This window comes from Actinopolymorpha alba DSM 45243 (genome assembly GCF_000373925.1).
GTDB lineage: Bacteria > Actinomycetota > Actinomycetes > Propionibacteriales > Actinopolymorphaceae > Actinopolymorpha > Actinopolymorpha alba.
Genome location: NZ_KB892746.1, coordinates 1 through 57,538 on the forward strand (window position 1 = coordinate 1; position 57,538 = coordinate 57,538).

The following is a 57,538-nucleotide window of genomic DNA, read 5'->3' on the forward strand; positions in this document are numbered from 1 at the left end:
CCACCGGCGACAGTTAGCGAAGCGCGTTCAGCTCGTCGAGGGCGCGATGGCCGCGCTTGACCACCCCTGGAACGACATCGTGGCGCCCGTGACGGATGGGGACCTCGAGGCTCACGAGGATCTGTGTCGCTGCGAGCACCGCCGCCCCCTCCCAGCCGACGAGGTCGAGGATTCTCGTCCACAGCCGCCTTCGGACACCGTCCAGCGGATCCTGGAAGGTTTGCCACACGAGGTTGATGAGATCGGTCGCCCGCGTGCCGCTACCTGCATTCCCGATATCCACGACCGCCACCACCGCTCCGTCACGGACCAGGACATTGCTGGGGTTGAGATCGGTATGGACCATGTCAGGTGCCTCTCGTGGTGGTGGGACGTCGGCACACACGAGCCGCAGGCGCTCGACCAAGGCCGACACCACCGAGGAATACCCCGAAAGCCCGGCGACAGCCGTCGACAAACTCGGAGCTAAGTCTTGACCGGATTCCTGACCGGTGGCGAGCCGCCAGGCGTAGGACCAGTGGTCGTAGGGCTCGGAGGCTTGGCCAGCCTGGAGTTCGATGATCTCCATCAGCTGCTCAACGAGGGACGGGGTCAGCTCTGGCGCGGGAGCCGCGTCAACGAAGTCCATCAGATGCCATACATGAGTGGCTGTGGCCCCCACTCCGAGCCATGAGGTGCCCGGCGTTTCCTGGACACCTCAGTGCGCCGGTGGCACCAATCCAGTCAAGCAACGCAGCGATGCTGGATCGCAGCTCGTCGGGCCCGAAGAGGGTCAGACCCCACTCGTCGGCGATCGCCGGCAGAGTGGGTCGGTCCAGTCGTGCATGCCAACCAGAGCCAACCGATCGGACGTGGTCGTCGCCGGCAAGATCTCCAGCAGCTTGGGGTCCATGGCACGGCCCTGGGGACGTCTCGCCGATCGGGCACGCGGCGAACCTCGCTCTGGATCTCGCCGCTCCGAACTTCGGGATCCAGGAACAGCACGTGTTCAACGACGCGGCTGCCGAGGTCTTTCCCGGGTGCCCGCAGGTGCGTGACGGTCATCTGTGGCCGAGTGACGCGCCCGGGCTCGGCGTCGATCTCGACGAGGATCTGGCCGCCCGGTTCCTGCCCGTCGCGCCGCTGATCAACGACGCCTGGACACGTACGCGTCTCCCCGACGGCACGGTCCAACATCCCTAGTACTCCAGCCGTAGATCGTGATCTTCATGGCTGGGCGGCTTGGCGGCGGTAGTGGCTGTGGCGGGCGCGAGCTTGGTGGCGTCGGCGCCAGGTGGACCAGCGAAGTCGTTGGGCCAGGTCGCGGGCGGGTTGGGCGATCAGGGTAGTGAACAGGCGCTGGATCTCGTTGCAGGTGAGCGGGACCAGTCCGTCGGGGCTGGTCCCGTCGTCGGACTGGGCCTGGTTGCGGCGTTCGAGGGCGGTGGTGACGGCGAGGAAGGCGTGGGCGAGCAGGGCCAGGGTGACCCACCGGTGCCAGGAGTCCCAGCGGCGCACTTGGTGCTCGTCCAGCCCCGCCAGTCCCTTCGAGCTCTGGAACGTCTCCTCCACCGTCCAGCGGCTTCCCGCGACCTTGACCAGCGTGGACAGCGGCACCGGACGGGGCGAGTAGCAGCGGTAGTAGGCCAGTTCGCCGGTGCTGCGTTTGCGGCGGATCATAAGGTGTCGATGGCCCGTCGGTTCGCCCGTGGTGATGGCGACCAGCGCCCAGTCGTACCAGCGGTGCCCCTTCGCGCCGCGTCCGGCGGACAGTTTCTGCCAGGCCCGGCGCGGGATGCGCTTGGCCAAGTGGTCGGCACGCTGAGGGCCGGCCGGGGTGGGGACGCGGTAGGTGCAGGAGACCGCGAGCACGTAGCCCAACTGTCTTGCCTCCAGGGCGGTGCGCAGGTTCGGGTTATCGCCGTAGACCTCGTCGCCAGCCGCCCACGCAGCTGACACTCCGGCGTCCAGGGCGCGTTCGATCATCTGCTGACAGGGGTGGCTTGGTCGCGAAGCCGACCGTATCCGGGACGGCGGCCTGCTCGCAGCGGTCCGGGTCACTGGTCCAGGACTTGGGCAGGTACAGAGCGCGGTCGATGGCGGCGTGCCCGTGCCGGGAGGTGTAGGTGAGGTACACCGCGACTTGCGCGTTTTCGATCCTGCCCGCGGTGCCGGTGTACTGGCTTGCACTCCCACAGTGTGGGTGCCCTTCTTCAGGTCGCCGGTCTCGTCGACCACCAGCACCGCCTGGTCGTCCGCCAGGTGCTCCAGCACGAAGCCGCGCAGGTCGTCACGGACCAGGTCGGCGTCCCACTTCGCCCGCCCCAGCAGGTGCTGCAACCCGTCCGGCGTGGCGTCCCCGACATGCTCTGCGATCGTCCAGCAGTTCTTGCGCGGCAGGTCCGCCAGGAGCCCGAGTATCAACTGCCGCACCCGACGCCGAGGTTCGACCCGCGCGAACCGGCTCGCGATCCGACCCATCAGGCCCTCGAACACTTCCTGCCAACCGGCAGGGTCTACGTTGTGACCTGCGGCCACCGCATGATCATCTGTCTTCACACACCGATGATCAGCGGTGGCCGCACGCGTTCCCACAGCAGCCCCCACCAAAGATCAGGATCGTTGGCCAGAGTAGTGGCGGCCGACCTGGCGACGCAGATTAGAGTCCTTCAAACAGTCAAGGCGTCCGGAGACGGGGCTGCACTACTTCCGTGCTTCGGTCGCGAGCGTGCGGGGTTCGCCCGCAGTCCCGGGCCAGGAGGACATGTGCAACGCGGCGAAGTCTGGTGGGTCGAGTTCGACGAGCGGCGGCCGGTCGTACTCCTGTCGGGAGACGAGGCGCGCGGGTTCCGGGCGATGCAGGTCGTCGCTCCGGCTGACGTCGACATCAGCGGTCTGGGAGTCGAAGTGGCAGTAGGAGCTACGGAAGGACTGCCCTTCGAAGGCGTGCTGCGGTTCGGCTTCTCGCATCCGGGCTTCACCCCTTGCACCTGGCTGACCACACTGTCCCGGGACGACCTGATCGGGCAGGCGGGCGTCCTGTCCTCCGCGAAGCTCAGTGCGATTGAGGATGCGCTCCGTCTCAGTGAACAGGAGAAGGAGTGGACCCCAGCTACGGCTGCGAAGCTCAGCGACATCAGGGACGCCCTCCGTCTCGGCGAACTCAAGTAGGCGGAGAAAGAACGGCCTCCCTGACAGTCCGGCCGATCTCGTCGAGATGATCAACGGTGGTCCCATCTACCCCTCCGGGGCGCCACCCACAAGATCACGATCTACGGCTGGAGTACTAGGCCGCGCCCATGGCACGCATTGGTCTCCAACCGCAGGTGTAACCAGGACAAAGTGCCCGGTATCTTCCGTGTGTGTCCGAAAGCCTTCGCCTTGCTGGTCGGTATCGCTTGATCAAGCCCGTTGGCCGGGGTGGAATGGGTGTGGTCTGGCGTGCCTACGACGAGAGCCTGCACCGCGAAGTAGCGGTAAAAGAGCTCCACCCGCCCGACGGACTGGACGACGATGAACGCCACATCCTGAACGAACGTGCCCTGCGGGAGGCCCGTACCGCGGCAGGACTCCAACACCCGGGAATCGTCGCCATCCACGACGTCGTCGAAGCAGACGAACGGCCATGGATCATCATGCAGCTGATCCAGGGAAGGTCACTCGATCAAGCCGTCCGCGCCGACGGACCACTCCCCATCGACCGGGTCGCACGAATCGGCCTCACCCTGCTCGATGCCCTCGACTGCGCCCACACACAAGGGATTCTCCACCGCGACGTCACACCTCGCAACGTCCTGCTCGCCGATGACGGCCGGGTCGTACTCACCGACTTCGGTATCGCCGCCGTCGCCGGCGCGACCGCGTTGACACGTACAGGCCGCCTGATCGGATCACCCGGCTACATGGCCCCCGAACGGCTCGCGGGATCCAAACCCGGCCCAGAATCCGACCTCTGGTCGCTCGCAGCCACCCTCTACCACGCGGTCGAAGGCCGGCACGCCTTCCCCGGTGACGAGCCAGCCGCACTCATCGGCGCGGTCCTGACCAGAGACCCGCAACCCCCACACCTAGCCGGACCACTCACCCCCGCGCTACTGGGCACCCTTGCCCGCGACCCGGCAGGCCGCTGGAACCCAGCGAAACTACGCGACGCACTGAAACGCGCCTCGACCGACCCGAACGCAGCGACCGACCCGAACGCAGCGACCGTACCGAACCAACCGACACTCGAACCACCCGCGCCGACCAAGCCCTACACCTCATCACCGCACACGGCCGATCCGCCCGAGCCAACGGCTCGCCGGCCTGCTGGGCCTGGGGAGACGCCTCCGCGTTCCGGTGCGTCGACACTGCTCGTCGCCGCCGCAGCCGTAGCCATCGCCGTAGTCGGGTACCTCGTGTTCGGCGTGACCGACGGCCGGTTCACCTCGACGCCGGACGTGTGCCAGATCGTCGCCACCTCTGATCGACTGGAGAGGTGGGTACCGGACGCCCAGCTCCAACCCGAGTCGGATGGCACCGGGGAGAACGAGCGTGGGTGCCAGTTGTCCAACGATGCGTCCGGGTCTGGCTCGAATCCGTACGCGTCCCTCCTACTGAGTGCGAGACGTTTCGAGAAGTCGTGGTTCGACTCGGGCGCCAAGCGGGCACAGAAGGACTTCGACGGACTCCTCGCGAACCCTAACTGGAAACCCGCGAAGGAATTGCAGGGCATTGGCGACGAGGCGTCAATGCTTGCTATCGAGTCCCTCGGCGATGTCTTTGTCCTCGTCCGCGTCGACAACGTGCTCGTGGACATCTCCTACAGGCGCGATCCTGCGGACGGTGGGGAGGAGATCGCCGAGGAGATCGCTCGCGAGATCGTGGCGCAGCTTTAGTCCATCTGAGCAGCAAGGGAACGCAAAACCTCGAGGGCATGTGGTCAGCGTTCCGTTCGGCGGGGAGGCACGACATCGGGTAAATCACTTTTCGAAAGAGCCGAATTCGCCTCGAGCGGTCAACTCCGCGGGGCCGGTGAGATCGAGGTGCCCGTCGGACCGAAGGCCGACAGTGAGCGTCCCACCAGAAGGCGTCGTGGACTCCTACCTGCTCGAACTCTGGCCAGCACCGATCGAACCGGACGGGGTCGTTCGAGTGGGAAGTCACGACGCGGCCTACTGGCACCACGAGATCGGCGGCCGTCGCTGACGTCCATGCCGCTCCATGGGTAAGTCGGTCGGGCGTGCGGCCAATCCATGCGCTGCGTTGAAGCGTCGGAAGCGGGTAATCAGCTGCTTCGCGGGACAAGGTCGATGCACGACCTTCTGGTCGCATCAGCCCCGACGGGCGCTCCTCCGATCGAAGTGCTGGTGGTCTCGACTCCGGTGCCTGGGCAGGTTCAAATCGCCCACCGCACCGTGTCGGGGCACCCTGACGTGATCACGCGTCCCACCTCTGACGCCGTGCCACTGTTCTGGCGCTTTGTCTTGGAGAAGTTCGGCATCACCGGCGCCTGACGTGCGTCCGCTTCTGCGGCCAATCGACAAACCAGTGGCTACAGGCCTCCGTACGGACCTACCCTCTGGGAGTGCCCGAGCGGATCATGTACCTCCAGCTCAAGACCGGACACAACACCGATCGTGGGCCTGGGTGGATCGCTCGTGTGCGGTTCACGCGTACCTGGCGGACGGCCTACGTTCATGGGAGAACGCTGCGCCGAGTCACGGGGACGCCAAGGGCCAACTTCGACTCGAACTTCTACGACGTCGACACCGGAGAAGAGTTCTGGATGTCAGGCCCGAAGCGCGACCGTACCGATGGCCGCTATTCCCATCAACAACCACTCGTCGACGACGACGCGCGCGCGGCGTACGAGAGCTTTCTGGCTGGCGCGCCCCTGCCAGGTCGAGAGACCGGCTAGCGGCTCGACGCATTCATTGGCCGCGGTCAGTATCGGAGACTGGTGTGATGGACGATCCTTATCCGAACCAGCCCCTCTCCGGAGCTTTGGGCAAGGCCGTAGCCGGCCCGTCGAGCGAGGCACCGGAAGATGGCAGCCGTCTGACACCGGGCCAGCTGACGCGACTGTCGAGGCGCATGAGTTTCGTGCTGCGGCATGATCCGGGCAGCGTGGGGCTCACTCTGGACGCGTCGGGCTGGGTAGAGGTCGCGGCGTTGGCGAAGGCCTTGTCCAGCGACGGCGGCCGGGTCTGGGTCGTCGACATCGAGCTGGTGGCCGCTACCTCGGACAAGCAGCGGTTCGCCATCGACAGCGGTCGAATCCGGGCCAACCAAGGCCACAGCATCCCCGTCGACCTGGCGCTGGACCCAGCGCAGCCGCCCCGGGTGCTCTGGCATGGGACACATTCGCGCGCGCTGGCAGCGATTCTCCACGAGGGCCTGCGGCGGGGCCGGCGCCACCACGTGCACCTGAGCGAGACACCCGAAGTAGCCCGGCTGGTCGGCGCCCGCCGCGGGACGCCGGTCGTCCTACGGGTCGATGCGGCAGCGATGCACCGCGGCGGGGCCGTGTTCTACCGCAGCCACAACGGGGTCTGGCTCACCGAATCAGTCCCGCCCGAGCACCTGTCACGCGCTCACTAGGCGCCATGGAGCACCCGATGTCTAGATCGTGTCGGGCAAGGACGTCCGACCCGATGAGTCCCAGCTCGCACCAACGCTCGCACGAGCGCCGCTCATCGCCAGTGGCGGACGCGATCTTCACCCACCCACTCCTGGCGGAAGGCCTCAACACCCTCTTCGCGATGTTCGACGCCTAGCCGGGATTACGTACGCTCTAATTGGCGCCCCTGCTTGGTGGTTCTTGGCTTTCGTTGCTGCGCCGCCTGCCAATGGGGTGAAGCTAGTTTCTTCCCGACGTTCGACGTATCGCGTCACGCCTCCAGTGAACGGTGAAACCCGACGAGCCGGAGCCGTCCAGGTTCGGAACATCCACCAACACCATCGAGCCCACACCGCCCTCGGCGACCAACCCAGCCTCACGCCTCGCGCAGCGTCACCAACGTACTGACAGGGAACATCTAGTCGTACCGACGGCTGGATGGTTGCCACGGAGATGACTGCGGCCGTCCGACCTTTTGAGGAGGTTCGGGTGTGCCCGACGTATCGTTTACAAACCTGTTCTTCGTTTCGCTGATCGCCCTGTGTGCGCCGCTCCTACTGGGCTTCTTCCCCCGTCTACGCATCCCGTCGGTCGTAGTGTCGATCGCCGTGGGCATCGTTGTCGGCCCGTCTGGGCTAGGCCTGGTCAGCGTAGACACTCCGGTACGCATCCTTTCGCTGCTCGGGCTGGCATTCCTGCTGTTCCTGTCCGGCCTGGAGATCGACGTTCGGCGGCTACGCGGGCATGTACCGCTTCTGGCGCTCGCCGGATACGGGCTTGCCTTGGTCCTCGCCGCACTTTTCGGGCTGGCGTTTGCCTCCCTGGACTGGACGCGCAGCCCGCTGCTGCTGGCCGTGACACTGTCCGCGAGCTCGCTGGGGCTGGTCGTGCCGGTCCTACTCGACGCAGGCGAGGCAGACAGCAGCACCGGCCTGGCTGTGATCGCCGCGGCTTCGGCGGCCGAATTCGGGGCTGTCATGCTGCTGTCACTTCTCTTCTCCGGGTCGGGAGCGTCCGTCGGCGGGCGGGTTATCTCACTGATCGTTTTCGCCGCTCTAGTGGCCCTCATCGGCGTCGTCACCGCGATGGCAGAACGTTCCAGGCGACTCATCCGCGTGTTCCGCCGTCTGCAGGACACCACCGCTGAACTGCGGGTACGGGCAGCAGTTGCGTTGCTGATCGGCTTCGTGGCGCTAGCCGAACGGTTCGGTCTGGAGACGATTCTGGGCGCGTTCCTGGCCGGCGCGATTGTTAGTGCCGTCGACCGCGATACCACAACGCACCCGAGGTTCCGGGTGAAACTCGACGCCATCGGCTACGGGTTTCTCGTCCCGGTCTTCTTCATCACCAGCGGGCTACAGCTGGACCTACGCGGACTCTTCGTCAGCCCGTCCGTGCTGCTGCGGGTGCCCGCGTTCCTGGTCGCGCTGCTAGTCATCCATGGCGTGCCGACCCTCCTATTGCGCAGGGCCGTTGGGTCTCCGAGATGGAAAGCGGCGGCACTGTTGCTGGCCACGTCGCTACCACTGATCGTCACCGCGACCCAGATCGGGGTCTCGCTCGGCCTGCTGTCCTCAGTCAATGCGGCCGCACTCGTCTGCGCCGGCGTGCTCTCCACTCTGATCTTCCCGGTCTCCGCACTGGCATTGCTCCGCCGGCCGCGCCCGCCCTCCGAAGCTCGACGATCCCGCCCATCGTCAATGTGTGAGGGGATGTGGTGACCGCCGCTTCGAGCAGTACTGCTCGCAGCGCGATACCCGCCGTCATCAGCAGCAGCACAGGGAGGCGGACAGGTGTCGGAACCCAGGCAGGGCTGGCGAGACATCGATCGAGGCTGTTCGTTTCAGAGCGGAGAGGTAGGTTCCCGCTCGCGTAAGGCTGACGACGGTTTGGCGTAGATATATGTCTGGGGGCCTCGTGGAATTCGTAGTTGGCCTGCTGGTGTTGCTGGCCTTCGGTTGGTGGCTGTGGCGGAGGCGCGCCGGGACGGCCAGGCCCGAGCTGCCGTCTGCGGAAGATGGCGTGGAGGTCGAGCGGCCCGCGGTACAGGTGACGCCACGACCTGTTCCGCCTGCGGAGGCGAGTCCGCCCGCTCGTGGCAGCAGGACTGGAGCGTTTGCGAAGCCGGGTGCGCGGGGTTTGCTGTTCGTGTACGGGAATTCCGCCGGCAAGCGCGGGTATCGGCACGACGGTGTGTACGCGGTGATCGACGTGGAGACGACCGGCTTCTCCCCGGCCAGGAGACCCGATCATCGAAGTCGCCCTTGTCCGGGTCGACGCGTCGGGTCGCGTCCTGGATGAGTACGCGACGCTGTTGAACCCGAAGGGCCGTGACACCGGCCCGGTCTTCGTGCACGGCATCAGCAACGATGCCGTCCGCGACGCACCTGCGTTCGCCGATGTTGCTGGTGACGTCCTGGCCCGGCTCGACGGTGCCGTGATCGTCGCGCACAACGCGTCGTTCGAGGAGCGGTTCTTGCCGCCGGGTTCGCCCGCGCGGGCATCGCGACGCCGCCGTTCCCGGCGCTGTGCAATGTCGGTGATGAATGCGATCAGCCGCTTGCCGTCGGCGGCGGTGTTATGCAACTGGAGTTGGGCTCCGGGGTGACCGGCCGTCCGCGTGGGTGGCGGGCCGCGTGCTCGCCGTCAGTTTTGTACGCTGCGGAGGGAGCGCGCGCCCGGGTTCTTGACGTGCGTCGGTCGATGGAGTTCACGGATATGCGGGGATATTGACAGCGAACGGTTCCTGCTGAACAGTTCCGCAGTACCCGGCTTGAATCGATACAGATGGCCGGGTGAAGGCTCGCCACAATCCGTGTTCCGGTAGCACCGGAAGGCCCAGCACAACGGGACGAACCCCCGGAGGTGCTCAACCATGCCCGCTCCCTTCGAACCTCATCCTGAAGCTCCTCGACCGGGCCGACGCGCGCTCCTTCGCTGGTCAGGGATCGGCGCGTTCGCCACGGCCACGAACGGATACTTCGCCACACCCGCCCCGGCAGAACTCTCCAGCGGTACAGCCACGCAGGGGCAAGCCACACAAAGATCGGACGCATCAGCCGTCGGCTAGACCTTCGACGCGCCGGCCGGTCTCTTCATCCAGCCACCGGTGCCGACCGGCACGGCCGTCATCCGTGCCACCCCCACTCCGAGGCGAGCGTCCGCTCCGCGGCGAGCCGGGCACCGGGCGGCAGGGCCAGGACCAGGTCGCGCAATGAGAGTTTCGACTCGTTGGTGGGCACCGCCACATGATGCAGCACGGGTAAACGTCGCCCTCGCCCGCGAGACGCCCCTCGACACGTTTGTCCGGTGTCTCCACGGTGATCATCGAGTGGTCTAGACCACACGGAGGAGCCATGTCGCACCCTTGCAGGAGTCTCATCGCCGCGTCCACTGCTGGCGCGCTCGCTCTCGCGGGGCTGCTCGGACAGCCGGTCGCGCAGGCGGCGCCAGCACCAGCACCGATGCCCACCGTCACGCCGACGCCGCAGTCGATGGCCCGTGCCGGTGGTGACCTCACGGTGCCCGGTCGGGTGGAGGTGGTGGTCGACAGCTCGACCGACCCTGCGGCACGAAGGGCACTGCGCGCCACTCTCACCGCGCACGGAGTGGGTCGGGTGGATGAGCGGACTCGAGCCAGCGGCACCGCGCCCCTGACCATCCACCTGGGTCCGAGCACCCGCCCCGACGTCCGGGCGGCCCTGGCCGAGACCGTGGCGCCGGACCGCCCGGAGGCGTACGGCCTTCGCGCGGACGCCTCTGTCGGACCGCTCGGGACGGTGGCCCTCGGGGGCGCGGACGCCGCTGGGCAGTTCTATGCGGTCCAGAGCCTGCGGCAGTTGTTCATCCCGTTGAACGACGGGTACCGGCTGGCCGGCGCGTCGATCAGCGACTACCCCTCGATGCCCCTGCGAGGCACCATCGAGGGCTTCTACGGCACGCCGTGGACCCACGCCGACCGGCTTCGGCAGGTCGGTTTCCTGGGCGCTCACAAGCTGAACACCTATGTCTATGCACCCAAGGACGACCCGTACCACCGGGACCGGTGGCGGGAGCCGTACCCCGCGGACAAGCTGGCCCAGCTGGCCGAGCTCGTCCAGCGGGCCGTCGACAACCACGTCCGGTTCACCTTCGCCCTCTCGCCGGGCAACACCGTCTGCTACTCCGGTGACGAGGACTTTGCGGCACTCACGGCCAAGGCGACGCAGATGTGGGACATCGGCGTACGCTCGTTCGCGCTGCTGCTGGATGACATCGACCCAGGGCTGCGCTGTGCGGCCGACCGGGAGCGCTTCGGTGCGGACGAGAGTCCGGCGGCGGCAGCCCAGGCCCACCTGCTGAACCGGTTCCGGACGGAGTTCCTCGAACCACGTGCCGGCGCTGCACGACTGATGACGGTGCCGACCGAGTACGGCCAGCCGACGAGCCCAACGCCGTACACCCGCAGGTTCGCCGGACTGGTGCACCCCGACGTCCTGGTGATGTGGACCGGCACCAGCCCGTTCGGCCCGACCAGCGGGGACGACGTGCGCCGGGCCGGTTCGGCCTTCGGCCATGAGGTGCTGATGTGGGACAACTACCCGGTCAACGACTTCGCGGCGAACCGCTTGTTCCTCGGGCCGTTGCGAGGGCGCGGCGCCGATCTCGCCGCGGCTGGCATGGCGGGGTACGTCTCCAACCCGATGAACCAGGCCGCCGCGTCGGAGATCCCCCTGTTCACCGTCGCCGACTACACCTGGAACCCCCCGGCGTACGACCCCGACGCCTCGTGGGATGCGGCGTTGCGGGAGATCGGCGGCCGCGGGTACGACGCGCTGCGGACGTTCGCCGAGAACTCGCAGTCGTGGTACCTCCACCGCGACGAGTCGCCGGGCCTCACCGCCGCATTGGCCACGTTCTGGCAGGCATACGAGTCGGGGCGTCCGACGAGCGCCGCGGCTGCCGCCCTGCGGGCGCGGCTCGACGAGCTCGAGCAGCTGCCCACCGCGCTCCGTACCGGCGTCGCTGACGAGTCCCTGCTCGAGGACATCGGTAAGCATGTAGACAAGCTCGCTGTCCTCGCCAAGGCTGCGAACTCCGCGACCAGGATGCTGGTCGCGCAGGAGAACGGCGATGGCGACGCCGTCTGGCAGAGTCGTGCGGTGACGCAGTCCGGGCGGGCGGCCGCCGCCGCGATGTCACCGGAGATCGCGTCGGTGTGGACCGAGATCGGCAGGCCCGGCCGGAGCATCCTCGACGAGTTCGTGGCGCGGGCGCTGCGGGCCGACGACCGCTGGCTCGGCCTGCGTGACAGCCCGGGCGGGCAGCCGGAGCCCGTTCAGGTGTGGGACTTCGACCGTGATGGTGACACCGAGGGCTGGGTCGCGGGCAACAGCGTGGGGCCCGTCTCGGCGCAGAATGGGGCGCTGACCACCCAGGTCACGGGCGACGACCCATACCTCGTCCAGGACCGGCCGCTCGACGTGGCGCCCGCCTGCCAGGGCGGGCTCGCCGTCGAGGTCACGCTGCAGGTGGAGTCCGGCGGGCGTGGGCAGATCTACTGGGCGACGCAGGCGCGACCCGGGTTCGCCGAGGACAAGATGACGGCGTTCGAGGTCCGGGCGGGCGCTCCGGCCAGCTATCGCGTCGAGCTCGGCACCGGGCCGAGTCCGCTCACCCAGCTTCGCCTCGACCTTCCGGACAACGCAGGCCAGGTGCGGGTCGAGGCGCTGCGGATCGTCGTCGACCGCCCGGAACCCAGGGGCGTGGTAACCGGCGGGCCGCCGGCGACACTTGGCTCCGCGCTCGGCCGGGCCGTCGACGGGTGCCTGGCGACGAGCTACGACGCGGCGCGTGAGCCCCGCCCGGGTGAGGCGCTGACGGTCGAGCTGGCGCGGCCGGGACCTCTCGAGGGCGTGGCGGTCCTGCAGGATCCGCAGGCCCCGGCCGCCGCCGAGGTCCAGGTGCGCAGCGGTGGCTCCTGGCGGACCGTCGGGCCGGTAGGTTCCGGGTACGGTCAGGTCGCCGTCGGAGGGACCGCCGCCGACGCTATCCGGCTGGTCTGGGCTACCGGTACGGCGGCGCCGTCTGTCGTCGAGGTGATTCCGTTCTACGCCGACGTGACTGTGGAGACGACGCTGACCGGTCCGGCCGACGGCACCGTCGAGATCGGCAGCAGCTTCCCGGCGGAAGTGCGGCTCACCTCGACGAGCTTGGCGACGATCGAGGGAAGGCTGGACATCGCCGTGCCGGACGGCTGGCAGGTCGATACGGCGTCCAGGCCGGTCAGCGTCCCGCGCGGACGCGATGTCCTGACCCAGGTACAGGTGACGGCGCCCGCCGGTGTTCCCGCCGGACGCTACGAGCTACGTGCCACCGTCACTACCGCGGACGGCCACCGGGTCACCCGGACGACCGAGGTACAAGTGGTGCCGCGATCAGGGGATACCAACCTCGCGCCGGGTGGCGCCGCGACGGCGTCGAGCGTCGAGCTCGGGCTCCCGCAGTTCGTGGCCGCCCACGCGATCGACGCAGATCTGGCGACCCGGTGGTCGTCGGCCAGCACCGACGGCGAGTGGCTCCAGGTCGAGCTGCCGCAGGCCGCGCGCTTGGCGCGAGCCGTGCTGCGCTGGGAGGCGGCGTACGGCGCGGCATACCGGGTGCAGGTCTCGACCGACGCGACGTCGTGGACGGAGGTGGCTGCCGTCATGGACGGCGACGGTGGCGTCGACGAGGTGCGGTTCGACTCGGTGCAGCGGGTCCGGTTCCTCCGGATCCAGGGAGTCGAACGTGGCACCCAGTACGGGTACTCGCTCTACGAGCTGGAGGTGTACGGGGCAGCGTGAGACCGACGCAGGATGCAGTTACGTCGCGGCCAGGGGGCGGCCTAACCGTCAGGCTGGCGCAGGTGGCGGGCGGTTCTGGGGGAGCGGGTCGGGCCAGTAGCCGAACCGCCGCTGGACCGGGCTGATCACCGCGTTCCAGCAGTTCGCGGACCAGATGCTCGACGGCGAACCTGCACGGGACCAAGGAGGAGACCGAGACGCTGCAGAAGCTCGAGAACTGGACCACGGCGGTGAAGGAGGCAGGCAAGGACGCAGGGTGGACCGAGAGCTGGGCGAAGACCAAGTAGGGCATCGATCCGGTCACTCACGGGGTTCGAGGGAGTTGCGATGAACAGATCCATCGGGTCACTCAGGAGACTTCTGGCCGGAGCGGTCGTCACCGCGCTGGCGGCTGGGTGTCTCGTGACGTCGACCACCGCGGCGTCCGCCGCCACCCCGGACGGCATCACGTCCGTCCGTGCCACCGACCAGGCGATCGAGGTCCGGGGCGCTACCGGGCCGGGCGCCGACGTGTCCGTGTACGCCCTTGGCCCGGAGCAGGACGACTCGGCCTGGGCCGGAACCACCCCGGTCGCGACCACACGGTCCGACGCCGACGGAGCTTTTACCGCCACCATCTCGCGGGTGGGCGACACCGGGCGGCTCTACTACGGCAAGTACGTCGCGGTCGCCGGCGGGGCGGAGGTCGGGACCGATCGGCAGGTCGACGACCTGCAGACCACCTCAGCGAACGACTACCCGTACCCGACCAGCCCAACGAAGAAGGGTCTGCAGGTCCAGCTGACCGCCGACGCCGAGGACCTCGGGGTCGGTCATGCCGCGATCAACGTCCCGTTCAACTCCGTGATGCAGATGACGGACGCCGGCGCCGGGAAGTCGATCCCGTTCGTCTCGCAGGGCCGGACGTTCTACTTCGACGCCTCGGCGGTCGGCGGGCTCGACCGGCAGATCAAACCGCTGTCGGACAACCGGACGGTGGTCAACCTGATCCTGCTGCTCTACCGCGACGACCGTCCGAACTCGAGCTGGCAGGTGTTGAAGCACCCGGACGCCGACCTGCGCGGCGGGCCGGTGTTCGCCTTCAACACCAAGACCGCCGAGGGCATCGCGTACTACACCGCCGCGGTCGAGTTCCTCGCCCAGCGCTACACCCGCTCGGACCAACGGTTCGGCCGCGCGACCGGGTTCATCGTCGGCAACGAGATCGACGCGCCCTGGGACTGGCAGAACATGGGCGAGAAGCCGATCGACGAGTTCCTGCAGTACTACGAGCGGGCACTGCGGATCACCTTCCTCGCCACCCGGGCGGCGTACCGTGAGGCGCGGACCTACGTCTCGCTTACGCATGCGTGGACGAAGGCGCTGGTGCCGATTCCGGGGCGCTTCTACCCGGGCAAGGACGTCGTGGACCGGCTCAACGCGCTCACCAAGGCGCACGGTGACTACCCGTGGAACGTGGCCTACCACCCGTACCCGGACAACCTCGTCGATCCACGCTTCTGGCGGGACGGCAACACCACCAGCGACCCGGACACCACACCGAAGATCACCTTGCGCAACATCGAGGTGCTGCCGCAGTACCTGGCGCGCCCGGAGCTGACGTATGCCGGGCAGCAGCGGCGGATCATCCTGTCCGAGCAGGGCTGCAACACGCCGAACACGACGGCGGAGTCGGAACGCAACCAGGCCGCCTGCTACGCGCTCGGGTACTACAAGGTCGCCTTCCTGCCGGGGATCGACGCGTTCATCCTGCACCGGCACGTCGACCACCGGTACGAGGGTGGGCTGCGGCTCGGGCTGTGGTGGTGGGACGACACAGTCGACGCCCCGGCCGCGCCGAAGACGCCGAAGCTGGTCCACGACGTCTTCCGCGACATCGACACCAGCCGCTCGTTGCAGGCGACACAGTTCGCGCTAGGGGTGATCGGAATCCACGATTGGTCCGAGCTGGTGACCGGGTGGGACCCGGGCAAGGTCGCGGTACGGGCCAACCCGGAGACTGTCGGGGCGAGCCGGACCGCCATGCCGCGCCAGACCACCACGCTGATGGACTTCGCCGACGGCACCCAGGGTTGGCGGGTCTCCGACGCGGCGGAGCGGGTCACCGCGGCGGACGGCGTGCTGCGCACCGATTTCACCTGGGAGCCGGGCTACGCGGCACAGCTCGCCCAGCTGTGGCGTGGCACCGACGTCGTGCTGCCGACCCCGGTGGATGCCCGCGGGGCGAACGGCCTGAGCCTGCGGATCCGGATCCCGGCCGACCCGGCCGTCGGTACCCGGTTCGTGAAGATCAAGGTGTACGGCACCGACGGGACGGTCGTCCAGGGCGCGACGAGACTCGGCGACGGCGGGGACTGGCAGCAGGCCAGCATCGACCTGTCCGGCTGGAGCGGTCGGATCGGCCGGATCAAGGTCTGGGTCCGCGGCAGCACCCAGGCGGCCTGGAGCGGCCACTTCGACCTGGACGACGTCCAGCTGGCCGGTGTGCTGGCCGGAGCGGGCCGTACCGGCAACGTGTCGATCGCGGCGGAGGCGCCGCAGGGGATCGGCGTGGACAAGCCGGTGCACGTCACCGTCCGCAACGACGACCTCCGGCCGGTTAGTGAGTCGCTCGCTGTGCGGCCCTGCGATGGGGTGAACCTGGATCCCTCCGAGTTCGGCACCGCGGGCATCGCGCCGGGCGCCGGCAGGGACTTCGACGTGACTGTGGCGTCGTCGGCGCCGGCGGACCCGTACCACCCGAGCCTGTGCTTCCGGCTGGCCGGCTTCGACTACCGGGTCGCGGTGACCGTACCGCCGAAGCCGGTCCCGGTGGCCAAGCCGTTGTTCGACTTCGACGACGGCACGGTGCAGGGCTGGCAGGCCGGGCCCGGGATGGCGTCGGTGTCGGCGGCGTCGAGCACGGCGAACGGACCCGGTGTCCCGCAGGCGGGTCCGTACATGCTCGACGGCGCGTCCCCGGTGACGTCGTCCCTGGAGCCGAAGACGATGTACGTCGACCCGGCCACGCCACTCGACCTCTCCGCCGCGAAGCGGGTCGTCGTGTACGTGAACTCGTACGGTGGCGCGCCGAACTCCACCGGGTACGAGGTGACGTTCACGCTCCGGTCGGGCACGTCGGTGCAGACGATCACCCAGCCGTATAAGGCCGACCAGTGGAACCTCGTCAGCCTGGACGTCTCCGGCTGGGCGGGCCGGTCGAAGGTCGACCACATCGAGGTAACGATGCACGCCGTCGGCGGGGACTACCCGAACTGGGGTGCGCACTTCCAGATCGACTCGCTGGGCTGGTTCGACTCGGTTTGACGCAAGAGCGGCCGGTGTGACGACGGTGGCGACCTGGACCACGGTGTCCTGGTCGCCACTGCCGTTCGTCAGTCCGCTGTGGCGACGATGTGCTGCACCTTCATCGGGCGACAGTGTCGATGCTGTCAACTGTGGCGTACCGCGTTCCACTCGTGGACGTAGCTGCGCTGTCGAGCCGCCCAGTCGGCGGGTCGCTCACCGAGGTGCCTCCGTTGCCCGTGGGTCGAGGCCGCGCAGGCCGCTGTCACACCGACGGCGCAACAGTCGAAGCGGGTCGCACCGCCATCGACAGCGCGGCCTCATCGAGGGAACCGAACTCGGACCGTGGGGCAAGCCGTGGCCATGGGGTAGTGGCGGTGTGCCGGGGAGTCACACGACGCATGCCGGCGGATCTGGTCCTCGTCCGGCCGGCTACGACAGATGCAAGGCCCGCCAGCCTTCCAAGCTGGTCGCATTTGCGCCGGATGCTCTGGGCTCAGAGGTTGGGCATCTTCGGTATGGAGCACTTTGTCGGAGCAACCAGGTCGTCACCTGCTGAGCGTCCTAGCAGCCAGGCCAGCAACGCCGCTTGGGTCCCGTGAATTGGGATGCCGGCTTGGCCGTCGCCAATGGAGTATGAGGCTTGGGTGTCTTCCGCGTGCAGGCGGACCGCTGGCGCGTCTGCGCGGGTTGACATGTAGGCGGAGATGTCGGCGAGCGCCTGTGTGGTGAAGGCGTGAGGCCAGTCCGTAGGGCGGTAGCCGGCATCGAGGTCCACGTGGTGGATCAATACCTCGAACAGCCGACCTTCTGCCCCTTGGAGAGCTGGCCCAAGGTGGCCGCCGGTCCAGCGGACCGTCGACTGCCACGCCTGCGGAGACATCCTCGCGTACTCCTCGGCGAACTTGTCGGCGGAGTCACGCACATCTGCCACAAGCTCGGCCAAGGAACGGACTGCGCCTGCTTCGATCTCTGCCGCCCGTGCTTGCATGCTGGGGTACTCCGATGTCTCCACGCCGGTCCGTGCCCACACCAGCAGTCGTCGTCCGCCGTCAGCGTTGCGGGCCACATGGGTCAGCACGTGCGCCCGGGTCCAACCGGGTAGGAGCGACGGTGCCTGAACCTCTCTCTCGTTGAGAGACTCTGCTGTTTCCATCAGCTGGCTGGTTGCCGCCTGGATCGAGCAGGCAACTGACGCCGGGTGGAACGCCGCGCGAGGCTGCTGGGGCATCCGGTTCGTCCTATCGGTCGTAGCTCAGAAGGTCGCAGGGCGTGGGGAGAACGACGGGTCGATGATGTTCGTCATGACCCGCGCGCTCAGTACATGACTCCAGCGTGACCTCAGGGCCATCGCCGACGAGCGACGATCAGCACACCAGCCCGAGGACCTCCCGAGCGCGGACGAGCAGTTCATGGTCATGGTGCCCGCTTCTAACGAGTCGAAGGGGCGACAGGTTCCTGCCACCTGGTCGCCGTGCAGTCATCGGAAGTCGCTATCGGGCTCCCCGGCGCGGGAAGTGGCGTCGTTGAGGAGCGTTCGGAGCTCGGCCGCGCCTTCTCGCCATTGGTCCTCGGGTAGGAGGACGCTTTGGCCGGCCGGAAGTGGGTCGCCGGGAGCGGGGTCGTCGATGTAGCGGGCTGTCACGTGGGTGTGCAGGTGGGGGGTCCAGTTGCCCATGGTCATGTAGTTCATCTTCAGAGGACGAAAGTGCCGCTGGATGGCTTGCCCGACGCGCAGCACGTCCTGGCCATATCGAGCGGCCTCGCTGGGCGTCAGCTCAGTTGGCTCAACCACGTGTCGGCCGCGCCAGATGATGACCGCGTAACCGCGTACCAGTGCGCGGCGCATCAGGTAAGCGTCCGCGACCTCGCTGGACAAGATCCGCGTCCCGAGCTTCGTCTCTGTTGGTCGACCCTCGTCGCAAAGCTTGCATGAGGTCCCGGCAACTCGCTCGTCCCAGTCTTCGGCCCAGGGCATGCGGAGCATTCTCCCACCCGCCATCCAGACCCACGTGGCCATAGGGGCTGCAACACCGGCGAGGATGAGCACCAGGCGGACGAGGAGGGGCCGAGCAGGTCGCGATCACGGTGCCCGTTCCTGCGGGTAATTGGATCCGGCTCGGACGCAGAACCGCCTGCTGCTCGTGCAATCCACGTGCAAAAGCGGGCGGTCAAAGAGGGTGATCAACGGCCGCTGGCGGTCAGTCACGTTCCGCCATATGACCAAGGTCAGGGCGGTGGGCAGGGGCGAGGTCGAACCGCCGACCTTCCGCTTTTCAGGCACAGTCAAGCGTCGAATCGGCAGCCAGGGCTGGTGTGGTCGAGGATGAGGCCCATCTGAACTACATCCCACACTTCACCGTTCCGCCGTCTGTAGTGGCGAAGTCGACGGCCCTCCGTGACGAATCCCGCCCGTCTGTACAGCCTGATGGCCGGCTCGTTATGAGGCCATACATCGAGCCCAACCTTGTGGGCGCCTTGCGATCTCGCCCAGGCGATGGCTGCTGTGAGGAGGGCGGTCCCCTTTCCGAGGCCGCGAGATGCGGCGTCGACGAACATTCCGAGCGCCGCTATGCCGTCGACGAGATCAACCGCGGCGACACCATCAATGACTCCCTCAGACTCACTCACTAACACGCTGCAGCTCGGCCGCTGGATCCGGTCTACGTAGAGCCGCCGTCCAGCAGGGCGATCATCAGGTGTTGTCTCAGCGATCCACCTGTCCTCGGCGGCAACGCGCTCACGCAGGAGGAGAATGGCCTCAACGTCGCGTTCCTTGGCCTCACGTACGTCCATCGATACAGGGTGCCATGATCACCGCCGCACACCAGCCGCGCTGACCCGCGCTCTGAACAGGCCCGGATCGGACGATGCCCCGAGGTGCCTCGAACGACCGTCACCATTTAAGTGGCCGTGCCACTTGTGCGCCAGATGACGCGGCTGATCATGGTCCTTTACGGTCAACAGCGGTCACGACCGCGCGTTCCGCACGGCGAGCCGATCGACGCTCAGCTGAGCGTGGGACCCGAATATGCCTTTGCAAGGCAGGGGTCTTTCCGACCTGCTACACATCGTGACCTTGACGCTTGGCCACCGCTGTCTCGGGCGTCGACCAGGATGGCTGCTTGGCCGGCGGATGATGAGGTGGCCGATTAGATGGATCCTTGATCCAAGATCGAAGTCCTCGTCCGGCCAGCGGTTCATCGCGATAGCGCGGCACCAGATGGCAGTGCGCATGGGAGACAGACTGTCCGCCGACCGAGGCGACGTTCCATCCGACATTCCATCCGTCAGGAGCGTGGGCATTGACGATGAGTTCACGCATTTGATCGAGCAAGCGCCGCGTCGACGCCCACTCATGATCCGTCAAGTCAAACACCGTGACTCGGTGCGCTCGCGGAAGCACCATCGCAGAACCCTCGGGTGACTCCTCTGTCCACATCGAGAAGCAATGATCGTCGGAGAACACGATCCGACGCTCCACCTCGGGCATACAGAAGGGACAACCCGGCATCTCGGCATGCTGCCATGCATTGCGCTAGCTCACCAGACACGCCTGCGACAGCCAGGGCCATGCGCGGGGGGAGAAGTACGGACCAGTTACGGACCAACGCGACGCCCCGGCATGCGTCCCAAGCGCGGTCCTGCACGCAATGTTCGCTGCCGCGCGGCGTCCGACCTGGCGATTCGTCAGCCAGGGCAATCTGGGCGTCAAGTGGGTGTGAAGCTAACCGCATGGCATGAGTTCTGCAGCGATCAGCCCTCAAACGTGAAGTTGGCCAGGTCAAAGAGGTGCATGACTTCGAGCTTCGAGGCCAGGCGGCGAGACGGCTGATTGTCGTCGAGGTGGCTGTAGAAGGCCACTCGTCCCTCGCCTGTCACTTCCGATGCTCACGCTTTCGACACCTGCTGTCCATAGCCGCTGCGACGGGGGCTTTCATCGGTCCACACCCACAGTTCGGCCGCCTCAGAGTTGGAGCGTGAGGAGCTGGCCCATGAGACCTCGCGGGCGTCGACTGTGATCGCGAATGCGCTCGCCGAGGTACCACGGCTGCTGCCGACCACGGTTGCCGCAGGCGTTGGTTATCTCTCACATGTTCGGGTGTGGGAAGGGGAATGGTGGCTGTGTCAAGGTCGGCGTGTGATCCGACATCGGACCGCGGGGGGGAAGCGCCGAATGACGGAGTTCGCGCCTGTGCCCGAGTTCGCCACGGGGCCGGCGATCCCGGAGTCCGGTTATCGCGTCACCGAACTGGGCGAGGGTGCGTACGGCATCACCAGCGGAATGGTGAACACCATGTTCTTGGTGACCAGGAACGGCGTCGTCGTTGTGGACGCCCCGCCGGATCTGGGAGAGCGACTGCTGATGGGTATCGAGGAGGTCACCTCCAAGCCGATCACTCACCTGATCTACAGCCACGCGCACGCCGACCACATCGGCTCCGCGCACCTGCTGGCCCGCGACGGGCTGACGATCATCGCCCACGAGATCACCGCCCGGTTCATCGAAAAGGCGCACGACGCCAATCGGCCGCTGCCCAACGAAACCTTCGCCGGCCCCAGCAACGCGCTGACCATCGACGACGAGCGGTTCGTCTTCGACTACACCGGCGACTGGCATCAGGCCGGCAATCTGTTCATCCACCTCCCGGAGCGCAAGATCCTCACCGCGATCGACAGTTTCACGGTGAAGAACGCGCCGTTCTTCCGCTTGCTGTTTGCACCTCATGTGCCGGCGTACTTCGATGCCATGGACCAGATGCTGGAGTACGACTTCGACACCGTGGTGTCCGGCCACATGGCCATGTTCGGTACGCCCGAGGACGTGCAGACCAACCGCGAGTACCTGCGCGATCTGCGATCTTCCGCCACCGAGGCGCTGCGCACCGTGGACCTGCGGGAAGCGTCGGCGGCTGTCGGCGTGCCGGACAACAACCGGCAGGCGCAGCTCAAGGTCTGGATGGACGCGGTGGTCGCGCGGGCCGCGGAGCTCATGCCGGCATCCTGGAACACGCGCCTGGGTGGCACCGACATCTTCCTCGCCGACAACCTCAACGCCGTGGCCTGGAGCGTCTTCATGGACTGAGGCGGCGTCTGTCGCTCACGTAGCGGGTTGACCAATCGCATGCGGCAAGTCGCTCAGGACGAAAGGTGGAGCTGGCGGGTAGCGACGACCATGCGGACCGGCGATTTGTATCCAAAGCGTCCATTTGTGTCCAATGTGTCCACCCCAACAGTGCTTGCCGGGCTGGCGGCGGAGGTCACGTTCTCCGGACACGGGTACGCAGCCGCTCGCTGAGCACGACATCATGTGGGAGCGACCGCAGCACCTTCGCATCTGCGATCACGCCCTGCCCGCGAAGGAGGGCGGCCAGGTAAGCCCAATGCGTGGCTGCCGCCTCCTCATAGGTCTGGCCCTCGACCGGCTCGTCAGGCCCTACCACGGTCCGTGCCATGTCCTCGATCTCCTCGACCGTGGTCGCGTCCCAATGCTCGGTGGAACCCCAGCCCCGGTCGTCGAGCAGCGTGATCCGGCGACCATCGTCGAGAACGGCTGAGAGCGTCGCCGACACCGACACCTGGCGGGGGTCGCCTACCGGTCGAGGTCCTGGCCACAGTGCTGGCCGCGCTTGATCCGACGGTACCGGCTGGTCCTGTTGCCCGCCGCCGACGTCGTGGAAGGTGCCGGGCTCCTCCACATCGAGATCGGCAGCGGTCTCGAGCCGAACGACAGCGGTCATGCCCCCATTCTCTGTCAGCAGCTACGGGCTCGAACCGAGGTCGAGACAGGATCGGCCGAAAGCGCCGGTCACTGCTGCATCCTCGGATCGTGCGTGGGGTCGGCATACAGGGGAGGGCAACCACGATCGATCGCCTGGGGGCGCAGTTCGTAGTGCCAGGGCTCGTTGCGGTAGATCTGGCACAGCCCGTACTCGGCGCCGTGTCCGGACAGCCACGCCGTGGCGTCGGAGGGCCCGATGTCGACCGCGACTCCGGACACGTGAGGAGACGTGTCCGCTGTGGCGACCCATCGGGCAGCTTCCTCTTCCGAGCCGTACTTCGAGACCGCCTCACGAAGAAGCTGATTCTGGTACTCCGGGGAACGCCAGCCGCTGTTGACGTAGAACTTGACGTCGTCGTCCGCGGCACCCGTTGCGGCCTGGCGGAGGGCACCGAGGAGATCGGGATCCAGGTTGGCCACGGCCGGAATTTCGTCATCGAAGACCGTCACGCCGTCAGGGACGGCGCCATCTGCCTCGCCAAGTGCACCATGGTGGTCGCCGTGAGGAGTGTCGATGGGCGATGCGGTCGAGGGGGTCGAGGGGGACGAGGAGGACGAGGAGGCCAGCGACCGGCAAATGAGGAGGACACCGACAACCGCTGCGGTGACGAACATAACGGCAGCGAGGATGGTCGATCGGGTACGGCGGGCCGCTGCTCGTGCTGGTCGGCTGTCGGTCATGCCTGCAGTCAAGGCAGCGTGGCGTTGCCAGCCAGTATGTGGTTTTCGGTATGCCGACGATATGCTCCGGCTCGTAGCATCGAGGGCGTGCGTGTGTTGATCGTCGAGGACGAACCCTATCTGGCAGAAGCCATCCGCGATGGGCTGCGGCTGGAGGCGATCGCGGCCGACATCGCCGGTGACGGTGACACCGCGCTGGAAATGCTGAGCATCAACGCCTACGACATCGCCGTCCTCGACCGCGATATCCCCGGGCCCTCCGGCGACGAGATCGCCGAAAGCATCGTCGCTTCCGGTAGCGGCATGCCGATCCTCATGCTCACCGCTGCCGACCGGCTCGACGACAAGGCCTCCGGGTTCGGGCTCGGCGCCGACGACTACCTCACCAAGCCGTTCGAACTGCGAGAGCTCGTGCTCAGGCTCAGAGCACTCGACCGCAGGCGCGCCCACAACAGGCCACCTGTGCGGGAGATCGCAGGTCTGCGGCTGGATCCGTTCCGCCGAGAGGTCTACCGGGACGGCCGCTACGTCGCGCTCACCCGGAAACAGTTCGCGGTGCTTGAAGTCCTCGTCGCTGCCGAAGGCGGCGTCGTCAGCGCCGAAGAACTCCTAGAGCGAGCGTGGGACGAGAACGCCGACCCCTTCACCAACGCCGTGCGCATCACGGTGTCGGCGCTGCGCAAGCGGCTCGGCGAACCCTGGCTGATCGCCACGGCGCCCGGCGTCGGCTACCGCATCGACACAGCACCGGGCACCGGACCTGAGGAATCAGACCATGGATAGGCAGCCCGGCCTGAGCGTTCGCCTCAAACTCACCCTCAGCTATGCCGGGTTCATCATGCTTACGGGCGCCTTGCTGCTCGCGGTCGTCTGGGTGTTCCTGCTGCGTTACATACCCTGGAGGCTCGCCCCTGCGCCATGGTCCATACCCGACCGCATCGACCTGCTGGCTGCCTTCCTCCCGAAGGTAGCCATAGTGCTGGCGTTCCTGCTGGTGTTCGGTCTGGTGGGGGGATGGATTCTCGCCGGCAGCATGCTCGCGCCCTTGACTCGCATCACAAATGCCACCCGCCTGGCCGCGAACGGGTCGCTCTCCCACCGGATCCAGTTGGAAGGCCGCGAAGACGAGTTCCGCGAACTCGCCGACGCCTTCGACACCATGCTCGCACGTCTCGAAGCACAGGTCGCCGAACAGCAGAGGTTCGCGGCCAACGCCTCCCACGAACTGCGTACCCCACTGGCGATCACGCAGACCCTTCTCGACGTGGCCCGCAGCGATCCGCACCGCGACAACGGCGAACTTGTCGACCGCCTCCGCTTCGTCAACACCCGAGCGATCGACCTCACCGAAGCACTGCTCCTGCTCAGCCGCGCCGACCAACGGTCCTTCACCCGAGAACACGTCGACCTGTCACTCATAGCGGAAGAAGCCACTGAAACGCTGCTCCCGCTCGCCGAGAAACGCGGCCTCACCATCGAGACCTCCGGCGACATCACCCCGGCTTTCGGCTCCCACGCGCTCCTGCTGCAGCTGACTACGAATCTCGTGCACAACGCGATCGTCCACAACCTGCCTGAACAGGGCACCGTGTGGGTCACGACCAGCGTTCACCCCAAGACTGTGGTGCTCACTGTCGAGAACACCGGCGAGAAGCTCACCCCCCATTTGGTTTCCACGCTTGTCGAGCCGTTTCAGCGCGGCACCGGACGCATCCGCACCGACCACACAGGTGTCGGCCTCGGCCTGGCAATCGTCAAGAGCATCACCCAAGCCCACGACGGCACCCTCACCCTCACCGCTCGCCCCGCCGGCGGGCTCCGCGTCACAGTGCAACTACCCGCCGCGCCCCTGGACACTGGCAGATGACGACCAGGGGAATTGCCGCACGCGCCGAGAGGAATGTCATGCGGCGTGAGTGTCGCCGCTTGCTGGTTGGTCGGGTCGTTCGACGAGGCCTCCGTTGGCGAAGGACGGGTCCAGGCCGCACGCCTGCGGTCGCCGGCGTGGTCGGCGTTGGTCTCATGACGCGAACCTACGTCGCTCGGCGACCGCGGTGAGCACGTGCTGGGCCAGGACGACAGCCGCGTCAGGTGTGCCGGCCGCCGACGCGTGGGCCGACATCGTCGCGATCCGTTCGGGATCGGTGAGTATTGGGATCAGGGTGGTCTCGATCCAGGCCTGGTCGAGGTCGGCGTTGTCGACGAGCAGTGCTCCGCCGGCCGCGACGACCGGCTCGGCGTTGAGCCGCTGCTCACCGCCGCGCAGCGGCAGTGGGACGTACGCGGCGGGCAGGCCGACAGCGGCCAGTTCGGCGCACGTCATCGCCCCCGAGCGGCAGATCACGAAGTCGGCCGCGGCGTAGGCGTACTGCATGTCGTCGACGTAGGGGATGACGACGTAGGGCGGGTCGGCGGGGCCGCCGTCAGGCACCTCGACCACGTGCTGCGGCCCGGTGATGTGCAGCACCTGCACGCCGGTCGCCCGTAGTGCCGCGGCGGCGCCGGACACCGCGGCGTTGATCGCCCGGGCGCCTTGAGAACCGCCGGTGACCATGAGTACCGGCCCGTCGGGTCGCAGACCGAACCGCTGCCGGGCGGCGTCGCGCACCGCGGGTCGGTCGAGCCCGGTGATCGCCGGCCGCAGCGGGATGCCGATGGCGGTGGCGTGGGACAGTCGGACACTCGGCGCGGCGGTGAACACGTGGGTCGTCATCCGGGCCGCGAGCCGGTTGGCCACTCCGGGTCGGGCGTTCGCCTCGTGGACGACGATCGGCAGGCCCTGCCGGCGGGCGGCGAGGTAGGCCGGCGCGGCCACGTAGCCGCCGAAGCCCACCACGACCTCGGCCCGCACTCGGTCGAGTACCGCCCCGGCTGCCCGCACCGAGTCGCGCAGCCTGCCCGGCGTCCGCAGCAGGTCCCGGTTCAGTTTGCGCGGCAGTGGCACCGGCGGGATGAGTTCGAGCGGGTAGCCGCGGGCGGGGATGAGCGTGGTGTCCAGGCCGCGGACGGTGCCGAGGGCGGTGATCTCGGCCGTGGGCTCCAGCCGTCGCAGCGCGTCGGCGAAGTTCATCGTGGGCTCGATGTGTCCGGCCGAATGGCCGCCGGCGACAACGACGCGCGGCGCCGTCACGTCTGCCGACCAGCTGATGGAAAATCGAAATAGGTGTCTGGATAAGGCTCGTCTTTCAGTGTGTAATGCCACCACTCGCTATCGTAGGAGCTGAAACCACAGGCCTCCATGATGGAACGAAGGTATCGACGGTTTCTCGCTTCAGTTTGCGCGATTCCTTGTGCCCCATGGTGTGAGATCGAATCCATCAAGTCATGGTAGCCGCCCATGGGAGCGAGTTCACCGGTAGCCAGGTGATAGAGCGTCAGGTCAACGGTGCTGCCCCGACTGTGTCCCGACTTGGCGGCAACATATCCTCTTTCAAACATCTCGGCTCGGTCGATATTCGGATAGTGCCGTAGTTTCGTCCGGCCATCCTCCGGCTGCTTTGACCAGCGCAGAAAGCAATCCACGGCGCGTTGAGGGCGGTAACCATCCCAGAGGAGCAAGCCGAAGCCGAGGGATGCGGCCTCTGCTCGCGCTCTTTCCAGGGCTGCGCACAGAGCCCTTGTGCCGACGATTCGATTGGCCAGGTATCCGTCCACCGGTTTGCCGGTGAAGTTGTCCCAGGTGGCGTACTTGGCATCCCAGCGGATGCCGGATACGAACTCGTCGACGAAGAGAAAGTCGTCCTTCATCGCGCGGTTCCCGTCAAGGCCAACGCCACCATCCGGTCGATCACATCGGAAAGCGGCAACCCTGCGGCGGCCATCATCCTCGGATAACGACTGTAGGAGGTCATGCCCGGCAGCGTGTTGACCTCGTTGAGGACGACCTTTCCATCCTCCGTGAGGAACATGTCCACCCGCGCCAGTCCCCGGCAGCCCAGGGCGCGATAGATGGCCTTGGCCGTCTCCCGAACGAGCGCGCGCAACTCGGCCGGAATGTCCGCGGGAACGATGAAGGTCGCGTTCTCGGATCCGCTTTCGGGATCATCCTCCTGATGGATCTTGAAGAAGCCGTGAGACAGTGAGATTCGGTCCACCTCGCCTGTTGTCAGATCCGAATCGTTCCCCAGGACGGCACATCCGACCTCGCTGCCGAGGACCGCCTCCTCGATCAACACCTTCGAGTCAAATTGTCGTGCGGTTTCCAGCGCACTCGGCAGTTCTTCTTTCCCGGAGACCTTGCTGACTCCGAAGGACGATCCCGAACGGGCCGGCTTCACGAAGACGGGATAGCTGAACCGGTCGGCATCGAGGTCTTCGCTCGCCGTGACGGTCCAGAAATTCGGCGTGGCGATTCCCGCGTTGCCGGCGACGATGTAGGCGAGGGACTTGTCCATGCACACGGCGGAGCTCTGGACATCGCAGCCCACGTAGGGGATGCCGGAGAGCTCCAGCAAGCCTTGGATCGCACCATCTTCGCCGAGCTTGCCGTGCAGGACGGGCAACGCGACGTCCAGGCTGATCGTTGCGTACTGCCCTTGCTCCAGCACGAGCAATCCGGGGACGCTTCGGTCCGGTGACAGCACAACCGAATGGCAACGGCCGTCCTCCCAGCCGACGTCGGGGCCGTCGCAGAGCTTCCAGGCACCGCTCTTCGTGATCCCGATGTAGAACGGTTCATACTTTTCGAGATCGAGGTTCTTGGCGACTTCTTGCGCAGACTTGACGGAGACGGGATGCTCCTCGAAACCGCCCCCGAAGATGATTCCGACCTTCAACCTATCCACGCTGATCCCTGCTTTCGAATGTGAGGCAGTTGACAATAGAGTTTTCAACGGTGTCGCTCAGGGCGTGGTCCGTGTAATAGGCGGTGTGCGGACTGATAAGCACATTCGGCAGCTCTTGCAGTCGGAGCAGCATTCCGCTTTTGACGGGCTTGTTTCTGCAGTCGGCGTAGAATATTCCTTCCTCTCCTTCGAGGACGTCCAACGCCGCACCGCCCAATCTGCCGCATGTCAGCGCTGGAATGAGGGCCTCGGTGTCAAGAAGCGCACCGCGTCCGGTATTGATGACGAACGCGCCGTGCTTCATCTGCTCGATACGTCGACGATCCAGAAGGTGGCGCGTTTCCGAAGTGAGCGGCGTATGGAGCGTTACGAGGTCGCTCAGCCGCAGCAATTCATCGAGAGGAACGTAATCGGCAGCAGTCTTGGGGTGGATGTCGTACGCGAGTAATCGGCAACCGAAACCCCGCAGCCTGTCCATGACCGCCGTGCCGATTCGTCCTGTTCCAATGACCCCGATGGTCAGATCGCGGAGCTCTCTCCCGCGTACATCGTTCAGTCTGTAGTCATGAGCATCCGCGCGGCGGACCATGGACTTGGCATGCCGCACCGCCATCAGCATCAGCATCAGCGTGTAGTCAGCCACACTGTCGGGCGAATAGGTGACGTTTTCGACGGCGATGCCGACGCTCTCCGCGTATTCCACATCGATGTGATTGAATCCAATGCTCCTTGTGGAGATGTACGTTACGCCAGCTTGACTGAGCGCGAGAAGAGTGGAGTTCGTGACCTGAGTCTTGTGACCCACACTGATGCATCGATTTCCGGACGCCAGTTCGATATTGGCTTCGGATACCGCTGCCTCGGTGATCGTTGGCAGGACGCCGAAGCGGGGCGCCAGCTCTCCGAACATCACGGCCTCGTCCTGCCCGCATCCATAAATGGTGATCCCCACTTTCGGGGCGGCTGAGGAGGACGCGGACGCCAGCGATCGAGTGCGGCGGGCCGCTGTTCGTACTGGTTCGCTGTAGGTCATGCCAGCCAGTTAAGGCAGCGCGGTGTTGCCAGCACGTATGCGGTTTTCGATATGCCGACGATATGCCCCGCTGCCTTGACTGGAGGCATGACCTCCAGGGAACCAGCCTCCGTCACCCGCTACCTTTTCAGCCTGCTCCCGATCGGCGTGATCTCGATCGGCCGGCTGTCGCTGCGCATCGCCGGCCCCGGCGCCCGGGCATGATCCCGCTCAGTCTCGGTGAGATCGCCGCGGTCGTCGGCGGGACGGTCGAGGGCGACGGCGCCGTGACGGTGACCGCGCCGGCCGTGCTCGACGGCCGACAGGCCGAGCCGGGCGGCCTCTTCGTCGCCTTCGCAGGCGAGCACGTCGACGGCCACGACTACGCCGGCCAGGCCGGCCGGGCCGGCGCGGTGGCCGTGCTCGGCTCCCGGCCCACGCCGCTGCCCACCGTCGTCGTCGAGGACGCCCAGGCCGCGCTGCAGGCCCTCGCGGCCCGCGTCGTGGCCCGGCTCCGCGACGGGCTGACCGTCGTCGGGCTGACCGGTTCGCAGGGCAAGACCAGCACCAAGGACCTGCTGGCTGCCGTGCTGTCCAGCGGCGCGCCGACGGTCGCCACGATCGGCTCGCTCAACAACGAGCTCGGCGTGCCGCTCACCATGCTGCGCACCGACGCGGCCACCCGGTTCCTCGTCCTTGAGATGGGAGCCCGCCGCATCGGCGACATCGCCGAGCTCACCGGCCTGGTCGCGCCCGACATCGCCGTCGTCCTCAACGTCGGCCAGGCCCACCTCGGCGAGTTCGGGTCCCGCGGGGCCATCGCCAAGGCCAAGGGCGAGCTGGTGCTGGGGCAGGCGCCCGGTGGGACCGCCGTCCTCAACGCCGACGATCCCCGGGTCGTCGCGATGCGCGCGCTCACCGACGGCCCGGTGCTGACCTTCGGCCGGGCCGAGCACGCCGACGTGCGGGTCCTCGACCTGGCGCTGGACCGGCTCGGCCGGCCGACCTTCACGCTCCGCACCGCCGACGGCTCGGCGCCCGTCGCGCTGCCGCTCGTGGGCGCCCACCAGGCGCTCAACGCCTCGGCTGCCGCGGCGGCGGGGCTGGCGGCCGGCGTACCCCTCGACGTGACCGCGGCGGCGCTGGCCACCACCGCGCTGTCCAAGTGGCGCTTGGAGCTGCGCGGCCTCGCCGGCGGCGCGACGCTGCTCAACGACTCCTTCAACGCCAACCCCGACTCGACCCGCGCCGCCCTCGACGCGCTGGCGGCGATCGAGGCCGGGCGTCGCATCGCCGTCCTCGGCGAGATGCTCGAGCTCGGCGACGACAGCGAGGCCGAGCACCGCGCCATCGGGGTGTACGCCGCGCGCACCGCCGACCTCATCGTCGCGGTCGGCAAGGCCGCGGCACCGATCGCCGAGAGCGCGGGCGAGCGGGCGGTGGCGCTGGCCGACAACGACGCGGCCGTCGACTTGCTGCGCCGCACCCTTGCAGCCGGCGATGTCGTGCTCGTCAAGGCCTCCCGCGAGGCGCGCCTCGACGAGGTCGCGGCCGCGCTCGCGTAGTTCGGCGGGGGCGGGTCATGAGTCAACGTTCTGGAAGGAGTTGATCTTGGTGGTCGTCGGCCGCGCTGGATGGATCCTCGGCCCAGTGGTCCAGGTTCATCGCCGGAGCCGCCTCATGTACTCGCGCCGCCTCAGGTAGAGGCCGAAGGCCCGGTAGACCATCGGCCGCAGCGGCAGGTCCCACTCGCCGACGTACCGCACCGCCTGGCCGCCGGTGCCGACCTTGAACTGGATCAGCCCGACGTGCGGGTCGTCCGCGTCGAGGGTGGGGGTGATGCCGCGCAGGTCATAGACATCGCAGCCGGCCGCCAGCGAGTCGCGGATCATCGCCCACTGGCAGGCGTTCGAGCCGCGGACCTCGCGCTTCGCGGTGGAGGAGGCGCCGTAGGAATACCACGCGTGGGCGCCGACGCGGACCAGGATGGTGGCGGCGACCAGGTCGCCCTGGTGGCGGGCCAGGTAGAGCCTGATCCGCTCGGGGTCCTCGGCGCTCATCCCCGCGAGCATGGTCTCGAAGTAGCGCAGCGGCCGCGGCGTGAAGTGGTCGCGCTCGGCGGTGTGGACGTAGAGGTCGTGGAACGCCTTCAGGTCCGCACCGACCGTGACCTCGACGCCCTCCTTGGCCGCCTTCTTGATGTTGCGGCGCCAGAGCTGGTTCATGCCCCTGAGCAGGTCGTCCTCGGTCCTGCCGGCCAGCGGAACCTCATAGGTGAACTGCGGCTGCCCCGCGCCGAAGCCGTCCTCCGGGTTCTGCGGCAGCCAGCCGGCGTCCCTGAGCTGGCTGGTCACGCGGGCGCCGATCGGGTCGGCCTGCTGGCTGGGCAGCTCGGTGAGCCGCTTGATGCCCAGGTCGGCGATGCCCTCCTTGACCTGGGCGGCGCTCCAGGTGTTCGTGCGCACCGGCGGGCCGAGCCGGATCGCGAACGCGCCGTGTGCCTTGAGATAGGCCGCCAGCGGGTCGAGCCACGCGTCGATCTCGCCGGTCCAGTCGATGGCCGGGCCCTGGGGCAGGTAGGCCAGCGTGAAGCGCTCAAGCCGCGGCACTGGGCGGTGCAGGACGAGCCCGGCGCCGACCAGCTGCCGGCCGTCGTACCAGCCGAGGGACTCGCTGCGCCACTCGGTCTTGACGCGGCCCCATTCCGGGGTCTGCAGGAAGCTGACCGACCGCTGTGTCTGCACGAACGCCAGGTGCTCGGCGGTGCTGATCGGCCCGACGGTAAGACTCACGCCCGCCAGTCAAGGCAGTGTGGTGTTGCCAGCACGTATCTGGTTTTCGATATGCCGACGATATGCGTGGTGGATCAGGCTGACTGCATTCGTGATCATCCCGCGGTTCCAGTCCCTCGACCTGACCGGCCCGTACGAGGTGTTCCAGGCGTCCGGCGGCTATCGATGTCATGTCCTGGCCCGCAAAGCCGAGCCGGTGACGTCGAGCATTGTGGTGTCGCCGGCGGCGTCGGTGTCGACCGGGCATTCAAGCCGTATCACGACGGCCCGAGGAGCTTGTTTGGCTGGTGGATCCCCCTCGTGCGACATCAGAACCGGCTCTGGAACGGCTACCGCTGGCACCGCTCGCAGTGCCTCCGGTCAGTCACACGCACCGCGAGGCGATCGAGTCGGCAATGAGTTGTTCCACGTCTGCCCAGGCGGGCGTGTGGTGACCGTAGCCGGGCACAGGTTGTCGCTGGACCCCGTAGAAATAGTGGTGGTCCACGGTGCCGCGGATCGCCGCGTGCACGTCGGGATGATCATCGATGAAGTGGGTCAAGCCCAGTTCAGTGCAGTGCATTCGCTTGTCCGCTCTCGCCCTGCAGAACCGCACATGATCGCGTTGCAGCCCTGTGCGGGTGTAGAAGTCGTGTGCCTCCAGCCAGCGCTCGGTGCGGGCCTGGACTCGCGTGCCGCATTTCGAGATCAGCCAGACCTGCCCGCCGAATTGTTCGACGAGCCGGGCAATCGCGGCCACTGCGCCCGCCATCTCAGGCGTCGCCAGCATGGTCGCCTCGTCGCCGGTGAAGAACGCCGTGTCCCCACCTTCCGGATGCGCGGATCCGTCGATGATCACTCGTCCGATGTCGATACCCAAGCGTGGTTCGCGGCGCTGTTCCATGCTCGACAGCATCCACCAGCCGCTCCCTGACCTGAACTATCTTCCTGCGGACTAGCTATAGTTCGTTCCTATGACTGAGCGGGACATGCTGGAAGCCGACGCTCTTCGCTCGTTTGCGGTTTTCGCCGAACACCGCAACTTCACTGCCGCGGCCACAGCTCTCCACATCAGCCAGCCCTCTTTGCATGTGAAGATCAAGAAGCTGGCCACCGCGCTAGGTGTCGACCTGTACGAACGCACCGGCCGGGCATTGACGCTCACCGCCGCCGGCGAACGGCTGGCAGCATTTGCACTGGACTCGCATCGACGGCTGGACGACTTCCTCGGCGAGCTGCACGGCACGAGCCGACCACTCGGCATCGCCGCGGGAGGTGGCGCGCTGCGCTGGGTGATCGCCGAAGCCATTCGCCGCATCAGTGCAACCGGCCGCAGCATCAGCGTCCTCACCACCGACCGAGAGTCGGCGATCTCGGCACTGTCAGCGGGTCGCGTCGACCTCGCGGTGATCGCCCACGACCCCCCACCTCCACAGTTCGACTCACGCCAGATCGCCAGCTACCCGCAGCTGCTGGTCATCGACGTCGACCACCCGTTGTCCAACCGAGACGACGTCAGCCTGCTCGATCTCGACGGTCTCGAGCTGGTTCTGCCTGCCAGTGGGCGACCCCACCGCCGAGCGCTCGAGCGGGCGCTTGCGGACGTAGGAGCGTCCTGGCGTGTCACCGCCGAAGTCGACGGTTGGGACCTGCTCGTCCACTGCGCAGCCCTCGGCATCGGCGCCACGATTGTCAACGGATGCGTGGCCGTGCCAGACGGTCTAGCCGCCATACCGGTGACAGACCTCCCGAAGATCCGGTATTGGGCCACGTGGCGCAGCCAACGACGAACCCAGGTCAACGACCTCCTCACCCACCTGGCAACACCATGACCGAGGATCGCGTCGCGGCGAGCAAGTTCCTCGCCTACGTACTGCGACACAACCCCGCCGCCATCGGCATCAGCCTCGACCCATCCGGCTGGATCTCCATCGACACCCTGCTCGCCGCCCTCGCTCGCCACGGCCACCCCATCGACCGCAAGCTCTTCGACCAGTTGGTGGCTGGCACCGACAAGAAGCGGTTCGAGGTCCGCGGCACACAGGTCCGCGCCGCACAAGGCCATTCCATCAACGTCGATCTCCAACTCGACGCCACCGAACCACCAGCTGTGCTCTACCACGGCACTGTCGACCGCTTCCTCCCAAGCATCCTCGCGAACGGCCTCCGACCCCAACAGCGAACTCACGTCCACCTTTCCTCCGACCTTGCTACCGCCCACACCGTTGGAGCCCGCCGCGGCAAACCCGTCATCCTCACCATCGACGCTGCGGGCATGCACCACGACGGCATCCCCTTCTACCAAGCCGCCAACGGCACCTGGCTCACCAAGCACGTCCCACCCAATCGGGTCCATCTCCACAAACCGACAGCTGATGAGGAGGCACGTCGCCGTATCGGCTGACCGCGATCCCGGGCTTGAGCGGTGGATGCGCTGGCCACCCACCTGCTCCGCCAGGTGGGCAATCTGCGGGCTCGTTCGGAGCCGGGGCCAGTCAGCCCGCGCCGTCACAAGCCGTCTGGGGGCTCGCCCCGAGACATGCAATAGGTCATGCCGAACCGGCGACGTTGCTCGAGTTGTCGACAGATTCAGACGTAGACGCGGAGGAGAACGGCCCCGCTGTGACCGGCCCACTCCGCGACCTGGGCTGGGTCGACGCCGGCGTTCAGCCAGGTGGTCACGCAGGCATGCCGGAGGTCGTAGGGTCGCCGCCCGAGCGGCGAGTCGATCTCTGGCGCTGTGAGCGCTATCTCACGTGCGCGTTGCCAGAACTGACCGTAGACACTCGGGGAGCGCGACCGCTCATTAAGCATTTTCAGGTCGACGTGGCTAATCAATCGCTGAGTTCACCGCTGGGTCCCGCCGTGAGACGGTCGATGTGGGTCGGCGTGTACGTGCGTACGCATCCCTTGCGGGTCGAACAGGATGAGAAGCTCGACAACGCCGCCGTCGGCGCTGCTCAGCCAGTGCGGCAAGGACGTGTCGAACTCGGCTGCCTCACCGGGCGGCAATGTCAGGTCGCGCTCGCCGAGGACGAGTCGCAGGTGTCCGTTGAGCACGTACAGCCATTCGAAACCGTCGTGTGTCTGCGGGGTCGGTTCGAGCGGTTCTTGCTGGGTGGGGATGATCATTTTGAACGCCTGTACCCCGCCCGGCCGCCGGGACAGGGGTATGAAGGTCATCCCGAACCGATGGATCGGCTTGAGGTGGATCCGGGGGTCGCCGGTGCGCGGGGCGCCGACGAGGTCGTCCAGCGGAACGTTGTAGGTGCGGGCCAGCGGTAGCAGCAGCTCCAGGGTTGCCCGGCGCTGACCGCTCTCCAGTCGGGACAGGGTGCTCTCCGACACGCCGGTTGTCGCCGCGAGGTCGGCGAGGGTGATGCCGCGGTGACGACGCAGCGCACGAAGGCGCGGCCCCACCGCGTCGAGCACGTCGTCTGTTTCGCGGTCCACGAGGCCACCTTGCCAGAACCGCAAGATTTCGTGCCAGGTCGGCCTGTGCCTGGTGAGACTGAGCGCGCACCGACGGAAGGAGCACTGATGAACGCCACCGATGCGGTCAGGTTCTGGGACGAAATGCACGCGGCGCGAACGGCGGCCACCGACCCGCAGCCGAATGCTCGGCTCACCGAGACCGTCACGGGCCTGTCGCCTGGCGACGCGTTGGACCTCGGATGCGGCGACGGCGGCGACGCGCTGTGGCTCGCCGGCCAGGGATGGCACGTTACCGCAGCCGACATCTCGGCCGTGGCGGTCGAGCGGCTCGCCGCGCTCGCCCGCTCACACGGCCTCGGCGACCGCGTCACCGCCGGGCGGCACGACCTGCGCACGTCGTTCCCGCACGGCGAGTTCGACCTGATCTGCGCCCACTACCTGCACACCCCCTTCAACCTGGACAGAGCAGCCGTCCTGCGCTCGGCCGCGCACGCGTTGCGCCCGGGCGGGCGGCTGCTGGTCGTCGACCACGGCTCGGCCGCACCGTGGTCGTGGAACCAGGATCCCGACGTCCGGTACCCGAGCCCGAGGGAGGTCGCGGCGGATATCGACCTGGACGCGGCGACATGGACGGTCGAACGGGCCGACGCACCCCGCCGGATCGCGACCGGACCGGACGGGCGCACCGCCGAGGTCACCGACCACGTCCTGCTCATCCGCCGCACCGCATGACCCGGCGGTCAGCGCCGCCCCCAACGAAGGCAGGAGACCACCGTGCCCGCCACCACGCGCCGCAACCGCCGCCGCGACACCCCTCCGCCCCGGACCGGAAGCAGCGAGACCGAGGTCCTGCGCGGATTCCTCGACTACCTCCGCGCCTCGATCGCCGCGAAGGTCGACGGTGCACCCGAACCGCAGGTCCGGACAGCCACGGTGCCATCAGGCACGAACCTGCTCGGCCTGCTCAACCACCTGACCTTCGTCGAACGTTCGATGTTCCTCGGGGACAACGTCACCGACTGGCCGGCGACGTTCCAGGCCGCACCAGCGGACAGCGTGGCCGAGGTCGTCGCCCGCTACCGGGAGACGGTCGAACGCGCGAACGACGTGCTCGACGGCTGCACCGATCTCGGCGCATCGGTTCCTCGACCCCGGCCGGGACGTCCCGCTCCCAGCATCCGCTGGGCACTCACCCACATGATCGAGGAGACCGGCCGCCACGCGGGCCACGCGGACATCCTCCGCGAACTGATCGACGGCGCGACCGGACGCTGACTCCACCACCCCGCACGGACAGGAACACATGATCAGGTCTCCGACGGGACGCCACCGCGGGGCTAGGCTCGCACGGTGCTGACCTCACCGATCCGCCGCCACGTCGGCCAGGTCTTCGTCCCCGTCCGCGACATGGAGCGCTCCGCCCGCTGGTACGGCGCGCTCCTCGGGTTCGAGCCGGACACCGCGTCGCACGGCGGCACGGTCCTCGACATCCCGGTCGAGGAGGGCCCGCGCATCGCCCTCGACGCCAACCGCACCGACTTCACGGCCGACGGCCCGCCGCGGTTCTTCTTCTGGACCGACGACATGGCCGCCACCGTCGAGCACCTGCAGCGGCTCGGTGTGCACATCACCTCCGACGTCGAGGACATCGGCAGCGTGCTCGTCGTCCATCTCGAGGACCCCGACGGCAACCCGCTCATGGTCTGCCAGCGCACGCCGTGATCCGCGGCGCCGTCAGGCGGTGGCCATCGCGGATTCTCGAGAGCTATGCGGACTGGAATTCCGTTCTGCTCGTTGATCCGGCGGGGCACCTGTGATACCTCGGCCTCAGGGCCGCGCGTCCGCCCGGACTCCCGTCCAGCGCAGGTCGTGCGGCAGGTGGCTCATGTCGTTGAACATCACCAGGGTGGGCGCCAGGCCGGTGCGGTACTCGATCACCGTGAGCCCCGTGTTGGCGCTGTCCAGACTGAGCCATCGGACCGGCGGTGCTTCCAGCGCCTCGCGCACCAGCCACGCGATCGGGTACGCGTGCGTGATCAGAACCTCGTACGAGTCGGGCTGTCCCGCCTCGGGCACCTTTGCGAACCGCGCCACCAGAGCGTCGGCGAGCCGTTTGCCCGACGCCGCCTCGGCCTCGTCGTAGCCGTCGAAGAAGCCGACCCAGGACCTGGGCATCTCTGTCGTGCCGGGCACATAGGGCACGTGGTCGATGAGTTCGGCGGCCTCGGCGACGAGCACGTTGGGCAGATGCCGGGCCAGTTCGCGCGCACTCGCCGTGGCGCGCGGCAGCGGCGAGTGCCAGATGTTGTCGATCGGCAGGCCTGCGAGTCGTTCGCCCAGCAGGCTCGCCTGCCGGCGCCCGGTGTCCTTGATCTCGCCGAACGCGTCCGCCGCGCCGTGCCGTGCCACATAGAGATGTCGGGTTGCCACGCGGCGAACCTACCCGCGTCCCTGTTCCACGCCACGCGGGATGCCCAGCGTCGAGAGCAGATCCTCGTGGAGTTCCATCCAGACGGCGTGGCACGAGGCGACACCGACGCCGGTCACCCACTGCTTTTCCCCCGTACGAGCGCGGGCCAGGGCCGCGGAGAACCGCCCGTCGTAGCCGCCGAACCGCGCCAGTGCTCCGGAGAGGTCGCTGACGAGCTGCGTCAGTTCCCGGGCGAGCGTGGAGAGCTCGTCCAGCACGCGGGCGTCCCACTCCGGATCACTGTGGTCGTTGGCTGCCAGCCGATCGTCCTGTTTGGGCCGCAGCTGCCAGTCGGTGCACGCCTTCACCACGCGCCCGTTGAGTGACTCGAACACCCGGTGCACCCGCTCGACGGTGGTCCGGGCGCCGGCCTGGTCCAGCTCCTTCGTGAGTCTCGTGGAGTCCTCCTCGCGACCCCGTTCGGTGAGCGTCCATCCGCTGGTGCCCGCGAACTCGACGTGGGTCGCCCAGCCGTAGGCCTCGTAGTCCTTTAGCAGCTCGGAAACCACATCCTGGTCGATGCCGGTGCGCCGGGAGACGGCCGCGTCGTCGGCCACCCCGGTCACCCGGACGGCGTGTAGGACAAGCAGATCCGGCGTTGAGGCGTACGTCATGGGAGTGAGCATTCAGGCTGGCATCCCGGACGTCAAACGCTGACGTACCTGCCCAGCCACGTAGGGTTCCCCGTGGGCATGTCCGGCCAATCACGTGTCAGCAGGGAGAAGCGGTGTTGATCGATCTAGCTGACGCTGAATCCGCTACGTCGGGTGGCAAGGCCGCCGTGCTGGGCCGGCTTCTCCAGGCCGGGCTGCCGGTGCCCCCCGGGTTCGTGGTGCCGAACGCTGCGTACGAGGAGGCGGTTGCCGGACTCGACCTCACCGAGGCCGACACCGCGGGACGGCTGGTCGAGCAGGCGCCCCTCGCCTCCCCGCTGGTCGACGCGATCTCCCACGCGCTCAACCGGCTCGCCGGGCCGTCGGGCGAGGCGTACGTCGCCGTGCGCTCCTCGGCGACCAGCGAAGACACCGCCGACGCCTCGGCGGCGGGGCAGCACGACACGTTCCTCGGAATCAGCGGGCCCGACCGGGTAGCCGATGCGGTACGCAAGTGCTGGGCCTCGCTGTGGTCCCGGCGTGCCGTCGGCTACCGGCGTTGGCAGGCGGCAGACGTACCCGCCGGATCTCCGACGACCGCCGTGCTGGTGCAGCGTCTGGTGGACGCCGCTGTCGCGGGTGTGATGTTCACCGGGACGCACATTCGGCTCGAGGCGTCGTGGGGGCTGGGTGAGAGCGTCGTCAGCGGCCGGGTCACCCCGGACTCCTGGGTGGTGTCCGGCGACACCGTGGTCCACCGGGCGCTGGGTGTCAAGGACCAGCGGATCGACCGCGAGGACACGCAGGTCATCACCCGCGAGGTGCCGCTCGCCGACTGGGAGCGCTTCTGCCTCACCGACGAGGACGTCGTCCGGCTCGCGAAACTGGGCCGCGAGATCGCGGACCTGCTGGACGGGCCGCAGGATATCGAATGGGCGGTCGCCGACGGTCGGATCTGGATCCTTCAGGCCCGCCCGATCACGACCCCACTACCGGCCACGCCGTCCTCCCGTAGCGAGGACAGCACCGCCTTGACCGGTACGCCCGGCAGCTCCGGGGTCGCCGTAGGACCGGCACGCGTCGTCCGCGGCCCCAGCGACTTCGGCCGGGTACGCCCCGGCGACGTTCTCGTGTGCCGGACCACCGATCCGGCCTGGACGCCGCTCTTCGGTGCGGTCGCAGCGGTGGTCACCGAGATCGGAGGCCTGCTCTCGCACGCCGCGATCGTCGCGCGAGAGCAGGGCATTCCCGCGGTGCTGGCGGTCCCGGACGCGATGGCGGCCCTACCCGACGGCGCGGAAGTCGAGGTGGACGGGAGCACCGGCCGAATCGTGCTGAGGTGACCCTCGGTGCTGGCGCCGGCAGGTGGTACGGGCCGGATCGCCGACGGTATGGCTGCCTTTCTTCTGATCGCCGGTTTCGTCGAACACCAGCGTGACCAGGCAGAGTGGAGCAGTTGGAGAAGTCATGGCCGATCGCGTCAGATCATAAGCTCGGCGGCGAGCCGCTTGAGCCGGCCGGCTGTGGCGAGAACCTCGTGCAGCAACAACTTCACGCCTTCGTCAGGGTCGTCGTAGCGGGTCTGCCAACCACGGAGGGGTTGGCCTTCGAGCGCCGCTCGGAGCATGCTCGCCAGCCTGCCCAGCTCACTGCCGAGCTTGTGTGCGAAGAGGTCCTCCGTAAGGTTTTCAGGCAGTGCGCCGCCGTTGGCTGTGTATGAGTCGAGGACGCGGCGCGTATATGCGGTGTTGCGTCGCCCGAAGGTGACAGCGGCGAACCCAACTTCGAGGCTGGCGCTGTCCGGCCCGATGACCTCCCAGTCGGTCAGGACAGGGCCCGCGCCGGTGATCAGGACGTTGAAGGGCACCATGTCCCGATGGGTGATGACGTGATCGTCGACCCTGAGAAATGCGGCGCGGAGCCTGTCAGTGATCGCCACGTAATCGTCGAGATGATCGGCGAGTTCAAAGGCCCAGGGGCGTCCTTGCTTTGCGGCTTGGCTGTTCCATGCTCGCCACTGCCCAGCTGGGTGGATGTAGTAGGGGAACGTGAGGTCGCCGTCATAGGGCTGGAAGCTGTGAAGGGTCGTCAGCGTTCGACCGAGCCAGTCGGCAAGATCGTCGTCGTCGGTGACACTCAGTCACCCGGTAGGCGCCTCGACCGGCGACTCGTCCAGCCCACCCGAACGCAGGGTAGAAAGGTGGCACGGTGCGGGGCGTGCGAATGCCGGCCGCGGATGCTCGCTGCTCGAAGCTCTTGCGGTCGTTCAGCTGAACCGCCCACTCAGGATCTGCGTCCGGCCAAAGCTGCTTCACCAAGTACGAGCCCTGGTCGGTCGTCATTCGCCAGGTCTGCGACACCGTGTGCTGGACCGGGACCAACTGTCCTACCGGCTTCCCAAGGTCGAACGCTTCGGCGACCTGCTCCGGAACGACCATCTCACCCCGCTCCGTCGCTAGTGATCAAGGTAAGAGTTCGCAGGCTACAGCGCAGCTTTCGGACCGTCGGGCTGGCTGGTTGCGAGGACGACGGGGGAGAGTGGTTGCCCTGCCAACGACAATGGTTGCCTGTGGCGGTGGGCACGAACACGCGGCAATCGCGGAGCAGGGTGTCAAGGGGGACGAAATCCTGCCTCGATCACATGCTGCGGGGGGGCGAGCGCAACAACAGCCACGACGCTCACTCATCGGCGCAACGGATGCCCTGGCTTCTGAGGAAGGTGCGCACCTGGGCGGAGTGAAGCTGGAGGTGGACTACGCCTTGGACGAGGATGTCCGCCAGCGACGTTCCGCCGTTTCGGTGCGGTTCGGGGAGTTGTGCGGCGGCCTGATCATCGGTCAGGTCAGCAAAGAGTTTGTCGACCTTCCGCCGGCAGTGGTCGATGTAGCCGAGCAGCTGTTCGCGAGAGTACGTGGGCGGGACGACGTAGGCTTCTTCGTCGCGCGGAGAGAACGGGGCTGGAGGTGCCCAATCAGCCTCCAAGGGGGGCAGGTCGAGGTCGGTGAACCAGAGCGCGTGGGAGGCGGTTCGCCACACGGCAGACATGGCCTGGAACTTGCGTTCACGGACCGCTGGGTCATCGAACGGTTGCCCGTCACGATCCGTCGGAGGCCACGCCCATTGGTCGGTCTTCTTTACCTCGTAGATGCTTGCTTCCCACAGCTCATCTGGACAACCGCGCAGGACGATGGCCATGTCGTCGAGGGTTGACCGGTACTGCGCCGCGACTGCAGAACACCACACCATCGTCATGCCTGAACTCTCCGTCTTGTCCCGTGTCCCGGAACTGGCCATCCTGGCTGTTCCTTCCACCGTGGTCGTAGGTCCGAACTCGTCGGCGACGCTACAGCAGGAACCGGACCGTGTTGTGTCCTGTTTGAACCGGGGAATCTGGGGAGCTGCCGTACAAGCCGGCATGCAACAAGCGACGGGGCTGGTCCCAGATCCTCCTCGTCAGCGGATCTCGCAAACGCGGTTGCTAACACGAGAGCTGGACAGCCATGGACGGATAGCGACGATCTGTGCCCACAGCCCCAAAGGCGCTCCTCGTGATCTGGACGACGATGGACACAGCCGGACGATCTTCTGCGGCCTACGGATCAGACGGTCCGGGCCATTTACCTTCGGTTCATGTCGCGGGTGGAAATGCCGAATAGGCCTCATGGAAGTCAAGGCGCCGCTGACGCGGCGCACCGCCCGGCAGCCGCCCTTGCGGGCGGCCGTGGGTGGCCGTCCTCGGGCTCGCCGGGCGGCACATGAGCAACCGAATCTCGGAAGGCTCAGCCGATGACCGAGCTGCAGGGCGAGCGAGTCACGCTGCGCACGCTTGATGTGGCCGATGTCCCGCGGCTCCGCGAGCTTCGCCCACGCGGCTGGGCGTCCGAGGCTGACTGGCCCCTCGAAGGGTCAAGGTCGACCCGCTACACGATCTTGCTCGACGGATCCGTCGTCGGCTTCATCCAGTCCCATGAGAATCCAGAGCCGGAGTACCGGCACGCCGGCATCGACATTTTCGTCGGTACGCCTTACCACGGTCAGGGCATCGGTACTGATGCCGTCCGCACTCTCGCCGTCCATCTAGTCCGTGACCTGGGACATCATCGAATTGTCATCGACCCACGCGCGGACAACGCAGCAGCCATCCGCTGCTACCGCAAGGTCGGCTTTACGCCGGTCGGCGTGATGCGTCGCTATGAACGCAACCTTGAAACGGGCGAGTGGAACGATGGTCTCCTCATGGACATGCTCGCCGAAGAACTCGACACGTCTCGAACTGCTCCCCGGGGTTGAGCGCTGCGGGCGGTGGTAAGCCCGTCCTCCTCGCAGGCCAGTCTCCGGTCTCCGCTCCGACCTTCAATCTGGCAGGTTGCGAGGATGACGGGGGAGACTGGTGGGCCCTTACCCACCAACGTCTCGGGTCAGCATCAGCCAGGCATCGCGGTTGCATACGGGCGCACGTCGTGGAGCCGCGCGGAGGCTGACCGGCTACCGCGCGGCTGAAGGTCACGCGCCGCCGCCAGTCATGCCTGCGTAGGCTTCGGCCAAGCCGTCCTGGTTCGTGGTGGGCGAGTCTGATCCTCGTTCGCCCCTCCGCCCGATCCGGTCGGCGAAATAGATCGCGTTGGCCAACCAGCGGGCCTTGACCAGGCAGTCGAGGTGGGCCAGCTGGGGGCGGATCTCTGGCATTTGCGTTGCGTTACCGTCGATGAACCAGCGCGCGGTCTGCGGACCTTCCATGACCACGAAGCAGGCCAGGTCTTACAACAGCGGACCGCGCATCGTGGTCACCCAGTCGACAAGCGCGTCCCGGTTGTCGTCGGCAATCAGGAAACCGCGAAGGCCAGGGTCTCCATGGATGACGGAAACCGACAACTGGTGATCCGCGACGGTGCGGACGAGCTCCGGCCAGACACGACGCGCTGCGGAGTTCACATGTTCCGGCATCGCGATGGTGTCCAGCAGTCGGTCAACCCATTCCCACGGCCACCGGTAGTGCGGGTCGGAGCCAGTCGGGTAGTCGCGCAGCGCGTTATGAGCACGGGCCAGCGCTTGCCCAGCGCGGTGTACCTGACTCGGCACAGACGGGTCTGGCGGGGTGCCCGGCGTGTGCCGCAGCAGCGCGAGCACGCCCTTCAGGCAGCGAGACCGTCAGGTCTCCGTCGCGGGTGCGTACCGGAGGGCCGCAGGGCAGATCGCGCGCCGCGAGAAATTCCGCGATCCGCAGGCTCCTTATCAGCCCAGGGGCGTCGAGATCGTCCACCAGCTTTGCCACGTACCGCTCTTGCGCGGTGACAACCATCCAGGTGGTGGAGTTCATCCCCTGTCCGGCCATTGGTGTGACCGACTCGGCCTGATACGGCCAGGCGCATAGCGCCGCTTCAATCTTCTCGGCCGGGATCATTGCGAGTAAACCGCCTCTCCTTGACATGCGACCGGCACCAGTCGCCGTGCAGCGCGCGTGCAACTAGCAGCAATACCGTCCTGGATCACCCTGGACAACCGGTGGGGCTGCAAGCCGTTTGGCGGCGTGAACGAGCAATCCTCGGACGGATCTGGACAGGTGACGATGTGCTCCTAAGTCGTGTGTCACGAATGAGTCGGCATTGCACGGTTGGTAGACACCGACTCGCTGGGAGTCCTGGCTGTGGTGGATATCGCCGCGAAGGTGCGGTGGAACGGCTACATGGCTGGCTTGGGCTTCATTCTTTGCGCTGCCTGGCCGCTAGAAGTCTGGGTCGTCGAGGTCGGCGACCAGGGTGCGGATCAGGTGGCCTGAGCGCTCGATGCAGGCCTGGTCGTCCTCATCCACCCCTATCTCTAGCGAAGACAGCGCGATGAGCAGTGTGTGCAGGTCCAACTGCCGCCGGTACGTCTGGTGAGCCGGCGCGCCGTAGCCGGCGAGAAGCGGTGGCAGGTCCAGCCGCGGACCGCGAACCCGGAGCACGGCCAGGTCCTGGACCGGGGCACCGGGCTTCCAATCGCCGAAGTCGATGATCCCGCTTACCCGTACGGCCGCGCCGTCACTGCCGTCACCGGTCACGAAGATGTGCTTCGGGCTGAGGTCTCCATGGCACAGCACCCATTGCTCACAGGGAAAGTCGCGGACATATCCCTCCAGCAGGTCGAGCATCCGGTCGAACTGGGGCGCCGAAAACCCGCCGGCGAGGATCTTGTCCCGTTCCGCATGTCGGTTAGCCAGGTCGGCCGCCATTGCGGTCGGCCAGTCGCGTTCGTCATCGACATGGACCCCGTTGATTCGAGCAATCAGTCCGCCGATCTCGGCGAGCACGTCGTGCCGTTGCCGCTCCGAGAGAAGGTTGATGACCTCGCCGAGCGGACGGCCGGGCACGGTGCGCTGCACCATGACGGGGAACTCCGACCCGTCGATCCGTACCGTGTCGAGCAGCAGGATCTCCGGAGCGGGCACGCCGGCGGCGCGGGCCCTTTCGATCGCCCCGGCCTCGCCCGCCGAGGTAGCAAAGGAGGTGTCGTCATCAAACCGACGGATCCGGACAACCACATCCTGCCCTTCGGCACACCGGACCCGGTAGACCTCGTTCGAGTACCCCTCCACGATCCGATCCACCCGGTCGATCCCGGTACCCACAGCACGGCGTACGACCTCGGCCAGCACCGAGCGTGGCGTACTCACCTGAGCGTGCTGCCACTCCACATACGAGCCCAGCGGTGACATGCCGGCCATTCCAACATCCCGGCGCCCGTGGATCAAAGGGTTTGACCCGCCATCATGGCACCGCCTTGTGCGGAGAGGCGGCGACGAGCGAGGGGAAACGTGCCCCTCACGTGCCCCCGCTCTTCTTCGTAGCCTGGTCGAGACGGCCCGTTCCACTTTGCGGCGCTTCACGGCGAGCCTCGCGTAAAACTCATTAGGCAGATGGAAGCTCATGCTTACATCCTGGGCAGAAATGCCGCTGACCAGAATGGATGAGCACGACCAGTGTCGACTATCAGGTGGCACACGATCGTCAAGCATTAGGTGGCACAGGTCATTCGCCCGCAGCCCTGTGTTGCTGAGTTGACCTCTCTTGGATCAATGCGCGCCCCAAGCGGCGCGCACCGCCCCGTCCTCGTCCTGCGGGCGGCCTGGCGACCGTCCTCGGACGGGCCGGCGCGGCCACTGACGGTCCGCCTGGCTGGTTAAGGTCATCAGAGATCGAGGTCTTCCCTGCGGGCGCTGCCCCAGACCCCCAGTCCTCCTCGGGGAGTGGAGCGCCGGGCTCATCTGGCCGGCCGGCGAGAGAGAAGCCCTCAGTCCCGAGGTGTGGCAGATGCCGCGCTCACAGATTGCGAAGGCGTCCAGCCTGTCTCCCTTGCCCATCGCTCCGCAGCGGCCATCAGTACATCGGTGGCCGGGTCTTTGATCTGACCATATGTTGGAAGGTCGGGGGTCACTGCGCGTGCTAGCCGTCGCTTGAACTCTGCCCAGGCCTCGCGGGCCGCTTGATCCTGGGTCAGGAAGTCGCGGAAGAGCAGGGCATACCGTTCGTTGGGGCGGCCGGCAACACGAACGTGAACGTTGCCCGTCCGGGTACCTGCGGGTGGGCGAAAGACGAGCTTGTCCCAGGCAGCCGGATCTCCGTTCCAACGTTCCGGGACGTGATCCCGATATTCCCAGGCGCCGGGCGACCTCGTGAATCCCGCGCTCAGCAAGCCCTCTGTGAGCTGCTCGTCAGAGAGGCTGTGCACGATTGCCTGAACATCGATGCAGTCCTTGGCCACCATCCCCGGCACAGACGTCGAGCCGATGTGGTCGACCCGCACCACCGAGGAACCGGCTGCTTTCCTGATGCGAGCAGCCAGGACGTCGAAGTCCTTCGCCCACTCGGGCTGCCATTCGATGAGTTCGACGACTTGCACGGTGAGTCCTCCTGCTCCTCGGCTGAGGGTGCAACTCTCCCAGTCAGCCAGAGGTCCGCGCGAACCGTATTCCGATCTCGGCAGCGTCGGCCAGCCTGACCCCAGCGACCTGCGACGTCGGACGACGATGAGCACCTGGTCGACGACCAGCCGAGAGCGACCGAGCAGCTCGCGATCAGACTGCCTGCCTCTACGGATCACATGGTTGCTCGGATGCTCCGTCGTGCGATTCGCGTGCGATTAGGGACGGTACGCAGTGGCCACGTTCGGTCGTTCATGGCTAAATACCAGGCGAGACTGGTGCCGTGACCAGGCTCCCGCGCCAGCCTTCCAAGCTGGGGTCCTGTCAGGATGTGGGCAAGCTGTCCGACCGGCGGGGAGCTGCCCACGAACGTGTCGCATGCATCATCATTGGGGCTGCGCCCTCGCCGTCGCCAACCATCGACGCACCTGGCGGCGGCTCGTAAACCTGACGATCTCAGCGTGACCGGCGAGATCATCGAGCTTCTTCAGAACACGTGGCCGCATCTTCCGCCGGTAGGTAGCGACATAGCGGAGAAAGTCCAGATCGATGCGGTTGAACATGCCGCGCACCCGGTCCTGACCCTGTCCATGCGCGGCCCGGCGAGTGAGTATGCCCCACAGACATTCGCGAGTCGGGAGATCCATGAAGATCACCGTGTCACAGGCTTCGAGCCGCACGTGCAACGTCGAGTTGTAGTTGCCGTCAAGGACCCAGGCTGGACTTCTGACTAGATCGCGCTGCACTGCTTCGAACTCGTCCATGGGAAGTTGATTCCATGCGTCGTCGTAGTAGACCGCATCCAGATGAGTGACCGGAGCGCTGAGGAGCTGGCCAAGCTGCCGTGCGACGTGGGACTTGCCGCTTCCTCCGCAACCGATGACCGCGACCCTCCTCACGGCGTCATAACTTAGGCCATCCATGGGTCATTAGCCCAGGTCTGGACAGGTCACTCTCGGCCGTCGTCTCCAGCGTCGATCAGTCAGCCTCACAGAGCCATGTACGTACTTTCCCAAGCTGCCAGTCGTCCAGGGGGACCTCGCCGTGCCAGATACGTGCCAGATGACGGGGTGATCATGGGCTGCGGCGGTCAACAGCGGGCAGAACGGCTGGGCGCGTACGGCGGAGTGATCTCACGCTCAGTTGAGCGTGAGACCCGGATTTGCCTTTGCAAGGTAGGGGTATCGCACGCCCGGACACAAGAACGCCGCCAACGTAGGAATCGGACCGGCATGGTAACTAGAAGCGGAGCCATCCTGTTCGGTTGCCTTGATCGTCAGTAGAGGGACGTCGGCAGGGCGTTCGACATCGCTCACGTGGCCGCCTCGGTTAGTGCCGCCAGCACGGCCGTCGTGGCGGGCGGGTCAGGTGGGTCGCCGTAGGTGGCGGCGTAGATCTGGCGGTGGAAGTTGGTGAGTTCGGTCGCGTGGATGTCGGGTCTGCGGTGGGCTTGGAGCGCGAGTCCGGGCAGGGTGGTGACGCCTACACCGGCGGCGACGAGGGCTTGCACGACGACCATGTCGTCGCTGAGTGATGCGATGCGTGGGATGAAGCCTTCGGGCCGGCACACGGTGGTCAGTTCGTTCTGGCACCGTTCGCAGCCGCCGATCCAGGCGGAGTGGCGATGGTTTGCGATGCTGTCGCCCGGTTGCTGGCTGATGAGGTAGATCGAGTCGTCGGTGATGTGGACGAGGCGGAATCCCTCTTCTTCGTCGAGTGGGGCGTCGGCGTGCTGGAAGATGAGTGCGATGTCGATCTCGCCTTCTCGCAGCATCTGCAGCGCTTCGACCGGGTGACGTTCGATCAGGATCAGCTCGAGTCCCGGGTGTGCCTTGGCCAGCGTGCCGGCCGCCTTCGGCGCGATCGTGCTCAGCGCCGAGGCGTTGGCGGCCAGGCGGACTCGCCCGGCCTGCAAGCCGACCAGTGCTGCTAGCTCGTTGGTGGCTGCGTCGACACGTCCCAGGATCTCGATGGCCCGGTTGGCCAGTAGCTGCCCTTCTGGGGTCAGTCGGATCCCTCGACCGACGCGCTGAACGAGCTTGACGCCGGTGGCCGCTTCCAGGCGAGACAGGTGGTGACTGACCGACGGTTGGGAGTAGTGCAGTTCTTTTGCCGCTTCGGTCACGGAGCCGTGCCGCGCCACCGCGGCCAGCACCTTGAGATGAACGAGGTTGAGCACAAATTAAGAATATCAATGAGATTTACCGAAGATTGGCATTAGACGACATGGATCTGTTGGTACATGCTGAGGCCGATAGGAAGGGTCACACTCGAAGGAGCACTCCGATGTCCCACGTCCGCGTCCACAACTTCGCCATCTCGCTCGACGGCTTCGGCACAGGTGAGGGTCAAAGCGCCGACACCCATTTCGGTCACGCCGGCGACAGGTTGCACCAATGGATGTTCGCCACCCGGTCGTGGCAGCAGACCGCAGGCAGCAGCGGCGTCGATCACGTCTTCGCCCAGCAGTACGGTCCCGGGATCGGCGCCGAGATCATGGGTGCCGGAAAGTGGGGCCACCCTGGATGGCACGAGGACGAGCAGTGGAAGGGCGCGTGGGGTCCCAACCCGCCGTTCCACACGCCGGTCTTCGTACTCACCCATCACACGCGCCCGTCGATCGAGATGGAGGGCGGGACGACGTTCCATTTCCTCGACGCATCCCCCGCCGAGGCGCTTGAGACGGCCCGCAAGGCAGCAGGCGGCCAGGACGTACGCATCGGCGGAGGTGCCACCGTGATCCGCGACTTCCTTGCTGCCGGGCTCATCGATCACATGCACGTCGTGCAGGTCCCGATCCTGCTCGGCCGCGGTGTTCGGCTCTGGGACGGCCTGGAGTCGCTGGAGGACGCATACGACATCGAGGCGGTCTCCGCACCCTCCGGCGTCACCCACCTGACGTTCACGGCCAAGAGCCGGTGAACACGAAGGCGACCGAGCCGTAGGAGGTAGACCATGGACACCTTCATCGAAGACGTGGCGTCGTTGGTCAGCAGCATCAGCGACCAGTACGAGATCACGGAACAGATCGCGACTCGGTTGTCTGATCTGTTGGCCAGCAACTACCGGCTTCCCCCAGAGGTCACCCGGCCGTCGAACGAGCGTCATCTCACCTACCCGCTCTACATCGCCCCCGACAACAGTTGGTCACTGGCGTCCGTCGTCTGGAACGTAGGTCAACGCACACCTGTGCACGGCCACGAGACATGGGGTGTGGTCGGAATCTACGCGGGGGCTGAACGCGAGCTCCGCTACGTCAAGCCCGCGGCGTCTGAGCCGGGCAGAGCCCTGACGCCGGCCGGTGAGCAAGTATGGGAACGCGGGCAGGTCACCGTGTGCTGTACGACCGACGACGACGTGCACGCCGTCGCGGCGATCGGTGACGAGCCCACCGTCGGGATCCACGTCTACGGAGGCAACATCGGCACCATCAACCGGCGGTTGTACGACCCAGCCACAGGAGAAGTCCGATGGTTCGTCTCCGGCTGGGACAGCCCGGCAGACAAATGAGAGAACCCGACCCCCACGCGTTCGTGACGTCGGTCATCTTGCCTCCGCCTGTGCCGGTTCCTTTGCAGTCGGGGCAGGTCGTGTCCTGGTTGAGCCGTCCTGCCTCGCGTCCGGGTGCACCGGGGCGGTACGTCGTCCCCAGGGGGCCATCACTGATCGTCAAGGTGGGGAATTACCGGCTCTGGCTCGAATTGCGTGATCGTCGACACCCGCAGTGGCGTCGAGTTTCCGTTCCTCTCTACAGGCGTGTCCGTACGGCTCGCCAGAGGTTACTCACACCCTCGTGCCAACCGAAGATGTAGGCACCCTGAAGTGCGGGAGGCAGTTGCCGCAGCTCATTGGCCTGGAACGCCCTGGGCAGCAGATCGATAATCCAGCCCTCGAGGTCCTCGGGATTGAAGTCGGCGACCGTCATGCCCTCGAGCCCGGACCAGTGCTGGTCGAACCTTCGGAGCTCTTCCAGGGTGGCGGTCTCCTGCGTCCAGGCTCGCCCGTCGCTACGGCCTCGGCCGTACCACTTGTCCTTGTCGTCTTGCTGTTGCAGCAGTCGTTCGACCAGGTGCTCCACTTGCGACTCGTCGACCTCTAGCGGGCGGGTTTGCTCTTCGATCATGTCAAGCTCTCTCTCCAACGCGATAGCGCAGATTCGGGAGGCGTTGATGCGGTCTCGATGCCGGTCCAGCCGTTCGTCCAGCTCGTCCGGGATGCTGATGTTTCGTCGGGCCATGACCCCTCATTTACTCGCGAGGCCTCAAGACTAGGTAGAGTGTGTATGTTGCGCAACATGCGGTGGATACACACTCGCTCCTCCGTCGGGGCGGTGGCCGGGGACAGGTGTGGAAAAGGTTCGGATGAGCAGTCCGCTTCACTGCTCCAAGGTGTTCTGGAGGCACTGGACGCCACTCTCCACCTTGGTTCGTTCGGACCCGACGTGGAGTTACCGAGCGCGTAGCTGCTGACAGGATGGGGAGGTGGGCGTGACCGCTGTCGTTCGGCTCGAGACCGCTGCCGATCTCGATGTGGAGGAGCCGAGCACCTTCCACGACGTCGGCGGCGGGCGACCGGTCCCGTCGGGTCAAGCGCGGCCAGGGCTGTGGCCAGGGCCTCGACCGGTAGGCGACCCGCGCCAGGTGTCGGTGTCGGCGACGCTCTCAGCCGTTCTCGACGATGGTCGCCGGATCACGCTGCTCGACGACCGGGGCTGGGGTTCCACCGCGCATTGGGACGCGACCACGGTCGAAGAGATCGAGGACATGGCCCGGACCGTGGTAGGGCCTGACGAGCCGGTCGAGGGCCAGACCTATGAGGAGGCGGCAGCCACGCATTGGGCTTACCTGGCCGCCCTCCTTCGCGGGCAGGGCGTGATCGCAGATGCGAAGGCGCTGCGGTCGCTCCCACATGACGTCGTGCTCAGCGAGCGGCTGCGTGCCCGTGTCAGGAGAACGTGACCCCGCCGCCAGCCCGCCACGCGGGGGAGTGACCCCGCTTCGGTCCGTACGAACCAAGCGGGGTCGTGGTGTGCCACGGACGGCCGAGGGCGGTCGTATCGCCCGGATCCTACGTAGGCGGGGTTGACCCGACGCGGACGAGATGCCTTAATGGCTAATTAGATAACCGGGTTTCATAATTTGTATGGAGTTCTCCTGTCCGCAGAGGATCCGGCCGGGGCGGCCGTGCGACGTGCCAACGCGGCGGCCTGCCTGGCGGTGCTGCGGGACCAGGAACGCCCGCTGACCATTGCCGAACTCGCCGTCGCGACCGGGCTCGCGCGACCGACCGTCGAGGCGGTGATCGGTGATCTGCTCGAGACGGGTCCGGTTCGGCCGGCTCGACCGCAGCGCAGTCCAGGAGCCGGCCGTCCCGCGCGGGCGTACACCTTCACCGCGGACGCCGGACGGGTCGCCGGGATCGATATCGGTAGCGGCAGCGTCCGGGTCCGGATCGCCGATCTGGCCGGCGAAATCGTCGGCCGGGCGGAGGCGATCGTGCCCGCCGGAATCGACGGCTCCGGTCGGCTCCGGGTCGTTCGCGGCACTGTCCGTCAGGCGATCCGAGCCTCGGGGGCAGCCCCCGCCGACCTGCGCGCGGCTGGGATCGGTGTACCCGGCATCCTTGATCACGGCGGCCGGATCACCCAGAGCTTGGCGGTGCCGGACTGGATCGGTGTCGACCCGGCCGACCGTCTCTCGGCGTCCTGGGATTGCCCGGTGCTGGTCGAGAACGACATCAAGCTGGCCGCCCTGGCTGAGCAGCGGCTCCGGGCCGAGCCGGCCGGTGGCGCCAGACCTGGATCCGGCGCCACTTCGGACGACGACCTGATCTTCCTCCAGATTGGCCACCGGATTTCGGCGGCGTTGATCATGAACGGCGCGATCCTGCAGGGCCGGCACCGGTTGGCCGGCGAACTGGGCAGCCTACGCGGGATGCGCTGGACCGAGTCCTCGAAGCGCGGCCGGCTGCACTGGCGCACTGCACGTACCGGGCAGCAGGTGTTTGCCCGGGCCCGGGAGGGTGATCGGCGGGCCGCGGCAGAGATCACCGAATTCTGCGCCGAGATCGCACCGAAGATCGCCATCATCGCGTTGACCGTCGACCCGGCCTTGATCGTCATCGGCGGGGGCCTGTCCCGGGCCGGCGACGACCTGATCGCCCCGTTGACCGAGGCTGTTCACCGCATGTTGATGACCGACGGCAAGCCGGTGATCACCACCTCACTGCTGAAGTCCAACGGAACCCTCTGCGGCGCCCTCGGCTCCACCTTCGAGACCCACTCGACCCAGATTTTCGGCGTTCCCGGCGTGCCGCCCCGCTGGCATCGCTGGCCCGGCACCTTCGACGGCCCGCTATCCGACGCACCCGTATCTGAGGCCCCTGCCGTACCCGACCGATCGACGAAAAGGATGTCCAGATGAAGTTCGGATTCAGCTCCTACAGCTTCCATCAGCGGCTCAGCACAGGGGAGATGACCCTGTTCGACGTGATCGACTGGGTCGCTGACAGCGAAGGTGAACACCTCGAACTGGCCTCGATCTACGCAGGCTCCGACAGCCCGGTTCCCAACACCGACTCCGACCCGGCGTTCGTCGACAAGATCGTCGAGCACGCGGCCGACCGCGGCGTCACGCTGTCCAACATGGCGATCGGCGCGAGCTTCCTGGGCGACGACGCCGAGAACGCGGCCGAGGTGAAGCGGGTCAAGGCCCACATCGACCTCATCGAACGGCTGGGCATCAAGCTGATGCGCCACGACGTGGTCGCACATGCCGGGATCCAGGGCGACGACACGCCGGCCTTCGAGGCCGCGCTGCCGAAGATCGTCAAGGCAGCAAAGGAGATCGCGCAGTACGCCGCGACGAAGGGTGTCACCACCAGCCTGGAGAACCACGGCTTCTTCGTGCAGAGCAGCGACCGCGTACGCCGGATCGTGCATGCCGTCGACGAGCCCAACTTCAAGACCACGCTGGACATCGGGAACTTCCTCTGCGTTGACGAGGATCCGACGGTCGCAGTTCCGGCCAACCTGCCATACGCCATGATCGTCCACTTCAAGGACTTCTATATCCGGCCCGCCGACCGCAACCCGGGTGAGGGCTGGTTCCGCAGCAGGGGCGGCAAGTACCTGCGCGGCGCGATCGTTGGCAATGGCGATTTGGATACCTGGAGCGTCGCGAAGTCGATCAAGGAATCCGGCTATGACGGTTTCGCCTCGATCGAGTTCGAGGGTCACGAGGACTGCCTGATCGGCTGCGGCCGCGGCATCGCCAACGCCAAGCGCATCTACGCCGAAGCCTGAAACCAGAACCGATCACTCAAGGAGACTCATGCAGCAGGTCAAGATCGGCGTTGTCGGCACCGGCGGTATCGCCGGTTGTCATCTCAAGGCCTACCAGGGCAATCCGCGCGCCGAACTGCTCGCGGTGTGCGACATCAACGCCGACCGTGCCACCTCGGTGGCCAAGCAGTGGGGAGCCAGTCGGTCCTACAGCGACCCGGCGGAACTGTTCGCCGACCCCGACGTCGACGCGGTGAGTATCTGCACCTGGAACGACACCCACGCCGAACTGGCCATCGCCGCGGTCGAGGCCGGCAAGCACGTCCTGGTGGAGAAGCCGATGTGCCGCACCTACGCCGAGGCGCAGCGGCTGGAGGACGTGGTGAAGGCGCACGACCGGATCCTCCAGGTCGGTTTCGTCCGACGGCACTCGGCGAACTGCCGGGTACTGAAGTCGTTCATCGACGCCGGTGATCTGGGTGAGATCTACTACGCCAAGGCCAGTTGCATAAGGCGGGTGGGCAATCCGGGTGGCTGGTTCGCCGACAAGGCGATCTCCGGCGGTGGGCCGTTGATCGACATCGGCGTGCACGTGATCGATCTGTGCTGGTACCTCATGGGAACGCCACGGGTGACCTCCGTCAGCGCCAACACCTACGAGAAGCTGGGCAACCGCTCCAACATCACCACCCTGCCGCGGTGGCAGGTGGCCGACTACGACCCGACCAAGAACGACGTCGAGGACATGGCCAACGCCTTGATCAGGTTCGACAATGGCGCATCGTTGATCGTGGACGCGTCGTTCTCGCTGCACGCGACGAACGACTCGCTCATGGTTTCGGTGTACGGCGACAAGGGCGGGGCAGACCTCGAGCCGAAGCTGCAGATCGCGTCCGAGAAGCACGAGACGGTCCTGAACGTGACGCCGCAGATCGGGTTCGACACCTTCGATCTCGACGACGGCTTCGACCACGAGATTGAGAACTTCGTAGCAGCCTGTCTGGGCGAGGCCGAGAGCATCGCACCAGCCTGGCAGGGCGCGGAGATGATGAAGATCCTGGACGGCGTCTACACCTCCGCGGCCCAGGGTAAGGAAGTCCAGATCTAGCTAGGGGAACCTTCCCATCGGCTCGGCCGACCCGCGCGCTGGGAACCTGGCGAGCAGGTCGACGCCCGAGATGTTGAAAGTCGACCGCCTTGTTCCCGTAACCGCAGGCGGAGTCGGCCGGCCGATCTCGCCACATGACGTTGTCCCCGCGATCGAATTCCTAACCACTCTGCGGGTCAAGACACCGCACGGCCCTGTCCGGAAAGTTGATCCCGGTGCTGGGATCCAGGTCGGTGGGCGGCTCTACCATGCGGGCATGTATTCGCAGCTGCGGCCGACCGGCGCCAGTCTGGTCACCAGCGACGTTTGCCGGCTGGCCGCAACCGTGGCGTTGCGTGCGATCTGGCGTGGAACCCACCGAGGGACCGGGAGGTCACTCCGCCAGCGCGGGCTGGCATTTCTCCGCGTAGAGAACGGCCGCCTCGCCGAGCGATGGTCCGCCTATTCCGACCTCGATTCATAATCCCCGGCTGGGCGCAACAGCACTAGCTGGGACTTGCCAGAGGCGGGAGTGATTGGTCCGACCCCCACGAATGTCACAGTCCCTGACGTACCACCCCGGTAGGCATAACCTGTCTCATTTGACTTTGAGAACTACCGCATCCCGACTGGTTGCGTCCGTGGCTCGCCCGCGTAGAACACCACTACGCGGGCGACCCGCGACCTTGCCAGACACGGCCTAATAGCTGAGGGTCAGTGTCGAGGTCTGTGCATGCCGCAGCTTCACGATCAGCATCCCGTCGTCGAGCCGCTTCCACCCCTCGGCAGCTCCGTCAAGGTCGGAGATGGCGACGAGGGGCCGGCGGTCGACCGTCACTGACCGCGGCGGCGGCGTACCGGCGACCAGGAGTTGTGACGTCTGGCCCTCGTAGAACCCGAGCTGGGCGGTCAGCGACGACGAGGAGCGCGTCGCCGCGAGAACGTCCGCCGCGGTGCTGAGCCGGATGCGGCCGCCGAGCAGCGTGGTCTGCACGTCAACCGGATGGCCGATGAGCATGATCGCTGGCTTCGCGATCGTCTCGGGATTGATGTCGACGTTCGGCACGGGCACGTTCGGTATGAGCGGCCAGTTGTCGGGATAGCCGCCCTTGCCCGGCTCCTGCTGCCGTTGCTGGTGCAGCGCGCTGACGACAATTCCTTCCGCGACCTTCCGCCACGCGAACTCAAGGCTCCGGCCGGACAGGTCGAACGGCTTCCGCCCGGTCGGGTCGGTGGCGGCGTCGATCAGGTCGAGCAGGAAGTACGCGTACACCAAGCCGTTCCACTGCACGGGGACGCCGAACCAGGGCAGGGCGAAGTTCGAGGTCCCGAAGACCGGAATTGACGCGTACGGCAGCAGTGGGCGTTCCGGGTCGGTCGAGGAGTAGAGGAACGGCAGGCCAGTACGCGCCCAGTACACCGCGCGTTCGAGGTGCTTTCTCTTGCCAGTCAGCCGGTACGCCTCAGCGTAGGCGCCGACGCCGTACGCGGAGGCGAGCACGTCCGGGGTATGGATCGGCACCTCCCAACTCTGCGCCGCTCGCGGCACCTGGAGCTCATCGAGGAATCCGATGCCCCGCAGACCAGCGGCGAGCGCGTTGGAATTGCCGGTCAGGCGGGCATAGCGCAGCAGCAGATGGGTGTTAACGGCGGACAGCCCCATGATTTCGGTGCCGGGTTTGCCGAGAAACTCGCGCGCCGCGTCCGGCATGAACGGCCAGCCGCCATCGGGTTTCTGTGCATTGATCAGGTCAGCGGTCGAAGCCTGCCATTTCGGCAACGCGCCCTCGAGATGACCGAGGTAGAACGGCGCGTGGTACATCGCGATGCCCGCACCGTCTGTACTGGCGAGCCCGCCGGGTCCGCTGTTGGCAAGCACGCTGGTGACGAACTCGCGTACCCGTCCGAGGGCGGCGTCCCGGTCCTCGGGTGCGTCCGCGAGCAGCCCGGCGAGCTGCAGCACCGCGGCGTACGGTACGAACTGCTTGGGTTCCCAGCCGTAGACGTGTTGCCAGCCCTTCGCCTCCGGAACCCAGTAGGAGTTGACGTAGGCGTGCCGCACCAGGGCCAGCTCGTCCGCCCACGAGAACGGCTTCTCCGCTGGCTCGGGCAGGCCGTAGGCGTCGTACCAGCGGTCGAGCGCGCGCAGGATGTCCCCGGTGTCCTCTGCCACGAGGTCGGCGGTCACGGTCAGGCGACGCCCGGCCGAGGCCGCGTACGCCGCGGTCGCCCACGGCGCGTTCTCCGCTACCGCGTCGGCCGTGCTCGGCACGAAGAGCGAGAGGAGATGGTTGTCCTGCCCGTCCAGCCAGTTGGGCGAGGCGAAGCGGGCACTCGGATACTGCTGTGCGCCATTCCAAGCCTGGTTGGCGTCCCACTGCACCGACACGAGTTTGTCTCCGCTCGCGATCGCCATCAGCGGCACGGTCACCTTCAGCGGATGGGGTGTCGTCCGAAGGTTGATCGGCGGGTTGGCATCGAGTGTGCTCGACGACTTCTCGCCGGCGACCAGCCATTCCAGGCCCGGGAACAGCGCCGCGTCCTGAGTGCCACCGAAGCTGCCTTCACCAGCGGTGAGTGACGGTCCTCGGAAAGCGAACAGTCCCGCGTCGCGGTCCGGCGTCGCGGCGTATTCCGCGCGGATCGAATTCGCGCCAGCCCGCAACGAGAAGGTCAACTCGACGCTCCACTGTACGCCCGACGCATCGGTCACCGTTCCGGTCAGGACGATGCCCGCCGTACTGAGGCGGACCTGCGTTGGTACGACTGGGAGGAGTTGGACCCCGTCGCTTGCCGGCACGAGCAACCAGGTCAACGGCTGTGCCGTTGCGACCTGCTGCCAGCGGTTCCCGGAGCGCACGTCAAGGATCAGTTGCGCGTAGCCGGAGGCACCACGGGCCAGGATCATCCGCACTTTGGCGTTCTGCAGATAGACATGCCCTGCGGAGTCGCGGAATGCGCGTACGCCCTCCGGCGACCAGGTGCCTGGCTTCACGACCCGCGGCACTGCGGGCAGGATGACGCCGAAACGCTGACCGGCTCCCGGCGCCAC

56 protein-coding genes (1 of these 56 cut by a window edge) are annotated in these 57,538 nt (G+C 66.9%); 29 read left to right on the plus strand and 27 right to left on the minus strand.

Going from position 1 to position 57,538, the window contains the following annotated elements; translation table 11 throughout:
* Positions 1-13: 13 nt before the first annotated feature.
* Positions 14-628, minus strand: coding sequence for a phosphotransferase (locus B141_RS40105; RefSeq protein ID WP_020575297.1), 615 nt, complete (start codon positions 626-628; stop codon positions 14-16).
* A gap of 110 nt (positions 629-738) precedes the next feature.
* Here B141_RS40105 and B141_RS0111430 point away from each other — a divergent pair, with 110 nt between their 5' ends.
* Entirely contained in the window at positions 739-1,182 is a 444-nt protein-coding gene (locus B141_RS0111430) for an enolase C-terminal domain-like protein (RefSeq protein ID WP_237742678.1), read from the plus strand.
* A gap of 24 nt (positions 1,183-1,206) precedes the next feature.
* Here B141_RS0111430 and B141_RS40110 read toward each other — a convergent pair whose 3' ends face one another.
* The gene (locus B141_RS40110; protein WP_420313588.1) at positions 1,207-2,538 is read right to left on the minus strand and encodes an IS701 family transposase; all 1,332 of its coding nucleotides are present in this window, start codon (positions 2,536-2,538) and stop codon (positions 1,207-1,209) included.
* A gap of 207 nt (positions 2,539-2,745) precedes the next feature.
* On the opposite strand from B141_RS40110, the gene B141_RS0111440 reads away from it, so the two are divergent.
* From B141_RS0111440 to B141_RS45505, 10 genes are all read left to right on the plus strand, one after another.
* Entirely contained in the window at positions 2,746-3,150 is a 405-nt protein-coding gene (locus B141_RS0111440; RefSeq protein WP_020575300.1) for a type II toxin-antitoxin system PemK/MazF family toxin, read from the plus strand.
* Positions 3,151-3,341: 191 nt separating this feature from the next.
* Entirely contained in the window at positions 3,342-4,856 is a 1,515-nt protein-coding gene (locus B141_RS45490; RefSeq protein WP_157180951.1) for a serine/threonine-protein kinase, read from the plus strand.
* Positions 4,857-5,028: 172 nt separating this feature from the next.
* Complete coding sequence (locus B141_RS49195; RefSeq protein ID WP_157180952.1) at positions 5,029-5,166, plus strand: hypothetical protein; 138 nt, start codon at positions 5,029-5,031, stop codon at positions 5,164-5,166.
* Positions 5,167-5,545: 379 nt separating this feature from the next.
* Positions 5,546-5,878 (plus strand): hypothetical protein, encoded by a 333-nt coding sequence (locus tag B141_RS0111460; RefSeq protein ID WP_020575303.1) that lies wholly within the window; start codon positions 5,546-5,548, stop codon positions 5,876-5,878.
* A 47-nt stretch (positions 5,879-5,925) separates the two neighbouring features.
* Positions 5,926-6,561, plus strand: a complete 636-nt coding sequence (locus B141_RS0111465) for an RNA 2'-phosphotransferase (protein ID WP_084678238.1) — start codon at positions 5,926-5,928, stop codon at positions 6,559-6,561.
* 53 nt (positions 6,562-6,614) lie between these two features.
* On the plus strand, positions 6,615-6,737 hold the full coding sequence (locus B141_RS52240) for a hypothetical protein (protein ID WP_020575305.1): 123 nt from the start codon (positions 6,615-6,617) through the stop codon (positions 6,735-6,737).
* Positions 6,738-7,071: 334 nt separating this feature from the next.
* Positions 7,072-8,301: a cation:proton antiporter gene (locus B141_RS0111475; protein WP_020575306.1), complete on the plus strand. Its 1,230-nt coding sequence runs from the start codon at positions 7,072-7,074 to the stop codon at positions 8,299-8,301.
* Between the two features lie 527 nt (positions 8,302-8,828).
* Positions 8,829-9,188 carry a 3'-5' exonuclease gene (locus tag B141_RS50655; RefSeq protein WP_202805748.1) on the plus strand — a complete coding sequence of 120 codons (360 nt, stop codon included), beginning with the start codon at positions 8,829-8,831 and terminating at the stop codon, positions 9,186-9,188.
* Between the two features lie 748 nt (positions 9,189-9,936).
* A complete protein-coding gene (locus B141_RS45500) occupies positions 9,937-13,404 on the plus strand; it encodes a beta-N-acetylglucosaminidase domain-containing protein (protein WP_020575308.1) in 3,468 nt (1,155 codons plus the stop codon).
* 327 nt (positions 13,405-13,731) lie between these two features.
* A complete protein-coding gene (locus B141_RS45505; protein WP_020575309.1) occupies positions 13,732-16,710 on the plus strand; it encodes a DUF5722 domain-containing protein in 2,979 nt (992 codons plus the stop codon).
* 475 nt (positions 16,711-17,185) lie between these two features.
* On the opposite strand, the gene B141_RS40135 is transcribed toward B141_RS45505, so the two are convergent.
* From B141_RS40135 to B141_RS47340, 4 genes are all read right to left on the minus strand, one after another.
* Positions 17,186-17,920, minus strand: coding sequence for a maleylpyruvate isomerase family mycothiol-dependent enzyme (locus tag B141_RS40135; RefSeq protein WP_020575310.1), 735 nt, complete (start codon positions 17,918-17,920; stop codon positions 17,186-17,188).
* 249 nt (positions 17,921-18,169) lie between these two features.
* Entirely contained in the window at positions 18,170-18,667 is a 498-nt protein-coding gene (locus B141_RS40140) for an HIT family protein (RefSeq protein WP_084678262.1), read from the minus strand.
* Positions 18,668-18,975: 308 nt separating this feature from the next.
* A complete protein-coding gene (locus tag B141_RS45510) occupies positions 18,976-19,485 on the minus strand; it encodes a GNAT family N-acetyltransferase (RefSeq protein WP_020575312.1) in 510 nt (169 codons plus the stop codon).
* 268 nt (positions 19,486-19,753) lie between these two features.
* On the minus strand, positions 19,754-20,182 hold the full coding sequence (locus tag B141_RS47340) for an HIT family protein (RefSeq protein WP_202805740.1): 429 nt from the start codon (positions 20,180-20,182) through the stop codon (positions 19,754-19,756).
* Between the two features lie 684 nt (positions 20,183-20,866).
* Between B141_RS47340 and B141_RS40150 the strand changes: the two genes are divergently transcribed.
* Positions 20,867-21,775 carry an MBL fold metallo-hydrolase gene (locus B141_RS40150; RefSeq protein WP_020575314.1) on the plus strand — a complete coding sequence of 303 codons (909 nt, stop codon included), beginning with the start codon at positions 20,867-20,869 and terminating at the stop codon, positions 21,773-21,775.
* A 175-nt stretch (positions 21,776-21,950) separates the two neighbouring features.
* On the opposite strand, the gene B141_RS0111525 is transcribed toward B141_RS40150, so the two are convergent.
* Positions 21,951-22,430, minus strand: a complete 480-nt coding sequence (locus B141_RS0111525; RefSeq protein WP_020575315.1) for a hypothetical protein — start codon at positions 22,428-22,430, stop codon at positions 21,951-21,953.
* A 68-nt stretch (positions 22,431-22,498) separates the two neighbouring features.
* Positions 22,499-23,152, minus strand: coding sequence for a M15 family metallopeptidase (locus B141_RS0111530; protein ID WP_169512924.1), 654 nt, complete (start codon positions 23,150-23,152; stop codon positions 22,499-22,501).
* Between the two features lie 87 nt (positions 23,153-23,239).
* On the opposite strand from B141_RS0111530, the gene B141_RS0111535 reads away from it, so the two are divergent.
* Complete coding sequence (locus B141_RS0111535; protein ID WP_026257130.1) at positions 23,240-23,935, plus strand: response regulator transcription factor; 696 nt, start codon at positions 23,240-23,242, stop codon at positions 23,933-23,935.
* On the plus strand, positions 23,928-25,019 hold the full coding sequence (locus tag B141_RS0111540) for a sensor histidine kinase (RefSeq protein ID WP_020575318.1): 1,092 nt from the start codon (positions 23,928-23,930) through the stop codon (positions 25,017-25,019). The genes B141_RS0111535 and B141_RS0111540 overlap by 8 nt, the downstream gene beginning before the upstream one ends.
* 153 nt (positions 25,020-25,172) lie before the next feature.
* Here B141_RS0111540 and B141_RS0111550 read toward each other — a convergent pair whose 3' ends face one another.
* From B141_RS0111550 to vanH, 4 genes are read right to left on the minus strand one after another with little or no spacing between them, the layout of a single operon-like run.
* Positions 25,173-26,282 carry a UDP-N-acetylglucosamine--N-acetylmuramyl-(pentapeptide) pyrophosphoryl-undecaprenol N-acetylglucosamine transferase gene (locus B141_RS0111550; protein WP_020575320.1) on the minus strand — a complete coding sequence of 370 codons (1,110 nt, stop codon included), beginning with the start codon at positions 26,280-26,282 and terminating at the stop codon, positions 25,173-25,175.
* The gene (vanX, locus tag B141_RS0111555) at positions 26,279-26,899 is read right to left on the minus strand and encodes a D-Ala-D-Ala dipeptidase VanX (protein WP_020575321.1); all 621 of its coding nucleotides are present in this window, start codon (positions 26,897-26,899) and stop codon (positions 26,279-26,281) included. The genes B141_RS0111550 and vanX overlap by 4 nt, the downstream gene beginning before the upstream one ends.
* A complete protein-coding gene (gene vanA, locus B141_RS0111560; protein ID WP_026257131.1) occupies positions 26,896-27,936 on the minus strand; it encodes a D-alanine--(R)-lactate ligase in 1,041 nt (346 codons plus the stop codon). The genes vanX and vanA overlap by 4 nt, the downstream gene beginning before the upstream one ends.
* Positions 27,929-28,969, minus strand: coding sequence for a D-lactate dehydrogenase VanH (gene vanH, locus B141_RS0111565; protein ID WP_084678240.1), 1,041 nt, complete (start codon positions 28,967-28,969; stop codon positions 27,929-27,931). The genes vanA and vanH overlap by 8 nt, the downstream gene beginning before the upstream one ends.
* A 200-nt stretch (positions 28,970-29,169) precedes the next feature.
* Between vanH and B141_RS0111575 the strand changes: the two genes are divergently transcribed.
* The gene (locus B141_RS0111575) at positions 29,170-30,513 is read left to right on the plus strand and encodes a UDP-N-acetylmuramoyl-tripeptide--D-alanyl-D-alanine ligase (RefSeq protein ID WP_020575325.1); all 1,344 of its coding nucleotides are present in this window, start codon (positions 29,170-29,172) and stop codon (positions 30,511-30,513) included.
* Between the two features lie 96 nt (positions 30,514-30,609).
* Here the strand turns inward: B141_RS0111575 and B141_RS0111580 are convergent, their stop codons facing one another.
* Positions 30,610-31,740 (minus strand): lipid II:glycine glycyltransferase FemX, encoded by a 1,131-nt coding sequence (locus B141_RS0111580; RefSeq protein ID WP_020575326.1) that lies wholly within the window; start codon positions 31,738-31,740, stop codon positions 30,610-30,612.
* 364 nt (positions 31,741-32,104) lie between these two features.
* Positions 32,105-32,635: a hypothetical protein gene (locus B141_RS0111585; protein ID WP_020575327.1), complete on the minus strand. Its 531-nt coding sequence runs from the start codon at positions 32,633-32,635 to the stop codon at positions 32,105-32,107.
* 58 nt (positions 32,636-32,693) lie between these two features.
* Here B141_RS0111585 and B141_RS0111590 point away from each other — a divergent pair, with 58 nt between their 5' ends.
* Positions 32,694-33,551, plus strand: coding sequence for a LysR family transcriptional regulator (locus B141_RS0111590; protein WP_026257135.1), 858 nt, complete (start codon positions 32,694-32,696; stop codon positions 33,549-33,551).
* A complete protein-coding gene (locus B141_RS0111595; RefSeq protein ID WP_020575329.1) occupies positions 33,548-34,123 on the plus strand; it encodes an RNA 2'-phosphotransferase in 576 nt (191 codons plus the stop codon). The genes B141_RS0111590 and B141_RS0111595 overlap by 4 nt, the downstream gene beginning before the upstream one ends.
* Before the next feature lie 443 nt (positions 34,124-34,566).
* Here B141_RS0111595 and B141_RS0111605 read toward each other — a convergent pair whose 3' ends face one another.
* Positions 34,567-35,172 (minus strand): helix-turn-helix domain-containing protein, encoded by a 606-nt coding sequence (locus B141_RS0111605; protein ID WP_020575331.1) that lies wholly within the window; start codon positions 35,170-35,172, stop codon positions 34,567-34,569.
* 87 nt (positions 35,173-35,259) lie between these two features.
* On the opposite strand from B141_RS0111605, the gene B141_RS0111610 reads away from it, so the two are divergent.
* From B141_RS0111610 to B141_RS0111620, 3 genes are all read left to right on the plus strand, one after another.
* Positions 35,260-35,886 carry a class I SAM-dependent methyltransferase gene (locus B141_RS0111610; protein WP_020575332.1) on the plus strand — a complete coding sequence of 209 codons (627 nt, stop codon included), beginning with the start codon at positions 35,260-35,262 and terminating at the stop codon, positions 35,884-35,886.
* A 42-nt stretch (positions 35,887-35,928) separates the two neighbouring features.
* Positions 35,929-36,429 (plus strand): DinB family protein, encoded by a 501-nt coding sequence (locus B141_RS0111615; protein WP_020575333.1) that lies wholly within the window; start codon positions 35,929-35,931, stop codon positions 36,427-36,429.
* Between the two features lie 75 nt (positions 36,430-36,504).
* A complete protein-coding gene (locus tag B141_RS0111620; protein ID WP_020575334.1) occupies positions 36,505-36,876 on the plus strand; it encodes a VOC family protein in 372 nt (123 codons plus the stop codon).
* A gap of 105 nt (positions 36,877-36,981) precedes the next feature.
* Here the strand turns inward: B141_RS0111620 and B141_RS0111625 are convergent, their stop codons facing one another.
* Both B141_RS0111625 and B141_RS0111630 read right to left on the minus strand, forming a co-directional pair.
* Positions 36,982-37,584, minus strand: coding sequence for a histidine phosphatase family protein (locus B141_RS0111625; protein ID WP_020575335.1), 603 nt, complete (start codon positions 37,582-37,584; stop codon positions 36,982-36,984).
* Positions 37,585-37,593: 9 nt separating this feature from the next.
* On the minus strand, positions 37,594-38,238 hold the full coding sequence (locus B141_RS0111630; RefSeq protein WP_040421055.1) for a transcriptional regulator: 645 nt from the start codon (positions 38,236-38,238) through the stop codon (positions 37,594-37,596).
* A gap of 113 nt (positions 38,239-38,351) precedes the next feature.
* On the opposite strand from B141_RS0111630, the gene B141_RS0111635 reads away from it, so the two are divergent.
* Entirely contained in the window at positions 38,352-39,560 is a 1,209-nt protein-coding gene (locus B141_RS0111635; RefSeq protein WP_020575337.1) for a PEP/pyruvate-binding domain-containing protein, read from the plus strand.
* Positions 39,561-39,697: 137 nt separating this feature from the next.
* Here B141_RS0111635 and B141_RS0111640 read toward each other — a convergent pair whose 3' ends face one another.
* Both B141_RS0111640 and B141_RS0111650 read right to left on the minus strand, forming a co-directional pair.
* A complete protein-coding gene (locus B141_RS0111640) occupies positions 39,698-40,357 on the minus strand; it encodes a phosphotransferase (protein WP_084678241.1) in 660 nt (219 codons plus the stop codon).
* A 539-nt stretch (positions 40,358-40,896) separates the two neighbouring features.
* Complete coding sequence (locus B141_RS0111650; RefSeq protein ID WP_157180953.1) at positions 40,897-41,469, minus strand: DinB family protein; 573 nt, start codon at positions 41,467-41,469, stop codon at positions 40,897-40,899.
* A gap of 534 nt (positions 41,470-42,003) precedes the next feature.
* Here B141_RS0111650 and B141_RS0111655 point away from each other — a divergent pair.
* Positions 42,004-42,507: a GNAT family N-acetyltransferase gene (locus B141_RS0111655; protein WP_020575341.1), complete on the plus strand. Its 504-nt coding sequence runs from the start codon at positions 42,004-42,006 to the stop codon at positions 42,505-42,507.
* Between the two features lie 213 nt (positions 42,508-42,720).
* Here the strand turns inward: B141_RS0111655 and B141_RS0111660 are convergent, their stop codons facing one another.
* The 6 genes from B141_RS0111660 to B141_RS0111685 form a co-directional block, all read right to left on the minus strand.
* On the minus strand, positions 42,721-42,954 hold the full coding sequence (locus B141_RS0111660) for a hypothetical protein (RefSeq protein ID WP_157180954.1): 234 nt from the start codon (positions 42,952-42,954) through the stop codon (positions 42,721-42,723).
* 21 nt (positions 42,955-42,975) lie between these two features.
* Positions 42,976-43,344 (minus strand): aminoglycoside phosphotransferase/kinase family protein, encoded by a 369-nt coding sequence (locus B141_RS0111665; protein WP_020575343.1) that lies wholly within the window; start codon positions 43,342-43,344, stop codon positions 42,976-42,978.
* 595 nt (positions 43,345-43,939) lie between these two features.
* On the minus strand, positions 43,940-44,911 hold the full coding sequence (locus B141_RS0111670) for a phosphotransferase family protein (RefSeq protein ID WP_157180955.1): 972 nt from the start codon (positions 44,909-44,911) through the stop codon (positions 43,940-43,942).
* Between the two features lie 575 nt (positions 44,912-45,486).
* On the minus strand, positions 45,487-46,095 hold the full coding sequence (locus tag B141_RS40160) for a GrpB family protein (protein WP_020575345.1): 609 nt from the start codon (positions 46,093-46,095) through the stop codon (positions 45,487-45,489).
* A gap of 408 nt (positions 46,096-46,503) precedes the next feature.
* Complete coding sequence (locus B141_RS0111680) at positions 46,504-47,016, minus strand: P-loop NTPase family protein (protein WP_020575346.1); 513 nt, start codon at positions 47,014-47,016, stop codon at positions 46,504-46,506.
* A gap of 413 nt (positions 47,017-47,429) precedes the next feature.
* The gene (locus B141_RS0111685) at positions 47,430-48,296 is read right to left on the minus strand and encodes a LysR family transcriptional regulator (RefSeq protein WP_020575347.1); all 867 of its coding nucleotides are present in this window, start codon (positions 48,294-48,296) and stop codon (positions 47,430-47,432) included.
* A 107-nt stretch (positions 48,297-48,403) separates the two neighbouring features.
* Here B141_RS0111685 and B141_RS0111690 point away from each other — a divergent pair, with 107 nt between their 5' ends.
* Both B141_RS0111690 and B141_RS0111695 read left to right on the plus strand, forming a co-directional pair.
* On the plus strand, positions 48,404-49,039 hold the full coding sequence (locus tag B141_RS0111690; RefSeq protein ID WP_020575348.1) for a dihydrofolate reductase family protein: 636 nt from the start codon (positions 48,404-48,406) through the stop codon (positions 49,037-49,039).
* A gap of 33 nt (positions 49,040-49,072) precedes the next feature.
* Positions 49,073-49,627, plus strand: coding sequence for a cysteine dioxygenase family protein (locus tag B141_RS0111695; protein ID WP_020575349.1), 555 nt, complete (start codon positions 49,073-49,075; stop codon positions 49,625-49,627).
* Positions 49,628-49,865: 238 nt separating this feature from the next.
* Here the strand turns inward: B141_RS0111695 and B141_RS0111700 are convergent, their stop codons facing one another.
* Positions 49,866-50,354 carry a hypothetical protein gene (locus B141_RS0111700; RefSeq protein WP_020575350.1) on the minus strand — a complete coding sequence of 163 codons (489 nt, stop codon included), beginning with the start codon at positions 50,352-50,354 and terminating at the stop codon, positions 49,866-49,868.
* Positions 50,355-50,604: 250 nt separating this feature from the next.
* Between B141_RS0111700 and B141_RS40165 the strand changes: the two genes are divergently transcribed.
* From B141_RS40165 to B141_RS49200, 5 genes are all read left to right on the plus strand, one after another.
* Positions 50,605-51,075 carry a hypothetical protein gene (locus tag B141_RS40165; protein ID WP_157180956.1) on the plus strand — a complete coding sequence of 157 codons (471 nt, stop codon included), beginning with the start codon at positions 50,605-50,607 and terminating at the stop codon, positions 51,073-51,075.
* Positions 51,076-51,300: 225 nt separating this feature from the next.
* Entirely contained in the window at positions 51,301-52,539 is a 1,239-nt protein-coding gene (locus B141_RS40170) for an ROK family transcriptional regulator (RefSeq protein WP_020575352.1), read from the plus strand.
* Entirely contained in the window at positions 52,536-53,420 is an 885-nt protein-coding gene (locus B141_RS0111715) for a sugar phosphate isomerase/epimerase family protein (RefSeq protein WP_020575353.1), read from the plus strand. Before B141_RS40170 ends, B141_RS0111715 begins: the two co-directional genes overlap by 4 nt.
* 28 nt (positions 53,421-53,448) lie before the next feature.
* A complete protein-coding gene (locus B141_RS0111720) occupies positions 53,449-54,507 on the plus strand; it encodes a Gfo/Idh/MocA family protein (RefSeq protein ID WP_020575354.1) in 1,059 nt (352 codons plus the stop codon).
* 256 nt (positions 54,508-54,763) lie between these two features.
* A complete protein-coding gene (locus tag B141_RS49200; protein ID WP_157180957.1) occupies positions 54,764-54,970 on the plus strand; it encodes an ester cyclase in 207 nt (68 codons plus the stop codon).
* 216 nt (positions 54,971-55,186) lie between these two features.
* On the opposite strand, the gene B141_RS0111730 is transcribed toward B141_RS49200, so the two are convergent.
* A protein-coding gene (locus tag B141_RS0111730) for a hypothetical protein (RefSeq protein ID WP_157180958.1) crosses the window boundary here: on the minus strand, positions 55,187-57,538 show its 3' portion. Its footprint extends 882 nt past the window's final position; only the last 2,352 of its 3,234 coding nucleotides appear in the window; its start codon lies beyond the right edge, outside the window — the gene reads right to left on this strand; the stop codon is at positions 55,187-55,189.

Bases quoted from the DNA above. Each gene is read 5' to 3' on its own strand.
- B141_RS40105 (WP_020575297.1), bottom strand. From the start codon at position 628: ATGGACTTCGTTGACGCGGCTCCCGCGCCAGAGCTGACCCCGTCCCTC.
- B141_RS0111430 (WP_237742678.1), top strand. From the start codon at position 739: ATGCTGGATCGCAGCTCGTCGGGCCCGAAGAGGGTCAGACCCCACTCG.
- B141_RS0111465 (WP_084678238.1), top strand. From the start codon at position 5,926: ATGGACGATCCTTATCCGAACCAGCCCCTCTCCGGAGCTTTGGGCAAG.
- B141_RS52240 (WP_020575305.1), top strand. From the start codon at position 6,615: ATGAGTCCCAGCTCGCACCAACGCTCGCACGAGCGCCGCTCATCGCCA.
- B141_RS45500 (WP_020575308.1), top strand. From the start codon at position 9,937: ATGTCGCACCCTTGCAGGAGTCTCATCGCCGCGTCCACTGCTGGCGCG.
- B141_RS45505 (WP_020575309.1), top strand. From the start codon at position 13,732: ATGAACAGATCCATCGGGTCACTCAGGAGACTTCTGGCCGGAGCGGTC.
- B141_RS40135 (WP_020575310.1), bottom strand. From the start codon at position 17,920: ATGCCCCAGCAGCCTCGCGCGGCGTTCCACCCGGCGTCAGTTGCCTGC.
- B141_RS40140 (WP_084678262.1), bottom strand. From the start codon at position 18,667: ATGCCCTGGGCCGAAGACTGGGACGAGCGAGTTGCCGGGACCTCATGC.
- B141_RS45510 (WP_020575312.1), bottom strand. From the start codon at position 19,485: ATGGACGTACGTGAGGCCAAGGAACGCGACGTTGAGGCCATTCTCCTC.
- B141_RS47340 (WP_202805740.1), bottom strand. From the start codon at position 20,182: ATGCCCGAGGTGGAGCGTCGGATCGTGTTCTCCGACGATCATTGCTTC.
- B141_RS40150 (WP_020575314.1), top strand. From the start codon at position 20,867: ATGACGGAGTTCGCGCCTGTGCCCGAGTTCGCCACGGGGCCGGCGATC.
- B141_RS0111525 (WP_020575315.1), bottom strand. From the start codon at position 22,430: ATGACCGCTGTCGTTCGGCTCGAGACCGCTGCCGATCTCGATGTGGAG.
- B141_RS0111530 (WP_169512924.1), bottom strand. From the start codon at position 23,152: ATGACCGACAGCCGACCAGCACGAGCAGCGGCCCGCCGTACCCGATCG.
- B141_RS0111540 (WP_020575318.1), top strand. From the start codon at position 23,928: ATGGATAGGCAGCCCGGCCTGAGCGTTCGCCTCAAACTCACCCTCAGC.
- vanX (WP_020575321.1), bottom strand. From the start codon at position 26,899: ATGAAGGACGACTTTCTCTTCGTCGACGAGTTCGTATCCGGCATCCGC.
- vanH (WP_084678240.1), bottom strand. From the start codon at position 28,969: ATGACCTACAGCGAACCAGTACGAACAGCGGCCCGCCGCACTCGATCG.
- B141_RS0111575 (WP_020575325.1), top strand. From the start codon at position 29,170: ATGATCCCGCTCAGTCTCGGTGAGATCGCCGCGGTCGTCGGCGGGACG.
- B141_RS0111585 (WP_020575327.1), bottom strand. From the start codon at position 32,635: ATGCTGTCGAGCATGGAACAGCGCCGCGAACCACGCTTGGGTATCGAC.
- B141_RS0111590 (WP_026257135.1), top strand. From the start codon at position 32,694: ATGACTGAGCGGGACATGCTGGAAGCCGACGCTCTTCGCTCGTTTGCG.
- B141_RS0111595 (WP_020575329.1), top strand. From the start codon at position 33,548: ATGACCGAGGATCGCGTCGCGGCGAGCAAGTTCCTCGCCTACGTACTG.
- B141_RS0111610 (WP_020575332.1), top strand. From the start codon at position 35,260: ATGAACGCCACCGATGCGGTCAGGTTCTGGGACGAAATGCACGCGGCG.
- B141_RS0111630 (WP_040421055.1), bottom strand. From the start codon at position 38,238: ATGACGTACGCCTCAACGCCGGATCTGCTTGTCCTACACGCCGTCCGG.
- B141_RS0111650 (WP_157180953.1), bottom strand. From the start codon at position 41,469: ATGACGATGGTGTGGTGTTCTGCAGTCGCGGCGCAGTACCGGTCAACC.
- B141_RS0111655 (WP_020575341.1), top strand. From the start codon at position 42,004: ATGACCGAGCTGCAGGGCGAGCGAGTCACGCTGCGCACGCTTGATGTG.
- B141_RS0111660 (WP_157180954.1), bottom strand. From the start codon at position 42,954: ATGGAAGGTCCGCAGACCGCGCGCTGGTTCATCGACGGTAACGCAACG.
- B141_RS0111670 (WP_157180955.1), bottom strand. From the start codon at position 44,911: ATGTCACCGCTGGGCTCGTATGTGGAGTGGCAGCACGCTCAGGTGAGT.
- B141_RS0111690 (WP_020575348.1), top strand. From the start codon at position 48,404: ATGTCCCACGTCCGCGTCCACAACTTCGCCATCTCGCTCGACGGCTTC.
- B141_RS0111695 (WP_020575349.1), top strand. From the start codon at position 49,073: ATGGACACCTTCATCGAAGACGTGGCGTCGTTGGTCAGCAGCATCAGC.
- B141_RS0111700 (WP_020575350.1), bottom strand. From the start codon at position 50,354: ATGGCCCGACGAAACATCAGCATCCCGGACGAGCTGGACGAACGGCTG.
- B141_RS0111715 (WP_020575353.1), top strand. From the start codon at position 52,536: ATGAAGTTCGGATTCAGCTCCTACAGCTTCCATCAGCGGCTCAGCACA.
- B141_RS0111720 (WP_020575354.1), top strand. From the start codon at position 53,449: ATGCAGCAGGTCAAGATCGGCGTTGTCGGCACCGGCGGTATCGCCGGT.
- B141_RS49200 (WP_157180957.1), top strand. From the start codon at position 54,764: ATGTATTCGCAGCTGCGGCCGACCGGCGCCAGTCTGGTCACCAGCGAC.